The sequence below is a fragment of the Selenomonas sp. GACV-9 genome, assembly GCA_900116485.1.
GTDB lineage: Bacteria > Bacillota > Negativicutes > Selenomonadales > Selenomonadaceae > Selenomonas_A > Selenomonas_A ruminantium_G.
In genome coordinates this window covers 1-57,671 of sequence record FPAX01000008.1, presented here as the reverse complement: position 1 = coordinate 57,671, position 57,671 = coordinate 1, and the positions used below count along the sequence as shown (strand labels likewise).

52 protein-coding genes (1 of these 52 running past the window's edge) are annotated in these 57,671 nt (G+C 53.1%); 39 read left to right on the top strand and 13 right to left on the bottom strand.

Annotation, left to right across the window (positions count from 1 at the left end; all coding sequences use genetic code 11):
* Positions 1 to 127 carry the 3' portion of a hypothetical protein gene (locus BM322_RS08340; RefSeq protein WP_075429574.1) on the top strand. It extends 353 nt beyond the left edge of the window, so the window shows 127 of its 480 coding nt (coding positions 354-480); its start codon lies beyond the left edge, outside the window; its stop codon occupies positions 125 to 127.
* 67 nt (positions 128 to 194) lie between these two features.
* Here BM322_RS08340 and BM322_RS08335 read toward each other — a convergent pair whose 3' ends face one another.
* Genes BM322_RS08335 through BM322_RS08325 form a run of 3 tightly spaced genes read right to left on the bottom strand, consistent with a single transcriptional unit; the run spans position 195 to position 3,805 of the window.
* Entirely contained in the window at positions 195 to 2,090 is a 1,896-nt protein-coding gene (locus BM322_RS08335; RefSeq protein WP_075429572.1) for a fructose-specific PTS transporter subunit EIIC, read from the bottom strand.
* A 53-nt stretch (positions 2,091 to 2,143) separates the two neighbouring features.
* Positions 2,144 to 3,052, bottom strand: coding sequence for a 1-phosphofructokinase (pfkB, locus tag BM322_RS08330; protein WP_075429570.1), 909 nt, complete (start codon positions 3,050 to 3,052; stop codon positions 2,144 to 2,146).
* Positions 3,053 to 3,055: 3 nt separating this feature from the next.
* The gene (locus BM322_RS08325; RefSeq protein ID WP_075429568.1) at positions 3,056 to 3,805 is read right to left on the bottom strand and encodes a DeoR/GlpR family DNA-binding transcription regulator; all 750 of its coding nucleotides are present in this window, start codon (positions 3,803 to 3,805) and stop codon (positions 3,056 to 3,058) included.
* 232 nt (positions 3,806 to 4,037) lie between these two features.
* Between BM322_RS08325 and BM322_RS08320 the strand changes: the two genes are divergently transcribed.
* From BM322_RS08320 to BM322_RS08290, 7 genes are all read left to right on the top strand, one after another.
* Complete coding sequence (locus tag BM322_RS08320; RefSeq protein ID WP_143102214.1) at positions 4,038 to 4,913, top strand: YitT family protein; 876 nt, start codon at positions 4,038 to 4,040, stop codon at positions 4,911 to 4,913.
* 26 nt (positions 4,914 to 4,939) lie between these two features.
* Complete coding sequence (locus BM322_RS08315) at positions 4,940 to 5,542, top strand: hypothetical protein (RefSeq protein ID WP_143102213.1); 603 nt, start codon at positions 4,940 to 4,942, stop codon at positions 5,540 to 5,542.
* 147 nt (positions 5,543 to 5,689) lie between these two features.
* Complete coding sequence (locus tag BM322_RS08310) at positions 5,690 to 6,985, top strand: O-acetylhomoserine aminocarboxypropyltransferase/cysteine synthase family protein (RefSeq protein ID WP_075429562.1); 1,296 nt, start codon at positions 5,690 to 5,692, stop codon at positions 6,983 to 6,985.
* 167 nt (positions 6,986 to 7,152) lie between these two features.
* The gene (locus BM322_RS08305; protein ID WP_318254573.1) at positions 7,153 to 8,280 is read left to right on the top strand and encodes a M48 family metallopeptidase; all 1,128 of its coding nucleotides are present in this window, start codon (positions 7,153 to 7,155) and stop codon (positions 8,278 to 8,280) included.
* Between the two features lie 87 nt (positions 8,281 to 8,367).
* Positions 8,368 to 8,631 carry a YhdT family protein gene (locus tag BM322_RS08300; RefSeq protein WP_075429560.1) on the top strand — a complete coding sequence of 88 codons (264 nt, stop codon included), beginning with the start codon at positions 8,368 to 8,370 and terminating at the stop codon, positions 8,629 to 8,631.
* Positions 8,624 to 10,123: a sodium/pantothenate symporter gene (gene panF, locus BM322_RS08295; protein WP_075429558.1), complete on the top strand. Its 1,500-nt coding sequence runs from the start codon at positions 8,624 to 8,626 to the stop codon at positions 10,121 to 10,123. Before BM322_RS08300 ends, panF begins: the two co-directional genes overlap by 8 nt.
* A 155-nt stretch (positions 10,124 to 10,278) precedes the next feature.
* Positions 10,279 to 10,566 carry a hypothetical protein gene (locus tag BM322_RS08290; RefSeq protein ID WP_075429555.1) on the top strand — a complete coding sequence of 96 codons (288 nt, stop codon included), beginning with the start codon at positions 10,279 to 10,281 and terminating at the stop codon, positions 10,564 to 10,566.
* A 73-nt stretch (positions 10,567 to 10,639) separates the two neighbouring features.
* Here the strand turns inward: BM322_RS08290 and BM322_RS08285 are convergent, their stop codons facing one another.
* The 4 genes from BM322_RS08285 to BM322_RS08270 all read right to left on the bottom strand — a co-directional run bounded on the left by BM322_RS08285 (position 10,640) and on the right by BM322_RS08270 (position 15,197).
* On the bottom strand, positions 10,640 to 10,948 hold the full coding sequence (locus BM322_RS08285; RefSeq protein WP_075429553.1) for an AzlD domain-containing protein: 309 nt from the start codon (positions 10,946 to 10,948) through the stop codon (positions 10,640 to 10,642).
* Positions 10,938 to 11,687, bottom strand: coding sequence for an AzlC family ABC transporter permease (locus tag BM322_RS08280; protein ID WP_075429551.1), 750 nt, complete (start codon positions 11,685 to 11,687; stop codon positions 10,938 to 10,940). Before BM322_RS08280 ends, BM322_RS08285 begins: the two co-directional genes overlap by 11 nt.
* Before the next feature lie 138 nt (positions 11,688 to 11,825).
* On the bottom strand, positions 11,826 to 13,196 hold the full coding sequence (locus tag BM322_RS08275) for a sodium:alanine symporter family protein (RefSeq protein WP_075429549.1): 1,371 nt from the start codon (positions 13,194 to 13,196) through the stop codon (positions 11,826 to 11,828).
* Positions 13,197 to 13,382: 186 nt separating this feature from the next.
* Complete coding sequence (locus tag BM322_RS08270; protein WP_143102212.1) at positions 13,383 to 15,197, bottom strand: MutS-related protein; 1,815 nt, start codon at positions 15,195 to 15,197, stop codon at positions 13,383 to 13,385.
* 141 nt (positions 15,198 to 15,338) lie between these two features.
* On the opposite strand from BM322_RS08270, the gene BM322_RS08265 reads away from it, so the two are divergent.
* The 13 genes from BM322_RS08265 (at position 15,339) to BM322_RS08205 (ending at position 31,817) form a co-directional block, all read left to right on the top strand.
* A complete protein-coding gene (locus BM322_RS08265) occupies positions 15,339 to 16,319 on the top strand; it encodes a hypothetical protein (protein WP_075429547.1) in 981 nt (326 codons plus the stop codon).
* A gap of 121 nt (positions 16,320 to 16,440) precedes the next feature.
* Positions 16,441 to 16,605, top strand: a complete 165-nt coding sequence (locus BM322_RS08260) for an aminoglycoside phosphotransferase (protein WP_075429545.1) — start codon at positions 16,441 to 16,443, stop codon at positions 16,603 to 16,605.
* 73 nt (positions 16,606 to 16,678) lie between these two features.
* Positions 16,679 to 16,957 (top strand): hypothetical protein, encoded by a 279-nt coding sequence (locus BM322_RS08255; protein ID WP_075429544.1) that lies wholly within the window; start codon positions 16,679 to 16,681, stop codon positions 16,955 to 16,957.
* A 36-nt stretch (positions 16,958 to 16,993) separates the two neighbouring features.
* Positions 16,994 to 17,668 (top strand): hypothetical protein, encoded by a 675-nt coding sequence (locus BM322_RS08250; protein ID WP_075429542.1) that lies wholly within the window; start codon positions 16,994 to 16,996, stop codon positions 17,666 to 17,668.
* Between the two features lie 17 nt (positions 17,669 to 17,685).
* Positions 17,686 to 18,342 (top strand): SIS domain-containing protein, encoded by a 657-nt coding sequence (locus BM322_RS08245; protein WP_075429541.1) that lies wholly within the window; start codon positions 17,686 to 17,688, stop codon positions 18,340 to 18,342.
* 898 nt (positions 18,343 to 19,240) lie between these two features.
* On the top strand, positions 19,241 to 20,749 hold the full coding sequence (locus BM322_RS08240) for a phosphomannomutase/phosphoglucomutase (protein WP_075429540.1): 1,509 nt from the start codon (positions 19,241 to 19,243) through the stop codon (positions 20,747 to 20,749).
* A 132-nt stretch (positions 20,750 to 20,881) separates the two neighbouring features.
* On the top strand, positions 20,882 to 21,844 hold the full coding sequence (locus BM322_RS08235) for a YybS family protein (RefSeq protein ID WP_075429539.1): 963 nt from the start codon (positions 20,882 to 20,884) through the stop codon (positions 21,842 to 21,844).
* An 11-nt stretch (positions 21,845 to 21,855) separates the two neighbouring features.
* Positions 21,856 to 23,865, top strand: coding sequence for a DHH family phosphoesterase (locus BM322_RS08230; protein WP_075429538.1), 2,010 nt, complete (start codon positions 21,856 to 21,858; stop codon positions 23,863 to 23,865).
* On the top strand, positions 23,837 to 24,280 hold the full coding sequence (gene rplI / locus BM322_RS08225; protein ID WP_075429537.1) for a 50S ribosomal protein L9: 444 nt from the start codon (positions 23,837 to 23,839) through the stop codon (positions 24,278 to 24,280). The genes BM322_RS08230 and rplI overlap by 29 nt, the downstream gene beginning before the upstream one ends.
* 4 nt (positions 24,281 to 24,284) lie before the next feature.
* A complete protein-coding gene (gene lonC, locus BM322_RS08220) occupies positions 24,285 to 26,258 on the top strand; it encodes a Lon family ATP-dependent protease (RefSeq protein WP_075429536.1) in 1,974 nt (657 codons plus the stop codon).
* A gap of 24 nt (positions 26,259 to 26,282) precedes the next feature.
* The gene (gene dnaB, locus BM322_RS08215; protein ID WP_177220842.1) at positions 26,283 to 27,611 is read left to right on the top strand and encodes a replicative DNA helicase; all 1,329 of its coding nucleotides are present in this window, start codon (positions 26,283 to 26,285) and stop codon (positions 27,609 to 27,611) included.
* 840 nt (positions 27,612 to 28,451) lie between these two features.
* Positions 28,452 to 30,296, top strand: coding sequence for a glucose PTS transporter subunit IIA (locus BM322_RS08210; protein WP_075429535.1), 1,845 nt, complete (start codon positions 28,452 to 28,454; stop codon positions 30,294 to 30,296).
* Positions 30,297 to 30,362: 66 nt separating this feature from the next.
* Entirely contained in the window at positions 30,363 to 31,817 is a 1,455-nt protein-coding gene (locus BM322_RS08205; RefSeq protein WP_075429533.1) for a glycoside hydrolase family 32 protein, read from the top strand.
* Positions 31,818 to 31,902: 85 nt separating this feature from the next.
* Here the strand turns inward: BM322_RS08205 and BM322_RS08200 are convergent, their stop codons facing one another.
* Positions 31,903 to 32,136: a ferredoxin gene (locus BM322_RS08200; RefSeq protein ID WP_075429532.1), complete on the bottom strand. Its 234-nt coding sequence runs from the start codon at positions 32,134 to 32,136 to the stop codon at positions 31,903 to 31,905.
* A 341-nt stretch (positions 32,137 to 32,477) separates the two neighbouring features.
* Positions 32,478 to 32,921 (bottom strand): Rrf2 family transcriptional regulator, encoded by a 444-nt coding sequence (locus tag BM322_RS08195; protein ID WP_075429531.1) that lies wholly within the window; start codon positions 32,919 to 32,921, stop codon positions 32,478 to 32,480.
* A 234-nt stretch (positions 32,922 to 33,155) separates the two neighbouring features.
* Here BM322_RS08195 and cysK point away from each other — a divergent pair, with 234 nt between their 5' ends.
* The 15 genes from cysK (at position 33,156) to dcuC (ending at position 49,513) form a co-directional block, all read left to right on the top strand.
* Entirely contained in the window at positions 33,156 to 34,088 is a 933-nt protein-coding gene (cysK, locus tag BM322_RS08190; RefSeq protein WP_075429529.1) for a cysteine synthase A, read from the top strand.
* A 161-nt stretch (positions 34,089 to 34,249) separates the two neighbouring features.
* Complete coding sequence (trkA, locus tag BM322_RS08185) at positions 34,250 to 35,602, top strand: Trk system potassium transporter TrkA (protein WP_075429527.1); 1,353 nt, start codon at positions 34,250 to 34,252, stop codon at positions 35,600 to 35,602.
* Between the two features lie 3 nt (positions 35,603 to 35,605).
* On the top strand, positions 35,606 to 37,081 hold the full coding sequence (locus BM322_RS08180; RefSeq protein ID WP_075429525.1) for a TrkH family potassium uptake protein: 1,476 nt from the start codon (positions 35,606 to 35,608) through the stop codon (positions 37,079 to 37,081).
* Between the two features lie 3 nt (positions 37,082 to 37,084).
* Entirely contained in the window at positions 37,085 to 38,536 is a 1,452-nt protein-coding gene (locus BM322_RS08175; protein WP_075429523.1) for a TrkH family potassium uptake protein, read from the top strand.
* Between the two features lie 27 nt (positions 38,537 to 38,563).
* Positions 38,564 to 39,505, top strand: coding sequence for an AEC family transporter (locus BM322_RS08170; RefSeq protein WP_075429521.1), 942 nt, complete (start codon positions 38,564 to 38,566; stop codon positions 39,503 to 39,505).
* 112 nt (positions 39,506 to 39,617) lie between these two features.
* Entirely contained in the window at positions 39,618 to 40,445 is an 828-nt protein-coding gene (locus BM322_RS08165; RefSeq protein ID WP_318254572.1) for a polysaccharide biosynthesis/export family protein, read from the top strand.
* A gap of 252 nt (positions 40,446 to 40,697) precedes the next feature.
* Positions 40,698 to 41,189, top strand: a complete 492-nt coding sequence (locus BM322_RS08160) for a mannose/fructose/sorbose PTS transporter subunit IIB (RefSeq protein WP_075429519.1) — start codon at positions 40,698 to 40,700, stop codon at positions 41,187 to 41,189.
* Positions 41,190 to 41,293: 104 nt separating this feature from the next.
* Positions 41,294 to 42,097: a PTS mannose/fructose/sorbose transporter subunit IIC gene (locus tag BM322_RS08155; protein WP_075429517.1), complete on the top strand. Its 804-nt coding sequence runs from the start codon at positions 41,294 to 41,296 to the stop codon at positions 42,095 to 42,097.
* A gap of 14 nt (positions 42,098 to 42,111) precedes the next feature.
* The gene (gene manZ, locus BM322_RS08150; protein WP_075429515.1) at positions 42,112 to 42,936 is read left to right on the top strand and encodes a PTS mannose transporter subunit IID; all 825 of its coding nucleotides are present in this window, start codon (positions 42,112 to 42,114) and stop codon (positions 42,934 to 42,936) included.
* A gap of 206 nt (positions 42,937 to 43,142) precedes the next feature.
* Positions 43,143 to 44,111: a sugar ABC transporter substrate-binding protein gene (locus BM322_RS08145; protein ID WP_075429513.1), complete on the top strand. Its 969-nt coding sequence runs from the start codon at positions 43,143 to 43,145 to the stop codon at positions 44,109 to 44,111.
* Between the two features lie 2 nt (positions 44,112 to 44,113).
* Complete coding sequence (locus BM322_RS08140; RefSeq protein ID WP_075429511.1) at positions 44,114 to 45,439, top strand: sensor histidine kinase; 1,326 nt, start codon at positions 44,114 to 44,116, stop codon at positions 45,437 to 45,439.
* Positions 45,436 to 46,107: a response regulator transcription factor gene (locus BM322_RS08135; RefSeq protein ID WP_075429510.1), complete on the top strand. Its 672-nt coding sequence runs from the start codon at positions 45,436 to 45,438 to the stop codon at positions 46,105 to 46,107. Before BM322_RS08140 ends, BM322_RS08135 begins: the two co-directional genes overlap by 4 nt.
* A complete protein-coding gene (locus tag BM322_RS08130; RefSeq protein WP_075429508.1) occupies positions 46,107 to 47,417 on the top strand; it encodes a sugar ABC transporter substrate-binding protein in 1,311 nt (436 codons plus the stop codon). The genes BM322_RS08135 and BM322_RS08130 overlap by 1 nt, the downstream gene beginning before the upstream one ends.
* A 21-nt stretch (positions 47,418 to 47,438) precedes the next feature.
* Positions 47,439 to 47,987 (top strand): hypothetical protein, encoded by a 549-nt coding sequence (locus BM322_RS08125; RefSeq protein WP_075429506.1) that lies wholly within the window; start codon positions 47,439 to 47,441, stop codon positions 47,985 to 47,987.
* 143 nt (positions 47,988 to 48,130) lie between these two features.
* Complete coding sequence (gene dcuC, locus BM322_RS08120) at positions 48,131 to 49,513, top strand: C4-dicarboxylate transporter DcuC (protein WP_075429504.1); 1,383 nt, start codon at positions 48,131 to 48,133, stop codon at positions 49,511 to 49,513.
* Between the two features lie 58 nt (positions 49,514 to 49,571).
* On the opposite strand, the gene BM322_RS08115 is transcribed toward dcuC, so the two are convergent.
* The 4 genes from BM322_RS08115 to BM322_RS08100 form a co-directional block, all read right to left on the bottom strand.
* The gene (locus BM322_RS08115; RefSeq protein WP_075429502.1) at positions 49,572 to 50,726 is read right to left on the bottom strand and encodes an alginate O-acetyltransferase AlgX-related protein; all 1,155 of its coding nucleotides are present in this window, start codon (positions 50,724 to 50,726) and stop codon (positions 49,572 to 49,574) included.
* Between the two features lie 14 nt (positions 50,727 to 50,740).
* Entirely contained in the window at positions 50,741 to 52,183 is a 1,443-nt protein-coding gene (locus BM322_RS08110) for an MBOAT family protein (RefSeq protein ID WP_075429500.1), read from the bottom strand.
* Positions 52,184 to 52,335: 152 nt separating this feature from the next.
* Positions 52,336 to 52,806, bottom strand: a complete 471-nt coding sequence (locus BM322_RS08105; RefSeq protein ID WP_075429499.1) for a PTS glucose transporter subunit IIA — start codon at positions 52,804 to 52,806, stop codon at positions 52,336 to 52,338.
* A 62-nt stretch (positions 52,807 to 52,868) separates the two neighbouring features.
* A complete protein-coding gene (locus tag BM322_RS08100) occupies positions 52,869 to 53,966 on the bottom strand; it encodes a hypothetical protein (protein WP_075429497.1) in 1,098 nt (365 codons plus the stop codon).
* Positions 53,967 to 54,107: 141 nt separating this feature from the next.
* On the opposite strand from BM322_RS08100, the gene BM322_RS08095 reads away from it, so the two are divergent.
* The 3 genes from BM322_RS08095 (at position 54,108) to BM322_RS08085 (ending at position 57,255) form a co-directional block, all read left to right on the top strand.
* Positions 54,108 to 54,560: a metal-dependent hydrolase gene (locus BM322_RS08095; RefSeq protein ID WP_075429495.1), complete on the top strand. Its 453-nt coding sequence runs from the start codon at positions 54,108 to 54,110 to the stop codon at positions 54,558 to 54,560.
* A gap of 51 nt (positions 54,561 to 54,611) precedes the next feature.
* Positions 54,612 to 56,528 (top strand): fructose-1,6-bisphosphatase, encoded by a 1,917-nt coding sequence (locus BM322_RS08090; protein ID WP_075429493.1) that lies wholly within the window; start codon positions 54,612 to 54,614, stop codon positions 56,526 to 56,528.
* 67 nt (positions 56,529 to 56,595) lie between these two features.
* Positions 56,596 to 57,255 carry a hypothetical protein gene (locus BM322_RS08085; RefSeq protein WP_075429491.1) on the top strand — a complete coding sequence of 220 codons (660 nt, stop codon included), beginning with the start codon at positions 56,596 to 56,598 and terminating at the stop codon, positions 57,253 to 57,255.
* The last annotated feature ends 416 nt before the right edge of the window (positions 57,256 to 57,671 follow it).

Here is a 57,671-nt window from a genome sequence, read left to right as displayed (position 1 = left end):
TATCCTGAATCCCTCCATCGGCGTGGAGGCCTCCCAGCAGCTTGGCAAGGCGCTGACGACGGCTTTGCAGACCTCGGTGATGGCAAGCATCCAGAACATGCAGATCCATTCGTTCTGGGGGCTATGATATAGAAAAAGAGCAGCGGCAAACGCAATGCGTTTGCCGCTGCTCTTACTATATGTACGAATCTTGATTATCCTTTGAGCGGTTTTTTGAGCACAGAGAGGATAGCACAGCCGACGATAGCGCCGACGAGGATAGCAACGAGGTACATGACCGGGTTGCCAATCGTCGGAACGACGAAGATACCGCCGTGCGGAGCACGCAGCGTGCAGTCAAAAGCCATGGTCAGAGCACCAGCCGTAGCGGAACCGATAACCATCGACGGGATGACGCGCAGCGGGTCACCAGCTGCGAACGGGATAGCACCCTCCGTGATGAAGGAAAGGCCCATGACATAGTTCGTCACACCAGCCTTGCGCTCACTTTCCGTGAAGCGGTTCTTGAAGAACGTCGTGCAGAGAGCAATGGCGAGCGGCGGAACCATACCACCAGCCATGACAGCAGCCATGACGTGGAATTCGCCAGATGCTAAGAGACCAGTACCCGTTACATAAGCAGCCTTGTTGATCGGGCCGCCCATGTCAACCGCCATCATACCACCCATGACGATACCGAGCAGGATGCGGGCATTCGGGTCCATGTTCTTGAGCGTTTCAACCATCCAGGTGTTCAGCGCACCAACCGGCGGAGCAATGACGAACATGCTGATGACGCCGATGATCAGGATGCCAAAGAACGGATAGAGCAGGACCGGTTTGATACCGTCCAGGGATTCCGGCAGGCAGCTGAATGCTTTCTTGAGGAAGTTTACGGCATAACCGCCGACGAAACCAGCGACGAGAGCGCCGAGGAAGCCGGAACCAGTCGTGCCAGCCAGAGCGCCGCCGACGAAACCGACAGCAAGACCCGGGCGATCCGCAATGGACATGGAGATGAAACCTGCGAGAACCGGCAGCATGAAGCCGAAGGCAGCGCCACCGATGTCCTTGAAGAATTTAGCAACCGGCGTGTTGGAACCGAAGTTTTTCGGGTCGATGGAGTAGTCATCGAGCAGGAAGGCAAGGGCAATCAGGATACCACCGCCAACGACGAACGGCAGCATGTGGCTGACGCCGTTCATGAGGTGCTTGTAGATCTGACGGCCAAGGCTCTCGCCAGCAACGTCAGCAGCGCCTTCGGACTCGTCGGATCCATTAGCCTGGTATACTGGAGCATTGCCCGAAAGAGCGCGGTCGAGCAGTTCATCCGCCTTGTTGATGCCGTCAGCAACCTTCGTGATGACGACGCGCTTGCCAGCGAAACGGGCCATAGCGACGTTCTTGTCAGCAGCGACGATGATGCCGTCAGCAGCTGCGATTTCTTCATCCGTCAGGACGTTCTTGGCACCGCCGGAGCCGTTGGTCTCGACTTTGATGCTGATGCCGCGTTTCTTGGCGTGCTGTTCAAGGCTTTCGGCAGCCATGAAGGTATGAGCAATACCCGTCGGGCAAGCCGTAACGGCGAGAACCTGGATATGATCGGATACCGGAGCTGCCTCTTCTTCCTCAGCAGCAGCCGGAGCAACGAATTTGCCGTCTTCTTTGTCGTCGACGAGTTTGAGGAATTCTTCCTTCGTCTTAGCGGCAATCAGTGCTTCTTTGAAATCCGGGTCCATGATCATCGTAGCGAGTTTCGACAGGATGGCAAGGTGCTCATCGTTGGCCGAATCCGGTGCAGCGATCATGAAGAACAAGCGGCTCGGGTTGCCATCCATGGACTCGAAATCCATGCCAGATGGAACTGTCATGGCAGCAAGGCCAGCTGCTTTAACGCCTGCGCTCTTGGCATGCGGCGTGGCAATGCCATCACCGAGGCCCGTCGTGCCCGAAGCTTCACGGGCAAAGACGTCTTTCGTGTACTGTTCCTTGTCGGACAGGTTGCCGCCAGCCTCCATGAGGTCAGCGAGCTGATTGATTGCAGCGGCTTTGTCAGCCGGAGCCGCACCCAGCAGGATGCTGTCGCTCTTGAGCAAATCAGTAATACGCATGGTATCTCTCCTTTTTGAATAATGTATAATGATTTTATGATACTAGCAAATGATTAGGCAATGGTGGCCAGCAGTGCCTCAACCTCAGGACGCGTAGCGAGGTTTTCGCTGAAGGCGGAGGCCGAGCCTGTAGCAACGCCCATGTGGAAGGCTTTCTCGAAGTCGCCATTGGACTCCATGTAGCCCGTGATGAAACCAGCAACCATCGAGTCGCCAGCGCCGACGGAGTTGATGAGCTTGCCTTTCGGTGCCGGGCACTTGTAGGACTGGCCTTCAGCCGTCAGCAGGATAGCACCGTCACCAGCCATGGAAATCAGTACGTTCTGGGCACCTTTCTCCTGCAGTTTCTTGGCATAGGTGATGATTTCTTCATCAGAAGTAAGCGTCACGCCGAACATATCACCAAGCTCATGGTTGTTCGGCTTGATGAGGAACGGATGGTACTGCAGAACGTTCAGCAGCAATTTCTTCTCTGCGTCGACGACGATGCGGATGCCTTTGCCGTCAAGGCGGGCCATGATCTTCTGGTAGATGTCATCCGGCAGGGTCTTCGGAATGGAACCAGCCAGTACCAGCGTGTCGCCTTCCTGCAGCTTGTCGAGCTGGGCAAAGAGCTCTTCGCGTTTTGCCTCGCTGATGTCCGGGCCCTGGCCATTGATCTCGGTCTCGCAGTCAGCCTTGGCTTTGACATTGATGCGCGAGAATCCATTCTCGAGCTGGACGAAGTCGCTCTTGACGCCGAAGTCCTTGAGCTGGTTCTTGATCTCTTCGCCAGTGAAGCCGGCGAGGAAACCCAGAGCCGTACTCTCATGGCCGAGGTTCTTGAGAACGATGGACACGTTGATGCCCTTGCCACCGGCCAGGACTTGTTCGTAGTTCACACGATTGATGCTGCCAGCCGTGAACTTGTCCAGACGGACGATGTAGTCCAGCGATGGGTTGAATGTTACGGTGTAGATCATGAGTTATAAATCCCCCTCAATGATAGTAGTGTAGTCCCGATACTTCTTATCTTCCAGCTGTCCCGTGATGATCGAGGCACTGGAGATATTGGCAAAAGTAATTGGCGAAATCTTGTTGAATTTCGATCGGTCGGCCAGGACGAATGCATGGCTGCAGCGGGAAAGGGCTGCGCCTTTGATGATGCCTTCGCTCGAGTCTGGCGTAGAAAAACCGGATTTGGTGCTGATACCGTTGGTACCGAAGAATCCTTTCGTAAAGTTGTAAGCTTTCAGATTATTCAGTGCCTCTGTACCGACCACAGCTTCAGTGACGGCCTTGATTTCACCGCCGAGGATGAAGACCTTGAAACCCTTGGCAGCAAGACGGGCTGCATGGGAAATGCCGTTCGTTACATACACGGCACTGGTTTCAGTCAAGAAGTCAATCATGCGCAAGGTGGTAGAACCGGCATCGATGTAGACGAAATCCTTGCGCTTGATGAGACTGGCTGCCTTGCGGGCAATGGCGATCTTTTCTTCAGGATAAAGATCGCGCTTCGTCTTCATATCTTCCTCCGACGAGCTGTAATTGTTGTCGATGGAAGTAGCGCCGCCGTAGACCTTGTAGAGGCGGCCGCTTTTGTGCAGCGCCGTGAGGTCGCGGCGGACGGTGGATTCCGAGGCATCGAGAGCCTTGGTCAGATCCAGTACGGTAACAGCCTTTTTCTCTTCGAGAATGCGGAGAATCGTTGCATAACGTTCTTCCGTAAGCATGGCTATCACTCCTTATTTCTTAATATAATACAACTAAAGTCCGTCAAAGTCAATCAAAAGCACGATAAACCCCGCAAAAAAAATTATAAAAGGGCATGGTCTGGCAAAAAACACCGACCAAAACGATAATCGTTGACCAAAGTCACGAATTTTATTAAAAATTAATGGCAGGAAAAGCGAGAACTTGGCTATAATATAGATAGGTAGAAGATTATCATGGGAGTGTGAGTTGATGGTAGAAAAGAAAAAGATTGTCCAGCATCGTCCCAAGTCGTTTTATGTGAAGAAGTACCTGACGATATTCTTCGGCGCGATCATTGCCGCAGTAGGTCTGGAGCTGTTCCTGATCCCGAATAACGTCATCGATGGCGGTATCGTCGGTGTCTCCATCATGATGAGTTCACTGACGGGGCTGTCGCTGGGTGTGTTCCTGGTTCTGCTGAATATCCCGTTCCTATATCTAGGCTACAAGCAGATTGGTCAGAATTTTGCCATTGCGACGCTCATAGCCATCTGTTTCCTGGCAGTCTGGTCGGCCGTGTTCGCTCCGTTCCCGCGGGTAACGGATGACCCATTCCTGGCGGCCATATTTGGCGGCATCATCGATGGTCTTGGTGTCGGCCTTATCATCCGTGCCGGTGGCAGTCTTGATGGTACAGAGATCGTGGCTATCATCATGGATAAGAAGTCTGTATTCTCAGTCGGTGAGGTTGTCATGTTCATCAACCTCTTCATCTTATCTAGTGCAGGCCTTCTCTATGGCTGGGATAAGGCGATGTACTCACTGGTGGCGTATTTCGTCATCTCAAAGATGATCGATGTGGTCATCAAGGGCCTTGATGAGTCATATGCTGTCATGATCGTGACGAATGAGCATGATGAGATCACGTCGGCGCTCAATGACCGTCTGGGCCGCGGTGTGACGCTGCTGCATGGTGCGGGTGGCTATACGGGGGAGAGCAAGGAAGTCCTCTACTGCGTGGTCACGCGCCTGGAGGTCGACAAGCTCAAGGAAATCGTACTCGAAAAGGATGAGAGCGCTTTTGTTACCATCAATGCTGTTCACGATATCATTGGTGGCAGATTCAAGAAGAAGGCAATTCATTGATTATTGCGTGAGGGGAGGAGATTTCATTGCGTAGGGTTGTTTTGTTGTTGTTTGCTTTGGTGATGATGGTATCTGTGACTGCGAGTGCGGCAGAACGGGTTCCTTTACGGGTGGCTCAGCTGCCGATACAGGTAACCTGCTACAATCAGCCGGAACAACAGGTATTGGAACGTTTGGAACGGCAGGTCGATCATAGTTTGCATGTGCCGCTCAATGAGACGCTGCAGGCGGTGGAATTCATTCCTGAGGCGGACTGCCTGAAGGCCTTGAAAGAGGTAGCAACGGAACTAGGCGGCAAGCCGGACTTCAAGGATATGGCAAGACCGCTGGCCGAGAAATTACAGGCAGACCTCGTCGTGATTCCGATAGTGGCAGGCTACGAGCAGTACACCTATATGAGCTGGAACTGGGATCGCGGGCAAATGCTGCATAGCTACGTTTCGATACGGATTGTCGGCTATGACCGCTATACTGATGAGGTGTTCAAGAAACGCTCCTCGCGCCGGTATGATGATGAGTATATGCCCTATGGTGAGGTAAGACGGCTGGCTGGCGAGGCCATGGATGAAAGCCTGCGGCGGGCAAGGGTCCATGATCGTGTCTGGAATTGGAAAACGAATATAAGATGAGAGAAGACAGGCTTTGGCACAATAAGCGCAAAAGCCTGTCTTTTTTTTACAAAAAGTATTGACACTTAACAATGTTACAGATATAATGTAAACATATTAATCAGATATGTTTACAAAACCTAAAACTTTCGAAAAGAGGTAATCGTCATGAGTGAAGAGAGAAAATACAAGTTTGAGACCCTGCAGCTCCATGTTGGCCAGGAGCAGGCTGACCCCGCAACTGATGCCCGTGCTGTTCCAATCTATCAGACGACGTCTTACGTGTTCAGCGACTGCGAGGATGCAGCTGATCGTTTTGCGCTGAAGAAGGGTGGCAACATCTATGGCCGCCTGACGAATCCGACGGAGGATGTATTTGAGAAACGCATTGCAGCTCTGGAGGGCGGCTCAGCAGCTCTGGCGGTAGCCTCGGGTGCAGCGGCTGTTACCTATGCGCTGGAGGCACTCGTGCATCATGGCCAGCATATCGTAGCAGCCACGACAATCTATGGCGGCACCTATAATCTCTTTGCTCATACGTTCCCGAGCCGTGGTGTGGAGACGACGTTTGTGGATCCGACGCAGGGCGTGCAGGTATTCGAGGATGCAATCCAGGAAAATACCCGCGCTGTCTACATTGAGTCCATTGGCAATCCGAATGCCAACCTCATCGATATCGAGGCAGTAGCGGCTATCGCTCATAAGCATGGCCTGCCGCTGGTAGTCGACAGCACCTTTGCGACGCCGTATCAGCTGCGTCCGTTCGAGTATGGCGCTGATATCGTCGTCCATTCGGCAACGAAATTCATCGGCGGCCATGGCACGACGTTGGGCGGTGTTATCGTCGAAAGCGGCAAGTTCGACTGGAAGGCATCAGGCAAGTTCCCGCAGCTCGTGGAGCCGAATGAGAGCTATCATGGGGTAAGTTTCTATGAGGCACTGGGCCCGGTGGCATTCGTTACCTACATTCGTGCACTGATCCTGCGTGATGAGGGCGCTGCTATCTCACCGTTCAATGCCTTCCTGCTGCTGCAGGGGACAGAGACTCTGTCGCTGCGCGTCGAGCGCCATGTGGAAAATGCGCTCAAGGTAGTTGAGTACCTGGAGAAAAATCCGAAGGTCGCCAAGGTAAATCATCCGGCTGTGGCCAACCACCCGGATCATGAGCTCTATAAGAAATACTTCCCCCATGGCGGTATCTCGATCTTCACGTTCGAGATTGCTGGCGGTGCTGAGGAAGCCAAGACGTTCGTTGACCATCTGAAGGTATTCAGCCTGCTGGCCAATGTGGCCGATGTCAAGTCCCTCGTCATCCATCCGGCCTCGACGACGCACAGCCAGATGAATGAGCAGGAGCTTGCTGCCTCGGGTATTACGCCGGCAACGGTTCGTCTGTCCATTGGTACAGAGCATATCGACGATATCATCTATGATCTTGATCAGGCTTTCCAGGCGGTAGACTGATATAAATAACGAACAGCCTCCTTTGATTTTGCTGATAAAATTAAGGGAGGCTTTTATCATGGTTAAAGTTTTGTGAGAATTATCTGATTATGGTTGAAATAGTCAGTCTATATAAGTATAATCGAGGAGGATGATAACAATTCTTGGTTGATTTGGAGGGATTTTCAGTGGAATTCAAAAAAATATCGCGCAAAGCTGCCGCTGCTATGCTGCTCAGTGCCTCTTTGGTGGGTGGTGAGCTGGCAATCGCTCCGCCGGCAACGGCAGAGGCTTTTTCGCTCAGCAATATCAACGATATCGGCAGCATCGTCGTGACGGGGGTGAAATATGCGCAGCTGCGTTCGCAGATTAAGCAGCAGACGGATTATCTGGACAACGACCCAAATGGCCGGCAGGTGATGTATAACGATTGGCGCAACAAGACCGGCGTTGACTATAATGAGAATCTGAACTGGCGTCTGGAAAATATGATGCAGAATATGACGGCTGCAGTCCGCGCGGTGGATGCCTCGATCGACAAGCATCCCTACTATTATTACCTGAATCCGGACGACTCATTCAACGCCTTCTGTGGTTTAGGGCATGTCATGAGTGTCAATCATGGTGCCTTCGACTACATTTCCTGCGATGATGAGCTGGCTGTCATTGTCGGCCACGAGATGGGCCATGGGCAGAAATCCCATGCAGCGAATGGCATGGTAAAGACGTTGGACAAGCAGCTGTTGGCATCTGTGGCCTCATCGGTGGCTGGGGGAACGGACCTTACCGATATGGTAGCGGGGATGGCGCTCAAGAATGGCGTCGTACATGCGACTAAGAGCAACGAGTGGGAGGCGGACAACCTTTCCTGGGAATACATGACGCATTCCAATTATAATCCAGGGGCCTGTGCTGCTATCTGGCAGCGCGTCATCGACAAGCTCGGCAATAACAGTCAGAGCGGTGCAGCTCTCTGGTTCAACCCGTCTGACCATCCGAACCATGCTGCCCGCCGCGACAATTACGCGAAGAAGCTGACGGCTTACAGCGGCAAGCATGTCACGGATAAGGACGGCGTGGTCTATGTCAATGGCAAGAAATTCGTTACGCCGGCACCAGCTGGCGGCATGAGCGCGAAAGAGCGCTCGTATTTTGTCATGGGCAATCTGGCGGCTGCGTATCATAATGGCCATAATAAAGCCGGTGTCACGACGAATGGCAACACGGTTATGATGGGAGCACAGCCCATCATGACCTGCACCGCAGGCGATGAAGCGGCGCAGACGTTGGCTGATCGTCTCAACTCCATCAAATAAGATTGATAAAATCCTCTTTCTGCGGTACACTATTTTGTACGACGGTACGCACAGGATGGTGCGACTGTACAGAAAGGGGATTATTATATGTCTGAGTTTGAAAAATACCAGCAGATATGCCGTGAAGCCGGTTGGACCGGGGCAGCTCTGCTGGTTCTTATTGTGTTCTGGATAGTTGCGGGCTTTGGGCTGGCAGGTGTCGAAGGCGAGATTTTCGGCCTGCCGCTTTGGGCAGTGACCTCGAGCATCGGTGTCTGGTTCTTTGCTATTGTGCTGGTAAAGCTGCTGACGGTATTCGTATTCCGGGATATGGATCTTGAGGACGGGAAGGGGGCTGGCCGCGATGAATAATGGCAATCCGGCAGCCTTGCTGCCCTTATTGATATTCATGGCCGTAATGGTTGGCATCGGCTTTTATGTGCGCCGTGCGCAGGCCAGAGGGTTTGCCAATAATTTCGTGCAGCAATATTTCATCGGCAGTCACGACCTCGGCGGTTTTGTACTGGCGATGACGACGGTAGCGACCTACAGCTCGGTGAGCTCATTCGTTGGCGGCCCAGGCATGGCCTGGCAGATCGGCTTTGGCTGGATCTATATGGCAGTCGTGCAGGTTACGGCAATCTTTTTGGTGCTGGGAATCTTCGGCAAGCGGGTGGCCCTGCTGTCGCGCAAGTTTGATGCGGTGACGGTCGTTGACATCATCCGCGAGCGTTTCCAGTCGGATGGTCTGGCGAGCATGGCAGCCTTTATCATCGTGCTGTTCTTCTGCGCGACGATGACGGCGCAGTTCGTCGGCGGCGCGAAACTCTTTGCGACGGTCACGGGCTACAGCTATGAGATGGGACTGCTGCTGTTCGGCCTTGTCGTTGTCATCTACACGAGTATCGGCGGTTTCCGTGCCGTGGCGCTTACGGATACCTGTTGTGCGGTCATGATGATGATCGGTATCGTGCTGCTGCTCTACTATGTCCTGCAGGCAGGTGGTGGCTATAGCAATATCATGGCGAGTATCCATGCCAATCATCCTGAGATGCTCGAGCCGCTGTCGGCGGGGCATATGCCTGTCGGCCTTTATCTTACCCAGTGGATCCTTGTCGGTATCTGTACGATTGCCCTGCCGCAGTCGGTGGTGCGCGGCATCAGCTATAAGGACACGAAGAGTCTGCATCATGCGATGCTTATCGGTACAGTCGTTGTCGGATTCATGAATATCGGCATCAACTTCACGGGAATCCTGGCCCATGGAGTGCTGACAGACAGCTTGCAGAGCTATGGTGGCGTCGACTATATCATCCCGAAGACAATCGTCACGGCTATGCCGCAGGCCTTGGTGGGCTTTGCCATCATCGGCCCGCTGGCGGCCTCGATCTCGACGATTTCGGGCCTTTTGATCGTGGCGTCTTCGGCCATTATCAAGGACGTTTATCTGCATCATCAGGCCAAACGTGGCATCGAACCATCGGCAGGCAGGCTGCGTATGCTCTCAATGGTAGCCACTGCTGTGATTGGTGTGGTGGTGTTCTGCATTGCCCTGACGCCGCCAAGCCTTATCTGGATCATCAACATGTTTGCTTTTGGCGGTTTGGAGACGGCGTTCTTCTGGACGTTACTGCTTGGCCTGTTCTGGCGTCGGGCCAATAAACTCGGCGCAATCCTGTCCATGGGCGGCGGTACGGTTGCTTACTGCTTGACACAGGGGATGGGGTTCAAGGTCATGGGCCTGCATCAGATCACGATTGGTATCACGGTGTCCTTGCTGTTCTTCCTGGTGGGGGCCTATATCGGCAAGCCGCAGGATAAAGCTGTTTTGGCAATATTTTTCCCGGAAAAAGAGAGATTGTAAATTTTTACTATGAATGCACAAAAAACTGTGATATTCTACCTTTACTATTTAGGACTTATGGGGTAAAATATCACCATGCATGGACTATACGTTTATTAGGGGAAAGAAGAGTATAATCGTTATTTATATTTATTGTTGCGCAGGAGGAGAAATAAATGGTTGTGGCAGTCAACAACACAACAAACAAGCTATTCAAGTTCAAGACTGGACGGTATAACCTGAAAGAGAAGGCAGCCTGGAAATCACGAACGGCGTTCATTGAGGATACGCTGCAGGAAATCATTCGTGAAGCTGCTCATCGTGAACCAATCGCGTTCGCCAAGTGTTGCTATGACATCAAGCTCGGGCGCAGCGAGGTGGAAGATCGCTACGTATTATCCTACGCCGATGCAGTACGTTACTGGAAGACCTACTGCGATGCACGTGTATATCAGATTGCATAAAGCTTGTCATTACTGGGGATAGCAGTGACAAACAGAGAGAGCCTCTCCTAAGCTGTAAGGAGAGGCTCTATTTTCATGCAAGTATTAGCTCTGCGAGGAACACGACGATACAGCAGGCGGCTGAGACTTTGAACAGGCTGGCGCCGTACCAGGCAAGGGCGATGCCGGCGATAAGGGCCATAAGGCCGGAGACTGGTGTCTGCGTGGCCTCCATGATGGCTGGAAATGTCATGACGGCAAGGGTCACATAAGGCACATAGAATAGGAAGGAACGCAGGAAGCGGTTCTTTATCTGTTTGCGGATGAGCGTCAGCGGTATGATGCGGATGGCAAGGGTCACAGCGCTCATGATGAGGAGGTACATGTAGATATCATGCTGCATGGCTGCAATCCTCCTTGTCTTTCAATGGGAAGAAGGCTGCGCCAAGACCCGCAATCACCAGCGTCAGGATAATCGTGCGGGTGCCAGCGGAAAGCTCCATAAGGCAGGGCAGGTTGGCGCAGGCAAAGCTGGCGATGAAGCTGGCCAGTACGAGGCCGCCGACGATATGGTTGTCACGGGCGGTCGGGATAATGACCCAGAGGAACATGCCAAACAGGGCGACAGACAGGGCGCTGACGGCTTGCAGCGGCAGCAGGTTGCCAGCGATGACGCCGAGGGCTGTACCGACTGACCAGCCGGGCAGGGCAACAGCCATAGCACCATAATTATAGAAGGGATTGAGTGGTCCCTTGCGGGCAATCGTGATGCCAAATATTTCGTCAGTAATGTCAAAGCCGACGAGGACGCGGTGGATGAGCGGCGTATCGGCTCCAAACTTCTGGCTGACGACACAGCTCATCAGCATATAGCGCGCATTAGCCACGAGGGTGATGATGGCCATCTCAAGATACGGTGCGTCGGCAGCAATGACGGTAAAGGCCGCATATTCGCCAGCTGAGGCGTTGTTGAAGAAACTGGCCAGGAAGCCCTGGAATGGGGTAAGGCCAGCATTGCGCGCGGCGATGCCCAGCGTAAAGGAAACAACGAAATAGCCCAAGGCTATCGGGATGCCGTCGTGGATGCCCTCGAAAAAGACATCACGGCGGGACTTGGCAAGTGGTAATGGTCTGTCAGACATGAAAAGCCCTCTTTCTATGTATACGTGTATGCTTACTATTGTATGGCTAAGCAGTGTGTTTGTAAAGATGTAAACAAAAGCCGCCCGTCTGCAGGCGTCGCAGACGGGCGGCTTTTTGGCATATCCTATGCAGGCAGCTTAATTAATGGCTTCCTGCGCGTTTTTTTTAGCGTCTTCTTCGGCGAGGTAGCTCTTCGTCTCAGCGACGACTACGCCAGAGAGGGCGATAAGGGCGATAAGGTTCGGGATGGCCATGAGACCATTGACGATATCGGCGAGTATCCAGATGGCCTCAAGCTTGAGGAAGGCACCTGAGGCAATCAGTGCGATGAAGAGCAGGCGGTACGGCAGGACGCCTTTCGTACCCATAAGGTAGATGCAAGCACGCTCGCCGTAGTAGTTCCAGCCGAGAATCGTCGTGAAGGCGAACAGTGCCAGGGCAATCGTCAGGAGCTGGCTGCCGACGACACCGTAGACACTGGCGAAGGCAGCACTGGTCATAGCAGCACCAGCGGCGTCGCCCTGCCATACGCCCGTGAGGACGAGGGCCAGGCCCGTCATGGTGCAGATGATGATCGTATCGATGAACGTACCCGTCATCGATATGAGACCCTGCTCAGCCGGGTGTTTCGTCTTGGCCGCAGCAGCGGCAATCGGCGCGGAGCCGAGACCGGACTCATTGGAGAATACGCCGCGGGCGATACCATTCTGCATGGCCATCATGATCGTGGAGCCGGCAAAACCACCAGCAGCAGCAGAGCCAGTGAAGGCACTTTCGAGAATCAGGGAAACAGCAGCCGGAACAGCATCAAGATGGATGATGATAAGGCCGAGACTGATGACGATATACATGACAGCCATGAACGGGATGATTTTCGAGGCAACTTTGGCGATGCTCTGCAGGCCGCCAAGGGTGATGGCTGCGATGAGAACCGTCAGCAGGACATCCGTGGCGAGTTTGGAGACACCGAAGGAGATGTTGACACTGTCGACGATAGCGTTGACCTGCGGGAAGGTACCGATGCCGAGATAGGCGACAAGGATCGTAGCGACGGCGAAGAAGGTGGCCAGCGGTTTATATTTTTCGCCCATGCCGTTGCGGATGTAGAACATCGGGCCACCGGCAATCTCACCCTTTTCATCCGTGCTGCGATACTTGACGGCGAGCAGACCCTCGGCGTATTTCGTAGCCATGCCGAAGAAAGCAGCCATCCACATCCAGAAGATGGCGCCCGGGCCGCCGACCTTAACAGCCGTGGCGACGCCGACGATATTGCCAGTACCGACCGTAGCTGCAAGGGCGACACAGAGGGCTTTGAAGCTCGATACATCGCCTTCACCGTGGTTCTTGGCCTTGAAGATAAGGCCGAGAGCTTTAGGCAGGCGGAAGACCTGCAGCAGCTGCAGGCGGATCGTCAGATAGATGCCCGTGCCGACCAGCAGTGTGATCAGCGGTGGCCCCCACATGAAGGAGTCGATGGCATTGAGTACAGGGATGAATGATTCCATAGAAATGTCCTCCTTGAATGCATAGAATAACAGGAAGTGTCTCTTGAGAATATACAATGATATACGAAATTAAGACAATAACTATATTAGCACATCTGTGGACATTTGTCTTGCTTTTTTTCTAAAAAAATGCGAACCCGCCGTCATATCGCGGCAAGTTCGCATTTTTTCGTGTTTGGGATGAATTCAGTTTTCTGCAGCGCGTTCACTCGTGATGATGCCGGCCATGCGCAGCAGATACTGGGCATTGGTCGTCTGGCAGCGGCCAGGTTTCAGCTTGTAGTCGAATCGTATCTTGTCATCTTCATAGTATTCTTCAAAATGACAATTTGTTACAGGTATCTCATTGGGCGAGGTCAGATCGCAAAGTTCGAAGTCATGGGTGGTGACAAGCGTGATGCACCAGGCGCGGGTCAGATGGCGGATGGCCTCCTGGGCGCCGATGATGCGGTCGGCGGAGTTGGTGCCCTTGAAGATCTCGTCGATGCAGATCAGCATGGGCTGCTCCTGGTGGCTGAACTCGACCATCTGCTTGATGCGCAGGAGCTCAGCATAAAAGGTAGAGATTCCCTGGGACAGATCGTCGTTGACCTGGATGGAGGTGAAGATATGGAGAGGTGTCAGCGAGAATCTTTCCGCACAGACAGGCGCACCTGCGTAGGCTAGTACGGCAGAGCTGGCCAGTGTGCGCATATAGGTGGTCTTGCCGCTCATGTTTGAGCCTGTAATGATGCGTGTGCCTGCGGTAAAGTCAGCATCGTTGGGCACGGCTCTTTCCTCGGCAATAAGCAGGGCCCTTAGATTGCGGGCCTGCAGTGCCGGCGTGCCGGTGGAAAGCTGCGGAAACACCCAGGTCTCCCGCGTATGGCCAACCGTTGCCAGCGACAGCAAGGTCTCCATTTCGGACCAGATGTCAATCCATTCGCGCAGGTTCACGGCGGCATCGTCGCGCCATCGAGTAAGGAATACAGCCATATGGCAATCCCATAGCAGCAGGGTGTTGGCGAGAACGAAGAAAAAGAAGTTGCGGCTCAGGGCGACGCAGTCAGCCAGCTTGGCGAGCCGGCGCAGGCTGCGGCTCGCGCCGCCATCGCGCAGTCGCTGCTGCAGGCCGACGAGTGTAGTGCTTGTGAAATCAGCCTGCTCGAGTTCGTAGAACAGTGACTCATAATGATGCAGTTCGTGTGTGAGATCTGCAAGTGGTGCGAGAACCTCCTGGTTGTGGCGATGGAATATCGTCGTGAGCAGCAGCTGCAGCAGCGTCAGCAGACCAGGAATCGTCCAGTCCAGCGCATCGAAGGCTGCAAGCAGCAGGCTGATGATGGTTATGGCCGGGAGAATCCAGGCTGTGTGGTAGCGTACGATGGAGTGGCTGCCATGAGGTGGGTCCTGCTCGATCTCAGCGAGCAAGCCTGTCGTGTCATGGCCGCTTTTTAGCATGGCAGCCCGGGCTATGAGGTTCAAGCAGAAGCGCGGATGCTCGATAAGCTCTGCCACAGCCTGCTGGCGGGCCAGGATCTTCGTGCGCGCAGGCGGCGTGGTGGTAAGGGCTGCGGCAAGGCGTGATCGGCCGCGCTGGGTGCGGGCGCAGGAAAGGTATTGATAGAGGGAGGCAGGGCCGAAGATATGGAGATCCGTTTCTTGTGGCCGGTCAGGATGCAGGAACTGCGCGCCTGTATCGGGGAAGGCTTTCCATTTGTCGCTGAAGCGGTCGATGCAGGCAGAGGTAGCGGCAAGATGGCTGTCTAGCAGCTGCTGCTTCTGGTGCAGCTGGTTGTGGCGGTGGACGAGCAGCAGGAAAAAGCCGAGCAGCAGCAGGCCGAGGATATTTCCGGCGGGATAGCCATCGTAGCCGGCAGCAAAGGCAAAGACCATCGCGAGAAAGGAAATGGTGCGCAGGATGGTATAGCGGCTGTTGCGTTGTTTTAGCTCGCTGGCTGTATGGATGTCGGTTTCACGGATTGTTTCATAGAAATGACGTTTGCTGATATGCGTTTTCAAATCGTATCACCTCGCAGGAAAGATATGGATAATTTTATTATAGCATGATGTAGGTATTCGGGAAGAAATGTCGAATTATCTTCTATAGAGTTGTCAGGAAAATTGCGCTTGATGAAAGCAGGATAAAGGAGGCAAGGCAGGATGATGAGAGGAAAAAGATTTTGGGCGGCAGCGGCTCTGGCGTTGTCATTGACCTTTGGCGGGCAGGCGCTGGCAGCTGAACCGGCTGTGGAGCAGGCAGTTCCGGCTGTGGCAGCGGAGCAGCAGCTCAGTAAGGACTTGGCAAGTTTGGTGGATTTCAATCAGGGGCTGCTGACCTTTGATATGGATCTATCCTCGCCGCTAGTCAGCGTCTGCTATAAGGGAACGTTCAGTTTTAAGGCTGAACCGCAGCTAGCCGCGAAGGGATCCATGAAGATCGAGACGACTATGCCAGGGGCACAGCCGTCGACGGTGACGGGCGATTACTACATGCAGGAGACGGACAAAGAGCTTGTCTTTTATCTGCAAAAGCCCGATAAGAGCTGGGAAAAGACCGTGACGAAAAAGACTGAGCCGCAAAAGCGCATCGATGAAGCTGTGGATCAGGCCTTTTCAGCTGATTTGATGGATGCCACCAAGGCCGTCCAGCTGGGGAAGCGTGATGGTGACAAACAGAGCTATCTTGTCACCCTGGATAGCAAGAAGGTCTATCCCTATCTGGTCAAGCTGATGGAACTGGATAAGCAGGAGAAGAAAAACAAAAAGGATAAGAAGGCACAGAAGGATGAAAAAGCAGTCAACGATATGCTCAAGAAGGTACTGGCAAATCTTGGCGATATTGACTATACCATAACAATCGATGAGAAAGAGCATATGCTGACGGATATGCATGCGAACCTGACAGCACAGCTGCGCAATGTGGCTGCGGCTTTCATAAAAGAAGGCAAATATCCGGCCAAAGATGAAAGGGAAATGCTGGCTATCGCCAATAACAGCACCTTGGAAGTCGGGTTCCATGGCAGCAAGCTGACAAAGGATGATGACTTGCAGGTACCGGCAGAAGTGGCCGCGAATGCCAAGACAGCTGAGAGGAACATCACCAGCAGACTGCCAATGCCGGCACAATCAGAGCAACGATGATTTCGGAGTAAACAGAGACAGACAGTCCGGGATTTTGGTTTCCCGGGCTGTTTTTGCTTGAACTGGCGGCAGGAACCCTGTAAACTGGTATCTGCAGGCAGATAATGAAGGGAAGAAACAAATGAAGGCTGATAATACCGAGGCAATGGCACGTATCCAGCAGAGTATCGACAGCATCGAGAAACGGATGCGGGTAGACTCGAATGATCTGGACTATGAAACCCATCTGCGGCAGAAACGACAGCTGCAGCAGATCCTTGACCGCATGAAGGCAAAGAATCCGTAAAATCTCAGCAGATTTTCATCTGCTGTTGTTATGATATAAACATCAAAAGGTCAAAAGAAAGGATGAACCTCAAATGTCTCAACGTATGACGATGGACGAAGTCCTCAAGCAGTATGGTATCCCGCAGATCAAGCTGGATGTCCATGCCACGCGCAGCGAGCTCTTGAAGCTCCGCGAAAAACTTATGGCCATTCGCGATTTATCCCAGGGCCAGGAGCAGGGATATCTCGATATCGACTGCAAGCTCTATATCGATGTCGATGACATCGACCGCTATCTGTCGGGTGAGCTTGATACGGTCGGCGAGATCTATGCGTTCCCTGAGGATATCAAATCTTATAAGGAAGAATAATCCGCAGTATCATAATATTGAAGGAGAGTTATTGACATGAAGTTGAAGAAATTAGCAGCGGCAGTTATGGCCGGTCTCATGGTGGCAACGGCAGTGCCGATGGTGGCAGCTGTCACGGCTGATATGGCAACGGTGGCTTATGCAGCCAAGGGCGGTGCCAAGCTCGGCGGCGGCGCTAAATCCGCACCGAAGGCTCCGGCTCCAAAGGCATCGGCTCCGAAGAGCTCGAATGAGAGCAAGTCGGTATCGGGCAATGGCGAGAGCTACAAGCCCTCCAAGGATGCCAAGAGCCTCGATAAGAATGCCCCGGCAGCCAATAGCAAGAGCAATACGGCCGGGAATACCAACACGCAGAGCGGCAGCCGTTGGGGCAGTGCGCTGCGCAATATCGGCCTGCTGGCTGGCGGTATGATGCTCGGCAGCCTGCTGGCTAGCATGTTTGGCGGCCTGGGCGGCGGCCTGCTGGCGGATATCCTTGGTGTAGTAATGAACGTAGTCCTGCTCTTTGCTGCCATCATGGTCATCAAATGGCTCTGGAACAAGTTCCGCGGCCGCAAGGAAGAGAACGTCTATCGTTCCAACATGCGCGATCTCAATATGCGTCAGGAGCCTAAGGATGTCACGCCGCAGCGCATGAAGATCCAGGACATCAAGGGCCCGGATGATGGCTACAGTGCCAAGAGCATGGCGGATAAATATCGCAATCGTTAAAAGGAGTTTTGGTTAAATTGGTAAAGGAATCGACAAAGAATAAAGTGGATGAGCTCATCGGCCGCTATCCGGTGCTGGCAGTCTGCAAGGCAGACCTTGAAGCAGCAGTGGAGGCCGTCTGTGAGAGCTACCGTGGGGGCCATAAGCTCATTGCCTGTGGCAACGGCGGCAGTGCCTCTGATGCTGAGCACATCGTCGGCGAGCTCATGAAGGGCTTCCTGCTGCCGCGCAAGCTCGGCAGTGATATGGAGGCCAGGATACGCGAGCTTTGTCCGGAGGAGGCAGATTACTTCATGGAGAATCTGCAGGGGGCACTGCCAGCGCTCTCGATGGTCAATCAGGTGGCGCTCAACACGGCGTTTGCCAACGACCAGGCGCCGGATCTCTCGTTTGCCCAGCAGCTTTTGGGCATGGGCGCTGCAGGGGATGTCCTCGTGGCCATCTCGACTTCGGGCAACAGCACGAATGTCATCTATGCACTGCAGATGGCGAAGGTCAAAGGGGTAAAGACCATTGCGCTCACGGGCAAATCGGGCGGCAAGATCAAGAGACGCAACCTGGCCGATGTCTGCATCTGCGTTCCCGACGATGAGACGTTCCGCATCCAGGAACTACATCTGCCGGTCTATCATATGCTCTGCATTGCGGCCGAGAATGAATTCTTTGGCGAGTAACCTGCAATAAGGGCGGTTCGTTGTCTCCTACGTGAGACGGCGAGCCGTTTTTGCTATAAATTGCAGTTTGTAATTACCAGGAATTTATTCGTAGAATACCGCGCCGCCGGGCCGGGGAGTACCAACGCTTCACTTAGATGCTTTGCTAAAAATATTTTTTGCCTTTAACTAAGCATTGAAAAAGTTCCCAAACGCGCTGCGCTTGAACGGTGTGAATTTTTCAACGGAATGTGAAGGCAAAAAATATTTTCTTCACGCAAACCATCAATGTTACGCTTATGGTACTCCCCTGCCCGGCGGCTTCGTTTCAGCAATAGCCCGAATGAATCTTCAACCTGCTAATACGTTAGTACGTATCATTCTGTGCCTAGGACAGTCGCTCCAGACAGAAAGAAGCACTACCCCGTTCGCCCCTTTGGTAACGGAAGGTTGAATTTGTACGAACCGTTGCTCTCGTAACAAACACATCGATGTAATCCGTAACCTATCGCCGGAACAGAGCAGGATTATCCCAACATAACGGAGGGCGAGGGTGGGTACACTTTCTTCGTAGACGGAGCGATTGCCCGAACGCAGTGAGGGATGGCACGCGGCAGGTATAAACAAGAACGCCAAGATGTATTGGCGCGCCGCCGGCCTGCCCGGCGCATGTACCTAGGTACGTACAACCTGCCAGCGCGGGTCATTTAGCGGAGCGGAGAAAAAGTGCACCCACCCTCACCCAAGCTGAGCTGTAGCAAGCTTATTGTAATCGCGCACTGACAGACAAACTGCAATTTTGTCGTAGGAGAAAAATTAAGATAACAGGAAAATTTGCAATTCATATGGAATACATATTATCATAGATAGTAACGATGATAGATATCCTATCTTGATTAATTGCTGAGGGGGCATTTTGATGATTATCCCAGAGAAAAACCTGATGAAACTTGCCAATGGCAGTGATGTTCGCGGTGTCGCTATGGAGGGCGTTGCCGATGAACCAGTGACCTTGAGCATGGAGGCCGCTAACGTCATTACGTCGGGGTTCGTAGAATTCCTGCAGGCGCGCACGGGCAAGGATAAGAAGGAGCTGCGCATCGCTGTCGGCCGTGATTCCCGTCTGACTGGCCACGACCTCAAGCGTGAGGTCCTGAAGGCACTCACTGCGCATGGTGTCGTGACGGTTGACTGCAGCATGGCTTCGACGCCGGCAATGTTCATGTCCACGGTATTCCCTGAGACGCAGATGGACGGTTCCATCATGATCACGGCCAGCCATTTGCCTTATAACCGCAACGGCATGAAGTTCTTCACGAAAGACGGTGGTGTGGAGCATGAGGATATCATCACGATCCTGCAGAATGCTGCCCGTTATCCGGTAATGGAAGGCGAGCGTTCGAAGGCACAGCGCTACAATCTCATGGAGCGTTACTGCCATCACCTGCGCAAGAAGATCCGCGAGGCTCTGGGCGGGGAGAACCAGCCCCTCAAGGGCATGCATATAGTTGTCGATGCTGGCAATGGTGCCGGTGGCTTCTTTGCAACCCAGGTCCTTGGACGTCTTGGCGCTGATACGACGGGCAGCATCTATCTCGATCCGGACGGGCATTTCCCGAATCATATCCCGAATCCGGAAAATAAGCAGGCTATGGCCGCTATCCGCCAGGCCGTGCTTGACAACCGCGCCGACCTCGGCTTGATTTTCGATACCGACGTTGACCGCATGAGCGCTGTGCTTAAGAATGGCAAGGAAATCAGCCGCAACGAGCTCATCGGCATGATGGCAGCTATCCTGGAACCGGATTATCCGGGCAGCACGATCATCACGGATTCAGTCACGAGCGACGAGCTCACCGAGTTCCTCGAAAAGGATCTGGGCCTCAAGCACATGCGTTATATGCGCGGCTACAAGAATGTCATCGACGAGTGCATCCGCCAGAACAAGGCTGGTGTCGTATCGCCGCTGGCCATTGAGACGTCGGGCCATGGTGCACTGTCTGAGAACTACTACCTCGACGATGGTGCCTATCTGGCAGTCAAGCTGCTCGTAGCAGCTGCCAAGGCCAAGGCTGCTGGCCGCCGCCTTTCGGATTTGGTCAAGAATCTCGGCGCTCCGGCAGAGAGCCAGGAGTTCCGGCTCAAGATCAAGGGGGAGGAAGATTTCCGTGCCTATGGCAATGGCGTGCTCAAGACCTTCGAGGAGCGTGCGGCAGAGGCTGGCATCAAGATCGCGAAGCCGTCCTATGAGGGTGTGCGTCTTGTGTTCCCGAATGGCTGGGCTCTCCTGCGCATGTCGCTGCATGATCCGAATATGCCGCTCAATATCGAGAGCTGTGAGGAAGGTGGCGTGAAAGTCATCGCCGAACAGGTCAAGGGCATGCTCGAAGGTTTTGTAAGCCTCGATCTCAGCGTTTTTGCAAAATAAGACAGGAAAATGACGACCTGCCGTATCGCCAGACATTGTGCGATGCGGCAGGTTTTATTAGTACCTGCTTTCAAGACAGCCCAATCCTTTTCTGCTATAATGTAAGTTGGTTTAGCTAGAAAGGATGACGACATGAATCAACATAGAATCACCCCGATGACGGAAAGCGGCCTGCTCGCAGCGCTGACTGTAATCTTGGCTATGGCAGCCGTTTATCTGCCGGTGCTCGGCATGGTGGCGGCGCTTATCTGGGCACTGCCCATTGTCGTACTGGTGGTGCGTCACGGTTTGCGCTGGGGCACCATGGCGGTAGTAGTTGCCGGCCTTGTCATGGCGCTTTTGATTGAGCCGATGCTGTCACTGCGGATGGTGATAGCCTTTGCTCCGACGGGACTTATCCTCGGACTGGGATTCCGCAGGGGCTGGTCTGGTACGAAGATATTCTGTGCGGGCTTGGCTGCCTCCCTGGTTGGCAAGCTGGCAGCCTTTGCGCTGGTGTTTGCCGTGACGGCAGTGAATCCCCTGAACCTTGAGATGGATGCCTTGCAGCAGTCCTTTGACTCGGCGTTCCAGCTCTATGAGGAGATGGGGCTTGATGCCAATGCTATTGCCGAGGGGCGTCAGCAGGTTGCATCTGGCGTGGCTTTGATGCAGATATTGATGCCGCTCGTGGTCATCATGATGGGCGTGGTTGATACGCTGGTGGGATATCTGTTCAGTTCGAAGGTCCTGCGCCGGCTGGGGCATGCAGTCCCGTATCTGCCACCCTTTTCCGAGTGGCGGCTGCCGGTGTTCTTCCTGTACCTGTTCGGTTTTGCGCTGGTTGGCATATACTGGGGCGGTACAAGGGAAATACAGCCGCTGTATCAGCTGTCGATGAATGCGAATATGCTCGCGATATTTGCTGGCCTTGTGCAAGGACTGGCACTTACGCACTGCTTGATGCAGCATTATAAGATTTCGCGGCTGTTCAAGATTTTGCTCTATGTGATAATACTGACCAATGGGTTCCTGGCGCAGCTGGTAGCCCTGACGGGACTTTTTGATATGCTTTTTGACTACCGCCGCCGTTTCTCGGCACAGGGTAAGAAATGAGGTGAGGCGTTATGCCACGAAATCTGTCGGCTTGGATCGACCTGACCATTCATCTGATTATCATGCTGGTATTGGTCATGGTGCTTTCCTGTTATAATGAATACATTGCTGCGATTGCCGGTGTAGTATGGCTGGCCCTGGCCTCCTTTGCGCGTGAGCGTTGTGCCGACCGGGCCAAACGCTTTGAGCGCTACTGCCGCAATGTCGTGGAAAATATCAATGTGATGGTCAATTATGCGGTGGAGGAACTGCCGCAGGCGGTGATCATCGTTACTGAAGATGGGCGTATCCAGTGGACGAATTCCCGTCTCAAGGGCTATGTCGGCAGTGAGCCGGATCTCGATACCGATATCACGGATATCTGGCCCGGTATCATCATCGCCCCTGTCTGGGGGCAGGAAGGCGAATATATCTTTGCCCATGAGGATAAGTATTATCAGGTTCGTTACCGTCCTGTGAAGATGGCCCCACGCCAGCAGCAGCTCATGGCTCTTTATGTGCAGGATGTTACGGCACATGAGAATCTGCGCTTGACTTACAAGGAGAGCCGGACCGTACTTATCTATATCCAGATCGATAATTACGACGAGGTCATGCAGGGACAGTCAGAGGCGGAACGCACTTCGCTGCTGCTGGCGGTCAATCAGACTCTCGATAAATGGATGAAGAATCTCGGCGGTTTTATGCGCCGTGTGTCGGAAGATCTCTATGTGGTGGTCATCACGCGTGCGGCGCTGGACCAGGCCATGAGTGAACGTTTTGATGTTCTCGATAAGGCACGGCAGCTGCAGAGTACGAACCGCTTGCCAGTGACGCTCTCGATGGGTGTTGCTGTGGCTGACAGCCAATCGCTGGCGGAAATGGGCAGCCAGGCACAGGCTTGCCTGGATTTGGCACTGGGCCGTGGCGGTGACCAGGTGGCAGTGCTCATCGATGGCAAGACACAGTTCTTCGGCGGCCGGGCCAAGGCGGTGGAGAAACACACGCGCGTCAAGGCGCGTGTCGTTGCCCATGCAGTCAAGGAAATCATGGATGGGGCCGATGAGGTTTATGTCATGGGCCACCATAACGAAGACTTCGACTGCTTTGGTGCAGCCATGGGCGTGGTCAAGATGGCTCGCGTGCTCGATAAGCCGGTACATATCGTGTTGTCGGATATGAATGAGGGCATTGATAAGTTTACCGACTTGCTACAGGGCAAGGAGGAGTACGAAGATATCTTTGTGCGGGCTGAAGATCTCACGACGATGACGGCGCTCAATCCGGTGCTCATTGTCGTCGATACCCATATCCCGCATCTTGTAGCTGATCCGACGCTGTTAGAGCGTATCCAGCAGGTGATTGTCATCGACCATCACCGCCGCAGTGAGAATTTCATCAAGAATCCACTGCTTGTCTACATTGAGCCGGCGGCCAGCTCCACTAGTGAGCTCGTCACAGAGCTTATGGCGTATTTCAGCGATGATCTGATGTTATCACGGCTTGAGGCAACGGCGTTGTATTCAGGCATAGTGGTCGACACGAAAAACTTTACGGTCCAGACTGGTGTGCGCACCTTCGATGCGGCGGCCTATTTGCGCCGCAGTGGTGCTGATCCCGTCATGGTGCGTCATCTGTTCCGGTCCGATTATGAAACGACGGTGGCGCTGGCCAAGACTGAGGCTCGCTCGGAGCTCTATGCCGGGGGGTTGATCGTTTCATATATCCCTGAGACGATAGCCAATATCCAGGTAATAGCCGCGCAAGCTGCTGATTCGTTGCTGCGCATCGAAAATGTTTGTATGAGCATTGTCGTTTTCCAACTGTCTAATGATGTGGTGGGAATCAGTGCTCGCTCGACTGGTGATATGAATGTGCAGGTCATCATGGAGGCTTTTGGCGGCGGTGGTCACCAGAATGTGGCCGGTGCGCAGATTGAAGATGGTGATTTGCAGGAGATCAAGGCGAAAGTCATTGAAGTCAGCAAGAAATATATAGAGGAGAATGATCAAGATGAAAGTAATACTTCAGCAGGACGTTAAAAAACTGGGCAAGAAGGGCGATATCGTCGAGGTATCTGAGGGCTATGGCCGCAACTTCCTGTTGCCGAAGAAGGCTGCTGTGCTGGCTACGGCTGAGAACATGAACGTGGCCAAGGCGCAGGCTGGCTCCAAGGCCCGCAAGGATGCCATGGCAACTGATGAGGCTAAGCTCATGGCGGCACAGCTTGAGAAGGTAGAAGTGACGATTCCCGTAAAGATCGGCGAGGGCGGCAAGCTCTTCGGTTCGGTTACGGGCAAGGATGTTTCGGAGGCCCTCAAGAAGAGCAACATCGACATCGACAAGCGCAAGATTTCCCTCAAGGGCGATGTCACGGGCGTTGGTGTTTATGAAGCCGTCATCAAGGTGCATCCGTCTATCACGAGCACGATCAAGATCAATGTGGTAGCTGGCTGATAGTATGGATTTCTTCAAAAATATCTTCAGCATATTCCATAAGAAAGAGGAGCAGGCTATGCCTGCTCCTGCTAGTCATGAAGAGCCTATCGACCGCGAGATCGATGCGCTCTATGCGGTACTCGTCGATATCATGGGAACGGAAAAGCTCGTCATGAAGGCGGGGAAGATGAAGGCACTGCAGCTCATGCGCTCGGAGAACCGCTGTGACCGTGTGCTGGCACTGCAGCGCATCCTTGACGAGGATCCGCTCATTGCCCCGGCACCGAAGGAGTCCCAGCTGCCAGAGGTCATGGAGCTGTTGTCAGAGCGCACGGCTGATCTTGTGGCGCGCCGCAGTGTCGAGGACCATATCGAGAAAAAGGTCAACGAGAAACTCGAAAAAGAGCATCAGGACTATGTCAACGATATCCGCCGTCAGGTCATCAAGGAAGAGAAGCCCGGGGCCGAGTCGCCGCAGGACAAGAAAAAGCGCAAGAAACTCGAAAAGCTCGAAGAAGTACATCTGACCCAGTCCATCATGGAACTCCTGCGTCCCCAGGATTTCTCGGAAATCGTCGGGCAGGAGCGGGCTGTGAAGTCTTTGATGGCCAAACTGAGCTCCCCGTATCCGCAGCATCTGCTGCTCTACGGACCGCCGGGCGTCGGCAAGACGACGGCGGCACGCTTGGTGCTGGAGGCGGCCAAGAAGAAAGCAGCCTCCCCGTTCTCGGAAGAGGCACCGTTCGTCGAGACCGATGGTACGACACTGCGCTGGGACCCGCGCGATATGACGAATCCGCTGCTGGGTTCCGTGCATGACCCCATCTATCAAGGCGCCCAGCGGAATCTGGCCGACAGTGGTATTCCTGAGCCGAAACCAGGACTGGTCACCGACGCCCATGGCGGCATCCTGTTCATCGACGAGATCGGCGAGATGGATGAGATGCTGCAGAATAAGCTCCTGAAGGTGCTGGAGGACAAGCGGGCCTTCTTTGAGTCGGCTTACTATGATCCGACTGACGAGAAAGTGCCGCCTTATATCCGCAAGCTGTTCGAGGAGGGGGCGCCGGCTGACTTTGTGCTGATCGGTGCGACGACGCGCGATGCCGGCCATATCAATCCGGCGCTGCGTTCGCGCTGTGCAGAAATCTACTTTGAGCCGCTGACGCCGAAACACATCCAGCAGATCGTGCAGAATGCAGCTGCCAAGCTCCATGTCACGATGGCTGATGGTGTGGCTGAGCTCATCAGCGAGTACACCATCGAAGGCCGCAAGGCCATCAACATCCTTGCCGATGCTTACAGCCTGGCACTGGAGAAGTGCGGAGCTGCCGACAGCGTGCCGGTGGAGAAGATCGCTAAGGGCGAAGGCCCCGATGTGGCCATCACCAAGGCCGAGATCTACGAAGTGGCACAGGTCAGCCGCCTGTATCAGTTCGTGACGAAAAAGGCCTCGGACAAGGCTGTGCAGGGCCATGTCTTTGGCCTTGGCGTGGCCGGTTTCCTCGGTTCCGTCATCGAGATCGAGGCCGTAGCCTTCGAGGCTCATGAGAAGGGCAAGGGCACCGTGCGGTTCAATGAGACCGCAGGATCCATGGCCAAGGATTCGGTGTTCAATGCTGCCTCGGTCATGCGTCAGCTGACGGGCAAGGATATCCATGACTATGATATCCATATCAACGTCATTGGCGGCGGCAATATCGACGGCCCGAGTGCCGGTACGGCAATCCTGGCCGTACTCACGAGTGCTGTCACGGGCCGCAGGATCCGGCAGGACGTCGCCGTGACTGGCGAGATCTCCCTGCAGGGACGCGTGCGCCCCGTGGGCGGCGTGTTTGAGAAAGCCTATGGTGCCAAGCAGGCAGGTATCAAGACCTTGATTATCCCGAAGGAAAACGACAAGGATATCCCGAAGGAACATCTGGGCCTTGAAATCCATGCGGTAGAGACTGCTGAAGAGGCATTCGACATCCTGTTCGAACCAGCCGAGGCGTAAGCAGAACAGAAAGGAACTGGGAATATGGCATTGCCAGATCGCGTCCCTCCTCAGAATATCGAGGCCGAGCAGGCCGTTCTGGGAGCGATGCTCATAAAGAAAGAAGCCATCATCGCCGTGCAGGAAATCCTGCTGCCTGATGACTTCTACCGTGAGGCTCACCGCATCGTCTATGAGGCCATGCTGGAGCTTTCGGGCAATGACGAGGCCGTTGACCTCGTCACGCTCACTGAGCAGCTGCGCAAGAGCGAAAAGCTCGAGAAGATTGGCGGCCTGCCATTCATCACGCAGCTGGCCAATGCCGTGCCGACTGCGGCTAACGTGAGCTATCATGCAAAAATCGTCAAGGAAAAGGCTGAGCTCCGCAACCTCATCAATGCGGCAACCGAGATCGCCGGTGCCGCCTATGAGGATACGGATAACGTCGAGAATATCATGGACGAGGCCGAGAAGAAGATTTTGGCCGTCGCCAACCGTCAGAATGGCGGCGCCTTCGAGTCCATGAAGAGCATCGTCATGCGCACCTTTGAGCGCATCAACGTGCTCTATGAATCCAAGGGCGGCCTTACAGGCATCAGCTCGGGATTCAAGGATCTCGATACGCTGACCGCAGGCCTGCAGAAGTCGGACTTGATCCTCGTCGCAGCCCGTCCGTCTATGGGTAAGACGGCCTTCACCCTCAACATTGCCTCGTACGTTGGTCTCCACGGCCACAGTGTCGCGTTCTTCTCGCTCGAAATGAGCAAGGAGCAGCTCATGCAGCGTATGCTCTGCTCTGAAGGTGGCATTGATGCCTCGCGCCTGCGCACGGGGCAGCTCGATGAAGGCGAGTGGAACCATCTCGTTGAGACGGCAGATAAGCTGAGCCGCGCCCCTATCTATATCGACGATACGGCCGGTATCACGGTCATGGATCTGCGCTCCAAGGCCCGCCGGCTCAAGGCCGAGCATGGCCTCGATCTCATCATCATCGATTATCTGCAGCTCATGCAGGGGCGTCCGAGCAAGAACAGCGACAATCGTCAGCAGGAAATCTCGGAAATCTCGCGTTCGCTCAAGGCCTTGGCCCGCGAACTTGATGTGCCGGTCATTGCTCTTTCACAGCTTTCGCGTTCCGTCGAGAGCCGGCAGGTCAAGAAGCCGATGCTTTCCGACTTGCGTGAGTCCGGTTCGCTGGAGCAGGATGCCGATATCGTCATGTTCCTTTATCGTGAGGATTACTACGATAAGGATACAGAAAACAAGAATATCACGGAAATCATTGTCGCCAAGCATCGTAATGGTCCGGTTGACAGCATCTCGCTGTTCTTCCAGAAGGAATTCACGAAATTCCGCGATCTGCTGGTACAGTGACAGATACGAAAATCCGCTGTTCTCCTTTTTCGGGGGCAGCGGTTTTTTTGCAAATTGCAGTTTGTCTGTCAGTGCGAGATTACAATAAGCTTGCTACAGCTCAGCTTGGGTGAGGGTGGGTGCACTTTTTCTTCGCTCCGCTAAATGACCCGCGCTGGCAGGTTGTATGTACCTAGGTACATGCGCCGGGCAGGCCGGCGGCGCGCCAATACATCTGAACGTTCTAGCAATTGCCTGTCGCGTGCCATCCCTCACTGCGTTCGGGCAATCGCTCCGTCTACGAAGAAAGTGTACCCACCCTCGCCCTCCGTTATGTTGGGATAATCCTGCGCTGTTCCGGCGATAGGTCACGAATTACATCGATGTGCTTGCTGCGGGAGCAACGGTTCGTACAAATTCAACCTTCCGTTACCAAAGGGGCGAACGGGGTAGTGCTTCTTTCTGTCTGGAGCGACTGTCCTGCGCAGCAGGACTGGGCCGTAAGCGCATAACCTAGAAAGAGCTATGTACGTCGCGACCTGGTAACGGGAGCAGGTAACTAAGTCCGTAGAACTGGGCGTACGGTCCATTCAGCGGAAACAGAAAAAGTACTACCCCGTGAACCCCGAGCTGCGTATTTTCGGTTTTTCTTCCCGCACGCACTAACAGACAAACTGCAATTTTTGTGGAAATGACGGATTTTGCTTGGTTTTGCTTTTTTTACGGATTTACGCTTGTTTTATGAGATTTTGTCTTGACAAAACCAGTTCCACATATTAGACTAGAAGTATGAAATCGGTCTCATAAAGAAACCATATTGATGTTTTTATATTTTTTAGGAATAATTGGGGAGGTATCATGATGAAAGACATCCGTCTGGACAGCCCGCTGAAAGGTCAGCTGGTGGAACTGAAGGAAGTTAATGATCCGGCATTTGCTGGCGGCGCCATGGGACTTGGTGCTGCGGTAAAGGATCCGGATGGCAAGGTGTATTCGCCGGTTGATGGCGAGATTACCGTCCTGTTCGAGACGAAACATGCAATCGGCATCAAATCAGTAGATGGAGCGGAAATCCTGATTCATGTTGGTCTTGATACGGTGAAGCTGAACGGCGAGCACTTCGAGGCTAAGGTTGCGCAGGGCGACACGGTCAAGAAGGGGCAGCTGCTGCTTGAGTTTGACGAGGCTGCCATCAAGGCTGCCGGCTATGATACGACGACGCCGGTGCTGGTCACGAATGCGGCTGACTTCGGCCAGATCACTGTGGCTCTCGCTGACCAGGAAATCACGTCGTCGGCAGCTGGCAAGAGCGAGGCTGCTGCCAGCGTGGATGACAGTGAGTATGCAGACCTGCCGAAAGAGGCTCGCGTAGCCAAGCTCATCGAGAAGTATGTAGGCGGCATGGACAACGTCCGTAATGCTGAGCATTGTGCAACGCGTCTGCGCCTCATCATCAACGATAAATCCAAGATTGACGAGAAAGCTATCGAAAACATCGACGGTGTCAAAGGCCAGTTCTTTGCTGCTGCCCAGTATCAGATCATTCTCGGCACGGGGTTTGTCGACAAGGTCTTCGCTGAGTTTGTCAAAGGTACGACCTTCAGCGGTGTCAGCAATAAGGAAGAGGCTTATGCACAGATGACGCCGATCCAGAAGATTTCTCGCACCTTCGGTGATGTCTTCGTTCCTATCATCCCGGTTCTCGTTGCAACAGGTTTGTTCATGGGCCTGCGCGGTGCGGCTCAGAGCCTGGGTGTGCAGTTTAGCCCGAACGTGCTGCTGCTGTCCCAGATCCTCACGGATACGGCCTTCATCTTCCTGCCGGCACTGGTCTGCTGGTCGACCATGAAACGCTTTGGCGGCACGCCGGTCATCGGTCTTGTTCTCGGCCTGATGCTCGTCGGACCGCAGCTGCCGAATGCCTGGGCTGTTGCTGGCGGTGATGTCAAGCCAATCCCGATGGATATCTTTGGCATGACGATCGGTATCGTCGGCTATCAGGGCTCGGTCCTGCCGGCACTCGTTCTCGGTATCTTTGCAGCTAAGCTCCAGAAGGCACTCAAGTCCTTCGTTCCCGATATTATCGATCTTATCGTTACGCCGTTTATCACGCTGTTCGTTTCGATGATCCTCGGTATCCTCATCGTTGGCCCGATCATGCACTCGCTGGAGACGACCATCTTCGGTGCTGTCTCGGCTTTCCTGCAGATGCCAATGGGCATTGGTGGCTTCATCGTTGGCGGCCTGCAGCAGGTTATCGTTGTATTCGGTGTTCATCATGTATTCAATGCGCTGGAAGTCCAGCTGCTGGCTACGACTGGTGTTGACCCGTTCAATGCCATCATCACGGGCGCTATCGTTGCTCAGGGTGGTGCAGCTGTCGCTGTTGCCCTGAAGACCCAGGACAAGAAGAAACGCGCTCTCTACATTTCCTCGGCTGTTCCAGCCTTCCTGGGCATCACGGAGCCGGCTATCTTCGGTATCAATCTCCGTTTCATGAAGCCGTTCCTCTATGCACTGGTCGGCGGCGCTTTTGCTGGCGGTGTGGCAAGCTTCATGCACTTGGCTGGTACGGGCATGGGTATCACGGTTCTGCCGGGTACGCTCCTGTATCTCGATCATCTGCTTGAGTATCTCATCGTAAATGCCATTGGCTTTGGCATTGCTTTCGGCCTGACTTTCACGCTGTTCACGCCGGAGGAATAAGACAGCCAACACAGGGGCCTTCCTCGTATGGGGAAGGCTTTCCGTGTCGGAAAGGGGAGATTCATTATGGAAAAATTCGATAAGAAAGCTATCGACGCCAGGCTGGCACAGGGATTCCCCCTCGAGCACCGCTGGCATAACCGTTTCCATCTGGAAATGCCGTTTGGCCTGATCAACGATCCCAATGGCCTCACTTATCATGAGGGGGCCTATCATATCTTCTATCAGTGGAATCCGCTGGGCTGTGAGCACAAGAACAAGTGCTGGGCCCATGTGAAGACGCGGGACTTCGTGCATTATACGCGTCCGGAGCTCTCGCTCTGGCCCGACGATGTCCATGACAAGGATGGCTGCTATTCAGGCTGCGGCCTTTCGGAGAAGGGGCATCTTCGTGTGCTCTATACCTGCAACCGCAAGGAAGGCAGTGTGCGCATTCCCGCGCAGCGCTTGGGTACATTGCAGGAAGATGGCAGCGTCCGCAAGGATGAGATCATCATTCCTGATCATCCGGAGGGCATCACGGGGCATTTCCGTGATCCGTTCCTGTTTTCGCGTCATGGTCGCCGCTATCTGGTGATTGGCGCTCAGCGGGCGGAAAATGAGACGGGCACGGTGCTCGTCTATGAGGAACGCGAGGGCAGCTGGTACAATCTTGGCGAGGTGCATACGCGGCTCGGTGATTTTGGTTACATGTGGGAATGCCCGAACCTGTTGCAGTTTGGCAACTATGATGTGCTGGTGTTCTGCCCGCAGGGCCTTGAGGCGCGGGAGTATGATCGTCAGAATATCTATCAGGCTGGCTATATTGCAGGGCACTTGTCCCTCGACAGCATGGATATGATGCAGCATACGAAGTTCCAGGAACTTGACCGCGGGTTTGACTTCTATGCACCGCAGGTCTTTGAGCATGAGGGCCGCCATCTGCTGCTTGGCTGGATGGGCATGCCCGATAAGGACGATGACTATCCGTCGAAGGAAAAGGGCTGGATGTACAGTCTGACCCTGCCGCGTGAGCTGCGTCTGCGCCAGGGCCATATATACTCGCGCCCGGCTCGGGAGCTACGCGATCTGCGCATCCAGGAATCGGCGGTGGAAATCGATAAGTCAGAGGTCAGCAGCCTCAGCCAGACCCTCTTCGATGGTTCGGAGATTTTGCTGGAGATCGAGCTGGGACAGGCGAAACAGATTGAGGTCATGCTTAACTATGGCCTTGAGCGGTTGAGCTTCCAATATGATCGGGTACAGCAGGTCATGGTCATCAATCGCGATGACATGAAGCGCGGTGGCCGTGGACAGCGCAAATTCAAGCTGTTCGTTGACCAGTCGCTGTCCTTGCAGCTGTTTGTGGACAAGACGGCAGTGGAAGCTTTCTTCCAGCATGGTGAAGAAGCTGCAAGCCTGCTGGTCTTCCCTGAGAAGAACATACAGCCAGAGCTTGAAATCCAGACGGATGTGTCGTTAGCGTCTGTGACTGGCAAGGTCTGGGCATTGGATTCCTTCAAATATCAGCTGAATTCGTAAAAAGCATATGAATAAGCCCCTGAAACATTCGTTTCAGGGGCTTATTCATGTCAGAAAAACGGCTAAAGCCGAATCTCAATGGGGATCAGTTGTTTACTGCACGATCCTCGTGCGGGGCCGTCAATGGAATCCGGCGAATCCGTTCAAAGGGGATTGAATCGAACGAATAGCGGATGTCGAGATACGCATCTGAACGGTTAAATATAATCTTTTTAAGGGGGAACTTAGCGGATTTCTTTATCTGTTCAATATAGTACTGCGCATCTTCCGCAGAAAACGGGCCATTGGCGATGATAACGCGAACGTTATCGATTAACATGGGAGAACACCTCCAACAAAATACAGTCAATCAGCTGCCAGCCTTGGGAAGGGCCTATGAGTAGGACTCATGGGCAGCATTGTTCTTGTTGTTAGCGATGCAGAGGGATAGGGGCGTATCCTTCAACAACTTATTTAGCATTATACTATAGTTTGCAGGGGTTGTGAAGTAACCGGAAGACGCACTTTGACCGAAAAGTCCTGTATTTTGCGGTGTTATCCCTCTTGAAGCGCCTTTAGCAACAAAAAACGCCGATTTATGCGTTTTTTCGGCGTTTTTTGTGTATACAAAAGACAAATATAGGCAAAATTGGTCAATGTCCGTCAAGAATAAGCAGCCAATCAGATGAAATACATCAAGCTGTCGGCTTCTTTTTGGGCATCGATGGCCGTAAGGATATCGTCGAGACGGACGTTGGCAAGTGTCTCCTTGATGTTCGCGTCAAGCGGGTCGAAGACCTTGACGGCCAGTGCCCGGTCAAGGGCGGGCATCTTCTCGGAGGCCGGTGCGGCTTTTTCCATCAGCGAGAGTTCGATGGAGGCCAGGATGTCATAGGCGCTGATCGTGCGTGGCTCGCGTGCCAGCTGATAGCCGCCTTGGGAGCCTTTGATGGAATTGACGAGCTGGGCGCGCTTGAGCAGGGAAAAGACCTGCTCAAGATAAATCTTGGAAATGCCAAGCTTCTCGGAGATACTGATGATGGTGACCGGCGAACCAGCTGCATAGTTGCGTGCGAGATAGGTCATTGCAGCGAGGCCGTAACGGCCTTTGGCAGAAATTTTCATGAACAATCCCTCATTTCTAATGGTAGACAGTAGGTGATAACTATATAAATGATATGTAATATTTGTTTACTATATCATAGTAAACAAGGTGGAAAAAGTCAATGTTGAAAACGAAACCTGAAAATTTACATTGACAAGATGGTGATGCTGTGTTAATATGTAAACATATTAATCATATATGTTTTAATCTATGTAAAGATAAACTGTCAATAATCAATTATGGAGGCGTTTCTTATGGGTAAGATCTACAACAGCGTAACGGAACTGATTGGCGGCACGCCGCTGCTCAAGGCGAATAATTTCATCAAGGCCAATGATCTCAAGGCCAACATCTTCGTCAAGCTCGAGTATTTCAATCCGGCTGGTTCGGTCAAGGACCGCATTGCCAAGGCGATGATTGAGCAGGCAGAGAAGGAAGGCAAGCTGAGCAAGGACTCGGTCATCATCGAGCCGACCTCTGGCAATACGGGTATCGGTCTTGCCAGCTTTGCCGCTGCCCGCGGTTATAAGGCTATCCTCACGATGCCGGAGACGATGAGCGTGGAGCGCCGCAATCTGCTCAAGGCCTATGGTGCCCAGATCGTGCTGACTGATGGTTCGAAGGGCATGAAAGGAGCTATCGAGAAGGCCGAGGAGCTGGCCAAGGAAACGCCGAATTCGTTTATCCCGTCGCAGTTTACGAATCAAGCTAACCCTGCTGCACATGAGGCAACGACGGGACCGGAGATTTGGGAGGATACCGAGGGCCAGGTCGATGCCTTTGTCGCTGGTGTCGGTACGGGCGGTACGCTGACGGGCGTGGCTCGCTATCTCAAGAAACAGAAACAGGATGTCCATATCGTGGCCGTAGAGCCGGCAACGAGCCCGGTTCTCTCCAAGGGCCAGGCTGGCCCGCATAAGATCCAGGGCATCGGTGCTGGTTTCGTGCCGGCTACGCTCGATACATCGGTCTACGATGAAGTCATCGCGATTGCCAATGAGGATTCGTTCAAGTTCGGCCGTCAGTTTTCCCATAGCGAGGGTATCCTGATCGGTATTTCCTCGGGTGCAGCTCTGGCAGCTGCTGTCGAGCTTGCTCAGCGTCCGGAGTATGCTGGTAAGAATATCGTCGTGCTGCTGCCCGATACGGGTGACAGATATCTGTCGACGGAGCTGTTTGCTGAATAAGACAGGAATAGGGAAGCGCTGCGAGCAAAATGCAGGACATTTTGCCGCAGCGCTTTTTTGTGCCGAGGGGCCAAGTCTTTATTACGATATTTGTATGTGTTATAATACCCGTAGTATAAGGGATGATTCTATATATATAGTAGAGATAGAGGGGATTTTCGTTGCGCATCGTAGTAGTGGGGGCAGGCAAGCTGGGATACAGCATTGCTGAGCTGCTGTCAAAAGAACAATTTGATGTGGTTGTCGTCGATCAGGACGAGAGCCAGCTGGAGGCGGCCAAGAATACGCTGGATGTATTGACGATTGCCGCCAATGGTGCCAGCCCGATAACGATGAATGACCCGGATATCCGTGACTCGGATATCCTGATTGCGGTGACGGCCAGCGATGAGGTCAACATGGTCAGCTGCATCCTGGCGAAGAAACACGGTGTCAAGCATACGATTGCGCGTATCCGCGATATGCAGTTCATGAGCGAGGCCAAGGATTACCTGAAGCAGAACTTCGACATTGACTTGATGCTCAATCCGGAGCTTATCACGGCCAACGAGATCAATCGTATCCTGATGACGCCAGCAGCGCTCGATGTGGAGGATTTTGCCCATGGCAAGATTCGTCTTTTCGAGACCAAGGTGCAGCGCAAGTCGCCGCTGGCGCGCATCCCGCTCAAGGAAATCCAGCTGCCGAAGGGCGTGCTGGCTGGTATGATCTTTCGCGATCACCGCATGATCATACCCCATGGTGATGACTGCCTGCTGCCGCATGACAATGCCTATTTCATTGGCATCCCCGAGGAAATCGAGAAGTTCAGCCAAAGCTTCGTGCAGCGCGATGCGCGCAAGCTGCATCGCGTGCTGATTATCGGTGCGGGCCGTGCCGGCCGGTCGCTGGCGGCGATGTTTGACAAGCAGGATGTCCATGTGAAGATCATCGATCAGGACCGTGAGCGCTGCCAGCAGGTGGCAGCAAAGCTCGTCAACGGTATCGCTATCTGCGGCGATGGCACGGATATCGACCTGCTGCTCGAAGAAGGCGTAGCGGAGGCCGATGTTGTGGTCTGCCTGACTGAGGATGATAAGCTCAATCTGATGCTGGCGCTTTTAGCGCGCCATCTGTCGGGTAACAAGACCAAGACGGTGGTGCGCGTAGCCCGCAACGAATACGTGGAACTCATGGAAAAGGTCGGTGTTGATATCGTTCTGTCGGCACGCCTGCTTTCAGCTAGTGAGGTGCTGGCTTTTGCGCGCCGTGGCGGTGTCGTATCGGTATCGCTGCTGGAGGGTGCCAAGGCAGAGGCTGTCGAAGTCATCGTGCAGCAGGGCGCGCCTGTGGCTGGCAAGCGGCTCATGGATGTCAAGCTGCCGCGTGAATGTCTGGTCTGCGCCTACGTGCGTGATGGCGAGGCCGTAATCCCAAATGGTAATACGGTACTGCAGCCAGGCGACCGCACGATCCTCTTCATCCAGACGAAGTTTTCGCAGAAGGTCATCCAGTATTTCAAGGGCAAGGAGTAGGCTATGGATCTGACGGAAAAAGGCAACGGCTGGGAGCTTTTTTGGCTGCTTATGGGGCGCATAGCAACCGTTATGGGGCTGGCGATGTTCGTGCCATTTGCTGCGGCGCTGATCTGGCGGGAGCCGGAAGCCTGGCTGTTCCTGATGCCGGCGGGATTCTCGCTGGCTTTAGGTGTCGGCATGACCCGGCTGGGAGCGGAGCATATGCGCCAGATGGCAATTCGCGAAGGCGTCCTGTTCATGGTGCTGGTCTGGCCACTCATGGGCTTTGTTGGCTTGATGCCCTACTATATCTCAGGATTGCTGCCGGATTTTTCGGCGGCTTTTTTTGAAAGTATCTCATCGCTGACGACGACAGGACTTTCGTGCCTGCCCTTTGACACCTTGGGGCTGCCGCGCTCCCTGCGTCTCTGGCAGGCCATCATGAGCTGGATTGGCGGGCTGATGTTTGTGGTGGTGCTGGTGACGGTGCTGCCTCAGGTCAGTGGCTGTTTCGGACTGACGCTGACGGCTCGGCAGACAATCTTCTTCAGTCCGGTCTGGAACCGCATGAGCCAGTCGGTACATCAGGGCGTGAGTGTCTATGCACTGCTGACGCTCTTGGCGGCGGGGCTGTTCTATCTGGCCGGTCTGCCCGTTGAGGAGTCGCTGATGCGCGGCATGATAGCGCTGTCGTCCAGCGGCGGCAGTTCGGTGACGAGCTTCATGGCCTATGACAATGTCTGGCTGGAGCTGGCAGCGGGGATTGCGATGGTCTTGGCCGGCATGAATCTGCTGCTCTGCTGGAAGGCCTGGAACCGCAAGAGTATCTGGCTGCTCTGGCAGGATGCAGAGCTGCGTGGCTTTTTTGCCATCTTGGGCGTTGCTGGTCTGGCGGTTTCCCTGCACCTTTATGCGCAGGACTGCTATACGCTTGCAAGCAGCCTGCGCTATGGTTTCTTCCAGGTGGCTTCGTTCCTGTCAACCAATGGTTTTGCTTCGGCGAGCTTTTGGTTCTGGCCGGATTTTGACCGCTATGTGCTGTTCCTGCTGGTGTTTGTGGGCGGCTGCATCGGTTCAGCTGGTGGCGGACTCAAGGTCATGCGCATTCTCGTGCTTTTTCGCATGACGCGGGCCGAGATCCATCGGACGCTGCACCCGCATATGGTGGTCAGCGTCAAGGTGGATGGCCTGCCGGTACCGGCCAAGATCGTGGGACGTATCCTGGCGTTCTTTTTCCTGTACGTCTCAATCTTCATGGTGTTTTCGCTGATCTTGTCGGGAACGGGGATTGACTTGATGCAGTCGATGGGGCTGGCGGCTGGCTGCTTGACGAGTACGGGCTCGACGGCAGCTCTCGTGGGCATGGGCAGCCTGCATTTCCTGCCGGCCTGGGCCAAGCTGGCATGCAGCCTGCTCATGGTCATCGGCCGCATCGAGATTTTCTCCTTCCTGATCCTGCTGGATCTAGGCGCACGTGCTGTGCGCCAGAAATGGTGACTTATGGATTTACGAATCGTTTATTATATCCTCGGACGGCTGGTGGTGGCTGAGACCGCGATCATGCTGGTTCCCTTCGGTATTTCGTTATATAATGGCGAAGAATGCACGGCTGGGTTCGCTGCTGCCTTGGCAATCTGTGCCTTGGTGGGGATTGAACTGCGCCTGCATGGCCGCGTGCGCGTCGAGCGGCTGACCATGCGTGAAGGCGTGGCTATCACGGGTATCGGCTGGATACTGGCAACGGCCCTTGGTATGCTGCCATACCTTTGTGGTGGTTATCTGGGCCTTCTCGATGCATTGTTTGAGAGCATCTCGGGGTTCACGGGAACGGGTGCTACGGTCATGGAGAATCTGTCTTCCCTGCCGTCAGCCATCCTGTTCTGGCGCATGATGACCCATTGGTTTGGCGGCCTTGGCATCATCGTCATCTTCATTGCCCTGTTGCCGCAGACGGGGCAGAGTACCATCTATATGTATAATGCGGAAACGACTGGCCCGACGCGTGAGCGCGTGCTGCCGCGGCTGCGGGATATGACCAAGACGCTGTTCCAGATGTATATGATATTCACGTTGTCGGCGACGGTCATCTACATGCTTTGCGGCTTGTCATTGATGGAGGCCATCACCCATGCGCTTAGTACCATTGGCACGGGCGGTTTTTCGACCTATGATGACAGTGCGATGCATTTTGACAATGTGGCGCTGGAGGCCTGGATGACCTTCTTCATGATCCTGGCGGGGGGCAACTTCGGTCTCTACTATCGCATCTGGCGCAAAGGGCCGGGGGTCATCCGCCACAATACGGAATTCAAGGCCTATATAGGCCTTGAGCTGGCGGCCATGCTGCTCATTGCAGTCAACTTGATACAGGCGATGGGCATAAGTCCTGCTGAGGCAATCCGTTATGCGAGCTTCCAGGTGGGGTCGATCTCGACGACGGGCTTTGTTTCCACGGATTTCGATCAGTGGCCGGGCTTTTCGAAAGGCGTCTTGATGCTGCTTATGGTTTGCGGCGGCTGCGCTGGCTCGACGGCCAGCGGCGTCAAGGTCAGCCGCATGGTCCTGCTCGTCAAGAATGCCTGGGCAGTCGTGCATCAGAAGCTTTCACCACGGCGCGTCGTCGAGGTCCGCATGAATGGCAGCAAGGTCGATGAAGAAACCTTGCTACGCGTGGGCCAGTTCTTCTTCCTCTATATATTCTGCATTGTCTTCTTTGCCCTGCTGTTGACCTTGGACGGATTGAAGATCTTTGATTCGCTGGGCATCAGCATGACGGTCATGGGCAATGTGGGGCCGGCCTTTGGCGTGGCGGGGGCGACCTGCACCTATGCCGGCGGCTCGGTGTTTGCCAAGAGCATCCTGTGCATCGAGATGCTCTTGGGCCGTTTGGAAATGTTTACGCTACTGGTCATGCTCTCGCCGGATTTTTGGCAGAAGGGCAATCGCTGGTGATAGGGATTTGTGGAAGGGGAGTTTGTTTTGCTGAGCAATCTGTTTGTGGCCATCGGTGCGGTGGTGCCACTGTTCTGCTTGATGCTTATCGGTGTATTCGTCAAGCGTTCCAAGCTTATGACGGATGAGGAACTCGTACATATGAACCGCATGGTTTTCCGCGTGTTCTTCTTTTTCATGATGTTCTTCAATATCTATACGGCCGATTTGGCGACGACTTTGCGGCCGCGGCTCATGCTGTTCGGTGCAGGCGGCGTGCTGGCAACGCTTTTGCTGGCGACCTTCTTCGTCTGCCGTTTCGAGCCATCGAATAAGCGGCGCGGGGCCATGATACAGGCCATCTTCCGCAGCAACTTCGTTCTCATGGGCATCCCGCTGGTGGGCAATATCTTCGGTGCCGATCAGCTGGCCATCCCGACGATGATGATTGCCGTCATCATTCCTATCTACAACATCGCGGCGGTCTTTGTGCTGGAGACTTTCCGGGGCGGCAGGTTCCATCTGGCCGGTATCCTGCTCGGCGTGCTCAAGAATCCGATGATACTTGGTGCACTGGTGGCCGTGGCCTTCCTGCTGGTGGGGCTCCCGGTGCCCAAGCCAATCCTCACGCCAATCGGTCAGGTGGCGGCGGCCACGACGCCGGTTGCCTTGATTATCCTTGGGGCATCCTTCAAAGGCGGCAGTTTCCACGATCATCTGCCGCAGCTTATCTCCTGCGTGACAGCGCGTCTGATCATTGCCCCGGGCATCCTGCTCGGCCTGGCTGTCTGGCTGGGATTCCGCGATATGGAGCTTATCACGCTGCTCTCCATATTTGCCTCGCCGTGTGCCGTGGCGAGCTTTGCCATGGCCCAGCAGATGAACAGCGATGCTGATCTTGCAGGCAACTGCGTGGTTTACACGAGTGCTTTGTCGTGCCTTACCTTGTTTGGCTGGGTGTTTACGCTCAAGACGCTGGGGCTGTTCTGACGGGTTTGTTATATTGACGCTTATTGTCATGTCCGATATAATGATAGAGGTATACTTTTGATGAGAATCCCGACAGGGATGCGATAAAGCGATGGAATAGGAGTGTCCGATAGTGAAGAAAACATTCGTAGGTGGCGCAATGCTCGCCACGGTCCTTATGCTGGGCGGTGTGGCTCCAGTGCAGGCGTCTTCAGCGACTGATGCAGCTTATGAGGCGGCACAGAAACAGGATAGTCAGGCGAAAGCAGTAGTTGAAGAAAAGGCAAAGCCGGAAAAAGGCGCATATGTCGAGGCTGATTCTGTGTTCCAGCAGGCAGCTTTGAGTGTAAGTACGTCGGATGAGTATCGTCTGGCCAAATACGATGTCATATCCTTGGATGTCGTTGGTTTCCCGCAGGGACTTGGTTATTACACGGGAAGCTCGCAGGTCTCTGCGACGACTACAGCTTTGATGATCGGCCCTGACGGACGGGCAGCTATTCCATATATCGGCAATGTCAAGCTGGCTGGTCTGACTGTGGATGAGGCAAGAGACCTTATTCAGGCTAGATTAGGGGAATATATCCGTATCCCCAGCATGTCTGTCTCTATCCGTGAGTATGGCAAGCGCAAGGTCTACGTCATGGGTGAGGTGTCTAAACCGGGCATCCAGTCCTTGGATATCGACAGCCTCAATGCCTATGCAGCCATAACTTCGGCTGGCGGCTTCACCAAGCGTGGCCGCAGCACGCAGGTTCAGGTCCTGCGCGTTGTCGATGGTGTCATGTACTATCGTAGGCTTAACATCAAGAACTTCATCAAGAAGCATGACCTGAATCAGAACGTTGCCCTGCAGGATGGTGATATCGTTTATGTACCGACCTCGAATGCAATCATCTGGAATGAGGACGTACTGCCGTATATCAATGCTTGGGCATTGTATAAGAGCCTGACGAATTGATGATGGTCTGAGCATCATCGTATGGATCCGCATATCTCTTGGAGATATGCGGATTTTTTTTTGCGTGGATTTGGAAAACGCTTCCTATGACATCTGTCATATTCCTATGGAGAAAGTCGTGACAGAATTCAGCTGACTTTGACCGTGTTTTCTATTATTATAATTACTGTCAGAAAAATTATAAGGTTGTTGCTGCTGTGGCAATGGGGATTTTGTTATGGCGGCAGAGGTATTATGAAAGGGGAATGACATATGGAAATCGCATTTTGCCGTATCGACGATCGTCTGATCCACGGCCAGGTGGCTACGGTCTGGACGAAGGTTACGGGGTGCAACCGCATCATGTGCTGCAGCGATGAGGTCGCCAAAGATGACATGCGCAAGAAACTTTTGCTGCAGGTGGCACCACCGGGAATCAAGGCGTATGTCGTACCGGTTGAGAAGGCTTGCGAGGCTTACAAAAATCCGAAGTACGATGCGTTCAAGACGCTGTTCCTGTTCACGAAACCGGCTGATGTTGTCCGTGCGGTCAAGGGTGGTATCCCGTTCAAGTCGGTCAATCTTGGCGGCATGACCTATAAGGATGGCGATACGCTGATCTCGAGTGCTGTTGCGGTCAATCCGGACGATGTCAAGGCACTGCTTGAGCTGCAGGATATGGGCATTGAAGTTGAAATCCGTAAACTCGCCAATGAGCCAAAAGGCAACCTCATGGATGCTTTGAAGGCTAAAGGCATGGCTTGATACCATAGCAATCATTCATTTTCGCCGTAATTTTACCTGACAGACTGGTTGGGATTTTCGGTCTGTCAGGGAAACAAGAATAGAGATAGGGGTGTTTATACGTTATGACTTCTGTACAGTTTATTTTACTGATTATTGTCGCAGCGATTGCCGGCATGGGAAGCGTACTCGATGAGTGCCAGTTCCATCGTCCGCTCGTTGCTTGCACATTGGTTGGACTTGTACTTGGTGATATTACGACAGGTATTATTCTTGGTGGTACGCTGGAGATGCTGGCACTGGGCTGGATGAACGTCGGTGCAGCAATGGCACCGGATGCAGCGCTGGCTTCGGTAGTTTCGGCTATCCTCGTCATTGTCGGTCATCAGAGCATCGGCGCTGGTATCGCACTGGCTGTTCCGCTTGCTGCTGCTGGCCAGGTTCTCACGATTTTCGTACGTACGATTACGGTATTCTTCCAGCATTTGGCAGATAAATTCGCGCTGGAAGGCAATGCATTCGGTATCGAGATGTGCCATGTCGGCGGTCTGCTGCTGCAGGGTATCCGTGTTGCTGTACCGGCTGCTATCATTGCCGCTGTTGCTGGCACGGACACGGTCAATGCTATGCTGGCTTCCATCCCGGAAGTTATCACGCGCGGCTTGCAGGTTTCCGGTGGTTTCATCGTCGTTGTTGGTTATGCAATGGTCATCAACATGATGAATGCCCAGTCTCTGATGCCGTACTTCTTCCTTGGCTTCCTCATTGCCGTATTCACGAACGTCAACCTCATTGGTTTCGGTGCTATCGGCCTTATCTGCGCTTACTTCCACATCCGTGGCCTGCAGCGTGAGCTCAATGCGGCTGCAGCTGGCAATGGTGGCTCGGGCAATGCACTGGATGACATTGACGATTCGGATCTGATGTAAGGGGAGGTACAGTCATGGAAAAGAAACTTACCAAAGGCGATCTTGTATCGATTTTTATCCGTTCGAACTTCCTGCTCGGCTCCTTCAACTTCGAGCGTATGCAGGCTATCGGTTTCTGCGTTTCGCTGATTCCGGCACTCAAGAAGCTGTATAAGGATGATCCTGAGGAGTATAAACGCTCCCTCAAACGTCATCTTGAATTCTTCAACACGCAGCCGTTCCTGGCAACGCCGATCATGGGCATCATCGCGGCTATGGAGGAGAAGAAAGCCAATGGCGCGGAAATCGGTGAGGACACCCTCTCCGGCGTCAAGGTCGGTCTTATTGGTCCTCTGGCTGGTGTCGGTGACCCGATTTTCTGGGGTACGCTGCGTCCGGTCCTGGCAGCTCTCGGTGCAGGTATCGCGCTGACGGGCAGCATCGTCGGCCCGCTGATTTTCTTCGTTGCGTTCAATGTCATCCGTCTGCTGACCAACTGGTATGGTGTCATGTACGGTTATGACAAAGGTACGGAGCTCGTCAACGAGGTTGGCGGCAACCGCATGCGTTACCTCACGGAAGGTTCTTCAGTTCTCGGTCTGCTCGTCATGGGTGCCCTCGTTGCGAAATGGACGTCGGTCAACATGCCGATGGTCCTGTCCTCGTATACGAACAGCCAGGGCGACCAGGTGGTAACGACTGTCCAGAGCCTGCTTGACAGCTTGATGCCTGGCGTAGTGCCACTTCTGATGACGTTTGCCTGCATGTGGCTGCTCAAGAAGGGCGTCAATCCGCTGCTTATCATCCTTGGCCTGTTTGCACTCGGCATCGTTGGCTATGCGATTGGCCTCTTTGCGTAAGCAAGACGGGCAGGAAAATATCTCCACTTGTTCCATACGGTATTACAATATTCATATATATATTCCATTATGTAATACATTCCCAACAGAAAGAGCTTTGCCGCAAGGCAAGGCTCTTTTTGTTGAGAAACAATAGGTCATATGTCCTCATGACAGCGGGTTTTGTGCTATAATTGGAGCATAATGATTGAGAAAGGCGGAGTTTGATGGACGCACGGGAAAAATATTTCTGGGGGCTCGTGGGCGCGATGTGCTTAGGGCTCTTGCTGCTGAGCTTGCTGCATGTATCCCAGGGGGACCTTTCCGCACGGCAGAATGAGCAGCGGCGCAAGCTCGGAGCGGTCTATATGACGCTCAACAATCCCTTCTATGAGGTCGTCGATGAGGAAATCCGCACGGTGGTGGAAAACCATGGCGATGTGCTGATTTCACGCGATCCAGCCCTTTCGGTAGAACGGCAGCGTGAGGAGATACGTGAGCTTATCGCCGAAGGCGTGGAGGTCATATTCATCAACCCCGTAGACTGGAAACGCATCGAGCCGGCGCTCGAGGAGGCCTATGCGGCCCATGTGCCGGTAATCGCCATCGACACGAGCGTTCAGGATGAGAAATACGTGGCTTGCACGGTCATGTCTGATAACTATATGGCGGGCGTCCAGTGCGCCAGCCACTTGCTAGCTACTTCCTCTGGCGGCCAGATTGCCTTGCTCAAGCATTCCCAGGCCCATTCGTCGGTAGACCGCATCCAGGGATTCAAGGATACGCTGGCCGGTCATCCGGAATTCCAGATTGTCGACGAGGAGGAGTGCCTAGGGCAGCTGGAGCTCGCGATGCCGGCGATGGAGCGCATATTGACGGCGCATCCTGAGGTGTCTATCGTCATGGCACTCAACGACCCAGCGGCCATGGGGGCCATGGCAGCGCTGCAGAATGCAGGCCGTCTCGACACCGTGAAGGTCTATGGCGTCGACGGTGTGCCCGAGACGAAGGAGATGATCCGGCAGGGGCATATGACGGCTACGGCTGGTCAGTCTCCGCGGCAGATCGGCAAACGGGCGGCTGAGCAGGCTTACCGGTTGCTGGCAGGGGAGGAGACGGAGCGCGTCATCCAGCTGAAGACCCAGCTGTTGACCCGTCGGGTGCTGCTAGATGGCGATAAGGAGGGCTGGAACTGAGCATGAAGGTGGATTTTGATATGCTGAGGGAAAAGGAACGGATTGCGAGTCTCTATCGCCTGCTCAGTGTCTATAACGGCATGGTGGTGTTCCTGATGGCTGGTTTCATGAGCATCACCCAGGAAAAGATCATCCGGAGCATGTCGGCGCGTTCCTTCCTGGAGACGCTGCCAATCGTGCCCTTGCCAGCTGGCGAAGGCTTTGCACTGTCGATGATGTCCTTTCTGGTGCTGGTCATGCTGGGGCATCTTTACCGGCGCGATACGCTCAGCGACATGATGCGCTATATGGTATTCCTGGCGGAAATCACCGCCTGCATGCTCTTGATGCGCAGCCTGAATCTGGCCTATGATGGCGTTGTCCTGCTGGTCGTTGCCGACCTCATGCATCGCTATCAGGGCAAGAACCAGAGCTGGCTGCTCGTCGGAGCCATGTTTGGCCTTTACTGCATCGCTAATTACAATCTGGCAATCTTCCAGGGGCATGTGGCGCCCTTTGATGCCTATACCGCGTACTATAAGTCTTCGGTGCAGGCCATCTTGATTGCCGTGAAGAATTGCTTTGTCTCGCTCAATATCATCCTGTTCGTATCGTATCTGGTACTGCTGGTGCAGAACAAGCATCAGGAGAAGGAACGCATCGCGAGCCTCAACACGCAGCTTGGCGAGGCTAACAAGCGTCTGCGGGCCTATGCCATTGAGGCGGAGCGCATGGCAGAGACCCGCGAACGCAACCGCTTGGCCCGTGAGATCCACGATACGCTTGGACATGCCCTTACAGGCATCGCAGCGGGTCTTGATGCCTGCATCGTGCTCGTCGATGCGGCACCGGAGGCGGCCAAGAAACAGATGGCCAAGATCCGGGAGACTGCGCGCCGCGGCATTGTCGATGTGCGCCGGTCGGTGGAGAAGCTGCGTCCTGATGACCTTGAGAAACTGCCGCTGCGGCATGCGATTGCCCGCATGGTGGCTGAGTTTGCCGAGTCATCGAATATGAAGATCCGCGTCATCGCCTTGGGCTGGCCGGATAACCTGCGTGAGGACGAGGAGGAGGTCATCTACCGCGTCGTGCAGGAGGGTATCACCAATGCGAACCAGCACGGCCATGCGACGGAGGCGACGGTCACCATCGGCACGGAGCCGGGGCGCAACTATATCATCATCGCCGACAATGGCCAGGGCTGCAGCGATGTGGAGCCGGGCTTTGGCCTGCGTCATATGCAGGAGCGTCTGGATCTGCTGCATGGGCGGCTGCGTTATTGGAGTGATAATGGATTTACCTTGGAGGCCACGATACCGGCCGGGACGAGACGGGAGGAAATAGAATGATAAAGGTAGTGATTGCCGATGACCAGGAGCTCATCCGTGAGAGCCTGAAGATCGTGCTGGACCAGAATGTGGACATGGAGGTGTCAGCGCTGGCTGAGAATGGGCGCCAGCTCATGGATATGCTCAAGGAGAGCCAGCCCGATGTCATCCTCATGGATGTGCGCATGCCGGAGCTTGACGGTGTGCAGGCGACCAAGGCCGTCAAGGAGCTCTATCCTGCAGTCAAGATCATCATCCTCACGACGTTCGATGATGATGAATACGTGTTCAATGCCCTGAAATACGGCGCCAGCGGCTACCTGCTCAAAGGTGTATCAGTGCCGGATCTCACGAATGCGATTCGCACGGTGGTCAGCGGTGGTGCGATGATCAATCCGGGAGTCGTTGCCAAAGTGGTCAAGCTGTTCAATCAGATGGCCAAGAATAATCTGAGTGTCGAGACGGAGACGAATGGTGCCGAGGAGCTCACGCGGACCGAGCGCAACATCGCCCATCTCGTCGGTCATGGCCTGTCGAACAAGGAAATCGCTGAGCGGCTGAGCCTGTCGGAGGGAACGGTGCGCAATGGACTCTCTAATGCCTTGTCCAAGCTGGCCTTGCGCGATCGCACGCAGCTAGCCATCTGGGCCGTCCAGACAGGCCTTGCGGCTGCGGAGGTGGAACTCTGATGGGGGGCGATGGTAAGCGTCAGCTCTTACTGATGGCCTTTGCCCTGGTCATACTGCTGCTCGGTGCCTTTGCCTATCATCAGCAGCAGGCCGGTGAGCTGCGTGTCGGCCTGTTTGCCGGCAGCAACTGGGACGTGCCTGATGGGGATTCCTACGCGGTCATCGAGGCGGCTATCCAGCGGTTTGAGGCTAAGCACCCTGGCGTCAAGGTCACCTATGTCAGCGGCATCAAGAAGGAAGATTACTCGGAATGGCTGGCTGAAAAACTGCTGGCCGGCGATGAGCCCGATGTATTCGTCGTGCCGGGGGAGGATTTCAACATGTATGCGGCCATGGGGGCGCTGCAGGACCTGTCTGATCTTGGCAATCAGGATCGCGACTTCAATTGGGAGGTCTACTATCCGGCGGCCCTCAATTATGGGCGCTATGATGGACGCGCCTATGGGCTGCCCGTTACGAGCGTGCCGACGCTGATGTTTGTCAACAAGACATTGCTGGCCCGGGAGGGGATTGCCATCCCAGGGAACGATTGGACCTGGCAGGACTTCTTGGACATCTGCCGCCGGGTTACCAAGGATACTGACGGCGATGGCGTCCTCGACCAGTTCGGATTCTATGATTACGACTGGAAACTGGCAGCGGTGACAAATGGCGTGGAGCTGTTCCGAGCTGATGGACGGGCATCGTATTTTGCCAGCAGCCGCATGGAGGAGGCTGTGCAGTTCATGCTGCAGCTGCATGAAGCGCAGCGGGGCCGTGAGGTCACCGCCAAGGACTTTGATATGGGACGCGTGGCCTTCCGGCCCTTCACCTTTGCTGAATACCGCACTTATAAGCCCTATCCTTGGCGCATCAAGAAATACAGCTCCTTTGAATGGGACTGCATCAAGCTGCCAGCTGGCCCTTCAGGCGACAACGTATCGAACTTGCAGACGCTGCTGATGGGGGTTAGTGCGAAGTCTTCCCATAAGGAACTGGCCTGGCAGCTGCTGAAGGAAATCTGCTATGCCCCCGAGAGCCAGCAGCTCATGCTGACCAAGACGCAGGGACTGCCGTCGCGGCGCGATGTGGTCGAGGCTGAGGAGTCACAGGCCTTATTTGCCGCAAATGCACCGGGCTGCGAGGAGATGAATCTCCGAGTGGTCAGCGAGGTCATGGATCGGGCGGTCATGCAGCCGAAATTCAAGGGGTACGATGAGGCGATGCTGCGGGCCAACAATGAACTGCAGCAGATCATTACGGGCATCGTTCCGTTCAACAATGCCCTCAATAAATTGCAGAAAGAGATCAATGCGTATTTGCAGCAATAGATGATAAGGAGAGAGGAAAGCATGGTTCAACGTAAAACACCGGTAGAGATTGAGCGCAAGTGGATAGTGAATGGCTGGCCGGAGACGCTGGCAGATCAGCTGGCCTTTGAGCAGAAGATGCGGCAGGGCTATGTGTCTGTACGGCCGACCGTGCGCATCCGCGAAGAGGAAACGACGTGGTCAAATCGTGCTGAGCAGCCGTTGCAGGCGGAATATATCCTGTGTTTCAAGTCGAAGGGAAAGCTGGCCCGCAAGGAAGTCGAGCTGCCGATTCCGGTGGAGAAATTCCGTGAGCTGGAAGATTTGATCGGCAAACCGTTGATTGAAAAAGTCCGCCGCACCTATATGCTGGCTGATGGCAGGCAGCTGGAGGTCAATCATGTCGATCGTGGACTGGCCACGGAATTCTGGTATGCTGAGGTCGAGTTTGCAAGTATCGAAGACGCCAAGGCTTTTGAGCCGGCAGCTGTAGGCCTCGGGGAATATCTTGGTGATGATGTGACGGAGCAGCCAGGCCAGTCTATGGGGGAATATTGGGAGTCCACTCGCTTGCGCAGCCTGGACAAATGAACAAAAGGATCCTTCGGATATATGTACACAATAAATGGAACGTAATGGGGAAATAAGTTGTTCTGCGTGTTATTGTGTAAACAGGATTTATGGTATTATTAACGAATAATATTCCTGTATTATATATTTAGGAGGGTCCTTTTATGTTAGGATTGCTTATTGCACTCATTGCTGTCGTCTGGGTGACGCGGCTCGTGCTCAAGAAGTATCCGGCGCAGCCGGTGCTGTTCACGGCGGGTGTCATCATGATGATGATGACGCTGGTGCTGGGTCTGGGCGAAATCCTGCCGGACAAGAAAAGTACGGGTTCGGCCTGGCTGGATATCATCCAGTCCATCAGCCTGGCTTTTTCAAGCCGTGCTGCAGCCCTGGGCATGATCATCATGCTCATTGGCGGTTTCTCGATGTATATGGATAAGATTGGCGCCAGCACTGCGCTGGTCCGCTTGGCTATCAAGCCGCTGCAGAAGCTTGGTCATCCGTATCTGGTGCTGGCGCTCACATCGATCTTGACAAACGTGCTGGCCATGTTCATAAGCTCGGCCTCGGGATTTGGCCTCTTGCTCATGGTCACGATGTATCCGGTACTTGTGCGCCTGGGGGTCAGCCGCATCGCAGCCTGCGCCGTTATCGCTACGGCATCGGCTCCTGGCTGGGGCCCGGCTGGTGCCGATAGCATCTATGCAGCTGAGCTCATCGGCATGGAAATCGTGCCGTACTTCATGCAGTATCAGGTGCCCATCGGCATTGCTACGGTGCTGTCGCTGGCGGCTGCTCATTATTTCGTGCAGAAACATCTCGACAGGAAGCATCCGGATGAGATGGCGGGCAAGGATGTGTCGGCATCGATTACCAAGGAGCAGGCTGAGGCTCAGAAATCTCCGGAGGTACCGGCTTTCTATGCCCTGCTGCCGACGTTGCCGCTGTTCTTGGTCCTGTTCTTTGGTCTTGTGGATATGGGCGTCAAGATGGATATCAGCCTGGCAACGCTTTTGTCCCTCGCCATCACGATGGTCATTGAGTTCATCCGCCATCGCGACGGCCTGATTGCCTGCCAGGGCGTCAAGGCTTACTGGGATGGCATGGGACTGCAGATGGCCACGGTCGTCACGCTGGTCGTAGCCGCAGAGACCTTCTCGAAAGGCCTTATCTCGCTGGGCGCCATCAACACGTTGATTACCGGAGCGCAGGATGCAGGTTTCAGCGGCATTGGCATGATGTTCGTCTTCGTGGGTATCATCATTGCCGCTACGCTCGTCACAGGTTCCGGCAATGCAGCCTTCTTCGCTTTCGTGCCGCTGGCACCCAAGGTCGCTGCGCTGTCGGGACTGGCGCCGGTGCTGTTCGTCCTGCCCATGAACTTCGTATCGAACCTCGCCCGTTCGATGTCGCCGATTGCCGCGGTCATGATCGTTGTCGCCGGTGCGGCCCATCTTTCGCCGATGGATCTGGCTAAGCGCACGTTCTTGCCTGTGGCCATTGCCACGGTGGTCAACATTGGCTTGACGCTGCTGATGTTCTTTTAAGGCTGGTTTTATGAAAACTCCCCATAAGTTGGAGCTGATTCCAACTTATGGGGAGTTTTTAATTCAAAGGTGCCCATGTACCGAAAACACCATCATAGTTATAGCCGAAAAAGAAATGGCCTGCTTTTTCATAGAGAACGATATCAGGGGAATAAACATCTATCATTTTTGCAACATCAATGCTTTTTTTGCTGTCACGGATGTCTATATTGTGTGAAAATATGACTTGGTAGGTGTCCTGAATCACATATTTGCCCATGGCACTCCAATAGGAATCGCCAATTACAAGGATCTTCAATCTGTTAGAGGCATCGTTATTCGTAACTATCGTTTCGCCAGCCTGTCCTTCTACTCTGTTGGCAAGTGATTTGTTGGTATAATCAATAACGTGTTCTTTTGGTAACTCCTCTAAGTGTATGAAGGAATCATTCCAGGGGATATTGACATGTATCGTATTCCCCTCAATGCCAATCCGTCTCGTATAGGAGTTGACTTGCCGATCCTCGGTCTGGTAGTAGGTATCCTTTTTGATGTTATCAGATATATTCAACTGATCTAATAAAGCCCTTGCGGATACAAAAGCACCCTGTTCTGTCCAGTGATAGTCGTTTTTTACGCACATCTCTTTACGAGTGGCAAGAGAGTCGTTTTTTATCAGAGAATAGGCGTCTAAATACTCGATGTTATTGTTTTTCAGTATAGTGTGGAAGTCATTTACTGATTTCGTGTAATCATTATTTGCATATTCTTCTGGGAGCAGATCGCTCAGGATCCATTCCGTAGGTGGTGCAAGCATGATGATTAGGCGTACATCCTTGTTTTTGCATACGGTATTCAGGCGGTTCAATTGCTCGATCTTATCGGATTCGTCTTTTATCATTGTGTCTGTAGCAAAACGCCAGAATAAATATCCATCACTGCCTTTTACGATTTCCTTTGAGGTAATGACATTGAATAGTTTTCCATTCCAATGGGCCCAGTTGGATATAAGGTCTTTTCTGCCAAGAATCCTGTCGTTGAACCAATTTTCTATGCCGGTATAAAAACTTTTTGATAATGGTTCTGGTTTAGGGAAGGCATATATCTGTCTGTTTTCTGTTTCGGCGATATGCTGCATATTGACATTCTCGCGAAAAATCCCTGTCATGGGGAGGAACAATAGCAACATGAAGAGAAAAATCAATGATTTCTTGAGGAAGTTTACTTTTTTCATCTTTCAACCTCGTGTTAGAATCTAAAGTATATGAATGGGTTATGTGAGCTGCTGACTATACTCATGGCGGATATGACAAATAATAAAACAGATATTATGAAGCCAGAAAGCTTCTCGATGTAGAATACTCTATGGCTGAGGTTTGATGCCCTTATGACAATCCGTTTATAATGGGGACGCCAATCATAACAGAATATCAAGCCGATGACCATGGCAAAGACGATGTTGTTTTCCATAGGTATCGTATTGACATCGATAGCGGTTAAGCTATACATCTTGATCAGATATTCGCAAGCATAGTTCATCGTATCGGATCGGAATATTACCCAGCCGGTCAAGGCGATAAGGATCAGGTAGATATGGGAAAGAGTATTGGACTTCTTGAGTAAGTTACGTAATCCAAGAGTCTCTAGAGCAATGAAGATTCCGTAGAGAGCACCCCAACATACAAAGGTAGAATTTGCTCCATGCCATAAGCCTGAGAGAATGAATACAATCAACACATTCTTGATTTTTTTATAGGTACCTAGCTTATTACCGCCTAGGGGGATATATACGTAATCCCGGAGCCAAGTCGAAAGGGAAATATGCCAACGCCGCCAAAACTCACTTGCACTTTTGGCTATATATGGGTAGTTGAAATTTTCTTTATATCGGAAACCAAACATCATGGCGAGTCCAATAGCCATATCGGAATACCCGGAAAAGTCAAAATAGATTTGTAAGGCATAGGCGATAGCACCAAGCCACAGGTCTAGAAGGCCCAACTGCTCGATTGGCGCTGAGAATATCTTGTCTGCATATATAGATACTGTATTGGCAAGCAATACTTTTTTTGATAAACCATAGCAAAACCGTCGTATTCCGTTGTAAAGGCCTGCTTGCGTAACACAGCGATGATAAAACTGTTTCTTTATGTCTATGTAGCGGACGATAGGGCCTGCTACTAATTGAGGAAACATCATCACATAGGTCATGAATCTCAAAAGGCTTTTTTCTGGTAACATTCGCCCATAATACACATCAAACGTGTAGCTTAGTGCATGAAAGGTATAGAAACTGATTCCCAAGGGGAGAACGATGTCTTTGAATTCAAAAAGCTGCTTATGGAATAAAGCATTCAGGAGTTCTATCGAGAAGTTCAAGTATTTGAAATACCACAATAGGCCAATACATATAACGACGCAAGCAGAAAGGAGTCCTAGCCTGTATTTTTGTAGGAATGTCTTTTTATCATTGCTGTAGTCGGGATATAGATATGGTGCGATATAAAAATTCAATGCTATGACGAACATCATGATAAAGATGCTGTTCTGTTCGCCAAAATAATAAAAAATGCTGCTCGCGAGCAATAGATATGTATTCTTTATCTGGATGTTTTTGCGGGAAAGAAGATAATAACCTAATAGAACGAACGGCAAAAACAAAAATAAGAAGATTACTGATGAAAAAACCATGCCACATACTCCATTTAGTTTTGATTGCTTTTAGACCTTGTGATTATATCATCTGTAAGGGGTTTCGTAAATATCAATGTAGGTGATGGCGGCTGGCAAGTGAAAAAACACCCCCATAAACTAGGTTCCAGTTTATGGGGGTGTTTGGCAGTCTATTTTGTGTAGCTCAGTATAGGATCTGTGCCGCAGGTTACCATCTGGTCGGGATCCCGTGGGGTGAGATTACGTACTGTGTCATAATTGACGATAAGTACCGGCGAAATCAAGTTGATCTTATGCTTTTGCAGCAGCGGCAGGTCAAGCTTCAGGATGGGCTCGCCGGCTTTTACCTGGTCGCCGCGCTGATGCAGGGGGGTTATTCCCTGGCCGTTCATGATGATGCTGTCGAGACCGATGTGGACGAGCACCTGCACGCCGTCGTCAGTGGTTATGGCAAAGGCATGCTTGGTGTCGAAGAAAAGTGAGATCACACCATCGCATGGTGCGACTACAGTATCACTTTCAGCTGCGATTGCCAGCCCGTCGCCAGTCAGCTTTTCGGAGAAGACTGGGTCTGGTACAGTAGCAAGATCCAGCGTTTTGCCGGACATAGGTGCTATGAGTTGCCGCGTTGGTGTTGTCATTTTTCATCCCTGCCTTTTCTGTGAATATTCTTATTTATATTTTACTATTTGCGAAGAATTTATCAAGGGAGATTTGGAATGTTCTTGCTGATGGCTGTATGGCGGATGATGTCCTGTACGCGCAGGTCGATGGCCAGTTCCTGCTTATGCAGGGTTTCGGCTGTCGAGAATTCGGCCTGGCTGTTTTCGCGCAGTCCTTTGATGAAGTGCTGCCAGGCCTTGATGGTGGTCTCAGTGGACTGTTGCCGCTGACGGGCCAGATACTGAGCGCCGGCTGGGATAGCGACTTCATCGAGACGCTGCTGGCGTTTCTTGAGTGCGGGAATGACTTCATCCTCGAGCAGTTTGACAAGCTGGGCGCGCTGCTGTTCGCTCAGACGGCCGTTGGTTGTGCTGCTAAGTGTGCGGAATCGCTGCCGGTAGGCGATGAAGTCGTAATTGTAGGCTTCGACGATGCTTTCGGTATTGTCGATGTAGCTGGCGATGTCGCTGTTCTGCAACGGCGCGATGGTGTCGAGGTACTGCCGGTAATTCTTGATATAGACAACCTGCCAATGCCCATCGTTAGACTGTTCGAGGATCAGCTGCAGCTTGAATGGTGTCTGGGTGTAGTCTTCGAGGACGTTGAGCTCTGCCGTGACCGTGGCGCCGTTATGTTCCACATTGCCGAGGCTGACAAAGGTGGTATTGCGCAGCTGGCTGCGCTCGAGGAAGCGCTCAAAGTCGATGCCGAGCTGGCGTCCCTTGAGGATATCGGTGCCTTCCGGCAGGCTCCAGGCGCCGCTGTCGATGCGTGTCAGCACTGCCTGCTCGAGTCCTTTTGACAGCTGGGGCTTGATCAGTATGTAGAATTTCTCGAACATGGCCTTGGTATCGGCGGTCAATGTCGAGTCATAGGCGAAGAGATCGACGGTCAGATCGTCATAGGCCCGTGAGGACAGGACATCCATGTTCACGTATTTCTGGAACCGTTCAGAATCATGCTGCTCCATGGCAATCGTCAATTGCTTGAGGGCGTATTCTGGTGTCCGCGTGTAGAAAAAGCCATACCAGATGGCCGTGCCGATAAATGCGGCAATCAGCAGCAGCAGCAGGTAAAGGCGGCGCCGTTGGCGGACGCGTCGCTGGTGCAGCATTCTTTGCCAAGTATAATCATCCATTTGTAATTTCTCCTAACTGTAATTGTTTCTATTATACTATATGGATTAGGGCAAGGGCAAAAAAAGCGAAAATATCTATCCAAAAACGAACGTATATGCTACAATAATAAAAGAATAACTGTTCGATTTGAGGTACAAGCAATGAAATGGGTGAATCATGAGGTGGTGACGGGAGTCATCGTCTATGCGGCCGTACAGGATCCGCTGCCGGCTTTATACAGCATGGCTGGCGCCATCATGCCGGACAAGCTTGAGGGCAATCCGCGCAGCAATGATTACTGGAGCTGGCGCAGTCGTCATCGTGGCTGGTCACATTGGCCGATGCTATACCTGCTGCTGCTTGGACTGCAGCTCAGGATCCTGGATGGCGGAGTGGCAGCCTTTTTTGATTTGGGGAATATCGGGGTGTATTTCTGTATTGGCGCCCTGCTGCATATTGCTGAAGATGCTGTATGCGGCAAAGTTCCTTTTATCACGCCCTGGCAAAAGGTGGGGATAAAGCTTTTTGCTGTTGGTTCGGTAACAGAATATATCTTTTCCATCGTAGTGGTGTTGCTCAGCTATATGATTCAGGCAGGACTTGTGTTAAAATAAGCATGAATACTGAATGAATAATAACAAAGCATATAGAATGAGGTGCTGATGATGAGAAGTTCCTATGCCAAGGGGCAGCCGAACAAGGTCCTGCGCCTGCTGGCTGAAAAATACCCCACCAAAGAGTCTGTCTATGAAAAGCTGATCTATTTGCAGTCGCGTCTGTCCCTGCCCAAGGGGATTGAGCATTTCATGAGCGACCTGCATGGTGAGTATGCTTCATTCTTTCATATCCTCAACAATTGTTCGGGGGTTATCCGCGAGAAAGTCGACTATGTCTTCGGCGAACGCCTTAGCGAGGAGGAAAAGGCCGAATTTTGTACGCTTATCTATTATCCGAAGGAAAAAATCGAACAATTGGCGCGTGAGCACAAGAATACGCCTGACTGGTATCGCCGCAACCTGTCACAGCTGCTGGAGCTGTCAAAGCTCATGAGCTATAAATATCCGGCTTCAAAGGTAAATGGATTCATCCCGCAGCGCTATGAATCGGTGATTGTGGAGCTTATGAACACGCGGCCTGATGCGGACAATGCGCAATACGTCTATCATAAGCGGCTGTTGAACACCATTGTGCAGATTGACAGCGGTGCGGACTTCATCGAGGCCTTCACAGTGCTGATCAAGCGGCTGGCTGTCGATCGCCTGCATATCGTTGGTGATTTCTTCGACCGCGGCAATCGCCCCGATGCTATCCTCAACATGCTGATGGAACATCCTTCGGTGGATATCCAGTGGGGCAACCATGATGTGCTTTGGATGGGGGCGGCGCTGGGCAGTGAGACCTGCATTGCTGCGGTAGTGCGCAACTCCCTGCGCTACAAGAACACCGATGTGTTGGAACGCGGCTATGGCATCAGCTTGCGGCCGCTGTCGACCTTTGCGGCCCATATATACCCCGACGAGAACCCCCTCAAGGCGGCTGAACGTGCCATTACGATGATGATGTTCAAGCTTGAGGGGCAGCTGATTCGGCGCAATCCGGATTTCCAGATGGATAGCCGGCTATTGCTCGACAAGCTCGATTTGCGCTCTTCTTGCGCCGTGCTCGGGGATGGAAGGCGTCATGAGCTCGAGAGCGCTTATTTCCCCACTATTGATGAGGCTGCTGCTGATCTCTATGAACTTACGGCCAAGGAGCAGGAAATCATCGCGGATCTCAAGTCGTATTTCATCGAAAGCCCGGTGCTGCAGCGTCATGTCGATTATCTTTATCAGAAGGGAAGCATCTACACGCGCTATAATGGCAATCTGCTGTTCCATGGCTGTGTGCCGCTCAATGCGGATGGCAGCTTGCGGACGATTTCCTATGGTGGGCGGGAATACGCCGGACGTAAATGGTTTGATTTCTGTGAGCGCATGGCCCGTGAGGCCTGGCTCCATGGGGATCTGCCCGCCCTTGATTTCATGTATTTCCTTTGGTGTGGGCGCATATCGCCAGTATCGGGGCGGGAATTCAAGACATTTGAGCGAGCGTTGGTTCCCGATGAGAGCACCTGGAAGGAGCCCTCTGATCCGTATTTCAAATACATTGACCGGGAAGAGACCTGTGCCATGGTGCTACGGGAGTTCGGACTGGACCCTGCGCGGGGCCATATCATCAATGGGCATGTGCCCGTAAAGGTCAGGAAAGGCGAAACGCCGGTCAAAGCTGGGGGCAAGGCCATCATCATCGATGGCGGGTTCTGCAAGGCTTATCATAAGAAGACTGGCATATCCGGCTATACGTTGATCTCGAACTCGCGTGGCCTGCGTCTGCTGCAGCATCAGAAGATTGCCGATGTTCGGGAGGCTTTGAAGGAAAACCATGATATCGAGTCTGTATCGGAGACGGTGGAACTCCAGGCGCGCAGGACAACGGTAGGTGATACCGATGAAGGGAAACTCATCCAGGATGAGATCACAGATCTCTACAATCTGTTGCTGGCCTATCAAAACGGCTTGTTGAAGCCGCAGGAAGACAGATAGTATTTAAGTAAGATAGGAAAATATCCGATATATAGGATATAGTGATTATCATAAGGGAGGGACAAGAATGATGAAGGCGATATTGGGGTTAGTTAAGCCGTGGCGGCTGCTGGTATTCTTATGGGCATTGATACTGTTTCCGCTTACAGCCAGTGCGGAGAAGACCAATTGGGTAGATGAGTCATATGATTTTTCCAAGGTGCAGAAAGCGCTGGTTTATGACATTACCCTCACGGATAAGGCGGAAATGGCTAATGACCTATTAGAGCAAGTGATAGCAGAAGATTATCTGAAGAATGCAGCCCGGCCTGGTTACCGGCTTATCCGGCCGGACAAGGCTGCCATCTTATCGCCGGGAGATCCTAAAGGCGCGGCGGATATCTATATCACGGCAGAACTCCTGAAATGGCATGATGATTCCTATGTCAAGTCACCATATACAAGCTGGGAAACGAGAACGTCAACACGCAAGGTGAAAAGGAAGAATGGAACTTGGTATGAGGAGACATATCATACGTCGGTTCCTGTCTACCATCCGGCAGAAGTCATCTATACCTCTACCGTACGGATTCGTTTTGAAGTATTTGATGCCAAGACGGGTAAACGCGTCATGGCCAGGGATGAGCTGAGAGAACGGGACAACTCCCGCCATGGACAGCAGGGAATCTTTGGCCGGATCAGCAAATCATTTTTCGATGATTTAGGCAAGAAAATCAAACCAAACTGAATATATGGGAAGGATGATAAAACGGGGTCGCCGCTGTCAGCGGCTCCGTTTTATCTTTTTTTGAAAAAAGTGTTGACAAAGCAGGAAAAGACGTGTATCATAATACAAGTCGCTGAGAGATACGGCACAGGATGTGAATCCGCAAAGCCTTGATTGGCAAAGGGTTGAAACACATCGGTTCCGAATTCAGTCAAAAAGAATTTCAAAAAGTTCTTGACAGAGAAAACTCAACGCGATATAATAAACAAGTCGCTACGATGAGCGGCGCGGTTCGAAAGAACCAGAGATTGTTCTCTGAAAACTAAACAATGCAGAATGAATCATGCAACATGATTCAAGCCAGATGTTTGATGAAACTTCGGTTTCATATTCAAAACATCGATTGGTATGAACAACATAGCAATCGGCAATTTCTT

Bases quoted from the DNA above. Each gene is read 5' to 3' on its own strand.
- BM322_RS08335 (WP_075429572.1), bottom strand. From the start codon at position 2,090: ATGCGTATTACTGATTTGCTCAAGAGCGACAGCATCCTGCTGGGTGCG.
- pfkB (WP_075429570.1), bottom strand. From the start codon at position 3,052: ATGATCTACACCGTAACATTCAACCCATCGCTGGACTACATCGTCCGT.
- BM322_RS08325 (WP_075429568.1), bottom strand. From the start codon at position 3,805: ATGCTTACGGAAGAACGTTATGCAACGATTCTCCGCATTCTCGAAGAG.
- BM322_RS08320 (WP_143102214.1), top strand. From the start codon at position 4,038: ATGGTAGAAAAGAAAAAGATTGTCCAGCATCGTCCCAAGTCGTTTTAT.
- BM322_RS08310 (WP_075429562.1), top strand. From the start codon at position 5,690: ATGAGTGAAGAGAGAAAATACAAGTTTGAGACCCTGCAGCTCCATGTT.
- BM322_RS08300 (WP_075429560.1), top strand. From the start codon at position 8,368: ATGTCTGAGTTTGAAAAATACCAGCAGATATGCCGTGAAGCCGGTTGG.
- panF (WP_075429558.1), top strand. From the start codon at position 8,624: ATGAATAATGGCAATCCGGCAGCCTTGCTGCCCTTATTGATATTCATG.
- BM322_RS08290 (WP_075429555.1), top strand. From the start codon at position 10,279: ATGGTTGTGGCAGTCAACAACACAACAAACAAGCTATTCAAGTTCAAG.
- BM322_RS08285 (WP_075429553.1), bottom strand. From the start codon at position 10,948: ATGCAGCATGATATCTACATGTACCTCCTCATCATGAGCGCTGTGACC.
- BM322_RS08280 (WP_075429551.1), bottom strand. From the start codon at position 11,687: ATGTCTGACAGACCATTACCACTTGCCAAGTCCCGCCGTGATGTCTTT.
- BM322_RS08275 (WP_075429549.1), bottom strand. From the start codon at position 13,196: ATGGAATCATTCATCCCTGTACTCAATGCCATCGACTCCTTCATGTGG.
- BM322_RS08265 (WP_075429547.1), top strand. From the start codon at position 15,339: ATGATGAGAGGAAAAAGATTTTGGGCGGCAGCGGCTCTGGCGTTGTCA.
- BM322_RS08260 (WP_075429545.1), top strand. From the start codon at position 16,441: ATGAAGGCTGATAATACCGAGGCAATGGCACGTATCCAGCAGAGTATC.
- BM322_RS08255 (WP_075429544.1), top strand. From the start codon at position 16,679: ATGTCTCAACGTATGACGATGGACGAAGTCCTCAAGCAGTATGGTATC.
- BM322_RS08250 (WP_075429542.1), top strand. From the start codon at position 16,994: ATGAAGTTGAAGAAATTAGCAGCGGCAGTTATGGCCGGTCTCATGGTG.
- BM322_RS08240 (WP_075429540.1), top strand. From the start codon at position 19,241: ATGATTATCCCAGAGAAAAACCTGATGAAACTTGCCAATGGCAGTGAT.
- BM322_RS08235 (WP_075429539.1), top strand. From the start codon at position 20,882: ATGAATCAACATAGAATCACCCCGATGACGGAAAGCGGCCTGCTCGCA.
- BM322_RS08230 (WP_075429538.1), top strand. From the start codon at position 21,856: ATGCCACGAAATCTGTCGGCTTGGATCGACCTGACCATTCATCTGATT.
- rplI (WP_075429537.1), top strand. From the start codon at position 23,837: ATGAAAGTAATACTTCAGCAGGACGTTAAAAAACTGGGCAAGAAGGGC.
- lonC (WP_075429536.1), top strand. From the start codon at position 24,285: ATGGATTTCTTCAAAAATATCTTCAGCATATTCCATAAGAAAGAGGAG.
- dnaB (WP_177220842.1), top strand. From the start codon at position 26,283: ATGGCATTGCCAGATCGCGTCCCTCCTCAGAATATCGAGGCCGAGCAG.
- BM322_RS08210 (WP_075429535.1), top strand. From the start codon at position 28,452: ATGAAAGACATCCGTCTGGACAGCCCGCTGAAAGGTCAGCTGGTGGAA.
- BM322_RS08205 (WP_075429533.1), top strand. From the start codon at position 30,363: ATGGAAAAATTCGATAAGAAAGCTATCGACGCCAGGCTGGCACAGGGA.
- BM322_RS08200 (WP_075429532.1), bottom strand. From the start codon at position 32,136: ATGTTAATCGATAACGTTCGCGTTATCATCGCCAATGGCCCGTTTTCT.
- BM322_RS08195 (WP_075429531.1), bottom strand. From the start codon at position 32,921: ATGAAAATTTCTGCCAAAGGCCGTTACGGCCTCGCTGCAATGACCTAT.
- cysK (WP_075429529.1), top strand. From the start codon at position 33,156: ATGGGTAAGATCTACAACAGCGTAACGGAACTGATTGGCGGCACGCCG.
- BM322_RS08180 (WP_075429525.1), top strand. From the start codon at position 35,606: ATGGATCTGACGGAAAAAGGCAACGGCTGGGAGCTTTTTTGGCTGCTT.
- BM322_RS08175 (WP_075429523.1), top strand. From the start codon at position 37,085: ATGGATTTACGAATCGTTTATTATATCCTCGGACGGCTGGTGGTGGCT.
- BM322_RS08160 (WP_075429519.1), top strand. From the start codon at position 40,698: ATGGAAATCGCATTTTGCCGTATCGACGATCGTCTGATCCACGGCCAG.
- BM322_RS08155 (WP_075429517.1), top strand. From the start codon at position 41,294: ATGACTTCTGTACAGTTTATTTTACTGATTATTGTCGCAGCGATTGCC.
- manZ (WP_075429515.1), top strand. From the start codon at position 42,112: ATGGAAAAGAAACTTACCAAAGGCGATCTTGTATCGATTTTTATCCGT.
- BM322_RS08145 (WP_075429513.1), top strand. From the start codon at position 43,143: ATGGACGCACGGGAAAAATATTTCTGGGGGCTCGTGGGCGCGATGTGC.
- BM322_RS08140 (WP_075429511.1), top strand. From the start codon at position 44,114: ATGAAGGTGGATTTTGATATGCTGAGGGAAAAGGAACGGATTGCGAGT.
- BM322_RS08135 (WP_075429510.1), top strand. From the start codon at position 45,436: ATGATAAAGGTAGTGATTGCCGATGACCAGGAGCTCATCCGTGAGAGC.
- BM322_RS08130 (WP_075429508.1), top strand. From the start codon at position 46,107: ATGGGGGGCGATGGTAAGCGTCAGCTCTTACTGATGGCCTTTGCCCTG.
- BM322_RS08125 (WP_075429506.1), top strand. From the start codon at position 47,439: ATGGTTCAACGTAAAACACCGGTAGAGATTGAGCGCAAGTGGATAGTG.
- dcuC (WP_075429504.1), top strand. From the start codon at position 48,131: ATGTTAGGATTGCTTATTGCACTCATTGCTGTCGTCTGGGTGACGCGG.
- BM322_RS08115 (WP_075429502.1), bottom strand. From the start codon at position 50,726: ATGAAAAAAGTAAACTTCCTCAAGAAATCATTGATTTTTCTCTTCATG.
- BM322_RS08110 (WP_075429500.1), bottom strand. From the start codon at position 52,183: ATGGTTTTTTCATCAGTAATCTTCTTATTTTTGTTTTTGCCGTTCGTT.
- BM322_RS08105 (WP_075429499.1), bottom strand. From the start codon at position 52,806: ATGACAACACCAACGCGGCAACTCATAGCACCTATGTCCGGCAAAACG.
- BM322_RS08100 (WP_075429497.1), bottom strand. From the start codon at position 53,966: ATGGATGATTATACTTGGCAAAGAATGCTGCACCAGCGACGCGTCCGC.
- BM322_RS08095 (WP_075429495.1), top strand. From the start codon at position 54,108: ATGAAATGGGTGAATCATGAGGTGGTGACGGGAGTCATCGTCTATGCG.
- BM322_RS08090 (WP_075429493.1), top strand. From the start codon at position 54,612: ATGAGAAGTTCCTATGCCAAGGGGCAGCCGAACAAGGTCCTGCGCCTG.
- BM322_RS08085 (WP_075429491.1), top strand. From the start codon at position 56,596: ATGATGAAGGCGATATTGGGGTTAGTTAAGCCGTGGCGGCTGCTGGTA.